The following is a 47,752-nucleotide window of genomic DNA, read 5'->3' as shown; positions in this document are numbered from 1 at the left end:
GTAAGTATTTAGTTATAACTAAATACTTACTAATCATATATGCAATTGTTTAATTATTAAAGGATTTTTACTATGCAAGAGGTCATTATTACAAATAAAAAATTAGATTATTTATTAAAATAATCTGAATGTAAGAATCTAATTTTATACTCTAAAACTGGAAATATAGATTACTTTAAGTTAGATGATAGAATCAGGCGAGATTTATCTAATTTAGATTTAGAGATTTTATATGCAGATACTAGAGATTATGATATTGCATATGCATTATCACAATGTATAGGTGCAAAATTTTTAAAAATTAAAACAGAAGCCTTGTTAAATAGGAATAAACAGTACATATTTATCAGTGAGTATGCAATGTCAAAAGAATTAGATAGTCTGATTATGAGATTATCAATATATAATATTACATACTTAGTTTCTCATGATTTAGAGGCACTATCTGTTTTAATTACGAAATTTTTGTATCCATATAAAATTGAGGGTAATGCGAATATAATATTAAATATGCTTGATTCTTCAATTAAAGAAATCTCTAGAGAAAATTTTTAGATTGTAAATCGTAAAGGGAATGTATATGAAAAATTATGTAATTTAAAAGAAATTAACTATTTATCCGCAATCGTTCATGGTAATGGTAATTTATTATATTTAGGTCAAGAAAAATTAGTACCAGAAGCGGTAGCAATTAATAGTAATGATACGATATTAGTTGATTTTTTAGACTCTAAAAAAATAAAGTGATTTTCTTAGCTTCTTGTTTTGGAACTGTACTATCAGGAAAATCATATGTAGATGATTTAATCAAATCAAATATTGATACTATTATTACATATAGAGGACTAAAAGAAAATGGATTCGCAGAGTGTTCGTGGTTTATTTTATTGAACTATTTTGGTTTTCAATATGATGAAATAGTTAGAATAATCAGAAAAAAGAACAGTAGATGCTCCTAGGTATAGTTTGATTGGCTCTAGCTAGAATGCGTTAACGTTTTCTCCATATTGTGAGTATAGATTTGAAGATAATCATATATTGTGTCATACAGAAAATGAAAATCAATTTTACTTTGGTAAATGTAAACTGCCTTTAAATAAAAACGGAAAGGAAGTCTAAGAATGAAGAAATTTAGAAACTTTTCACGATTTTGATTTTGTTGATGGATATTATCATTATTGTTGGTGGCTAAGATACTTAGGAATAATATATAACTGTGTGTAACAAATATTTTTAATTAGTAGTATCTTATTTAAAAAAGTGGGGAGGAATATTATGTATTCTGCATTACTTGGTAATCCAGTGGAACATTCTATATCGGATGAATTATTTGAATATCTAAATAATATTATAGGAGGTTTAGACGACTATAAACATAAGAAAATTTTAGTGAACTCAGTGTGTTTAGAAGAAAAAATTAAAAATCTAATAAATGATCCACAATGCATTGGATTAAACATAACTTTACCCTATAAAAGAGAAACAATGAAATATATTGATACTTTAGATAAAGTAGCTGAGGTAACCGGATCTGTTAACAATATTTACAAAACTGAAGATATTATTATAGGAACTAATACTGATTGGAAAGGTATTTATGATGCATTAGATTTTTTCAATGTTAACCATTTAAAAAAATGTTGTATTTGGGGTACTGGAGGTACTTCAAGGGCGGCTATTTTTGCTTTACGAAAACTACAAATCTCACCAGTCATTGTATATAGAGAGCCAATTAGTGAAAATACATGGAGTTTAATGGAAAGTTTTTCTGATCTAAAGTTTATTACATATCAGGAATTGGTCAATCAACAACTTTTAAATGATATAGAGATTATAATAAATACTACACCAGTTGGAATGGTAAATTATGAAGATGATTTACCTATAAATCTTAAGCAGTTAGATAGTATTAATTATGAAGATAAATACTTTATGGATGTTGTTTTCAATCCTTTACACACTAAGCTTCATAAATATTTTAGTAGTAAAGGAGTAAAAATAATAGACGGTTTATGGGTTTTACTTTTTCAAGGGATCGAGGCATTTTCATTGTGGTGCGATAAAATCAATGATAGTAAGTATTTTTTACTAAAAGATGATATAGTACGGATACATAAATTTTTGGAAAGGAAGATACAAGAAACAGATGGTTTTTCATATAACAGTAAATCTCGATGAAATATCAGATAGCTTAGATACTTCGTTGAAATTTTTAAATAATCTATCAATTAAAAGTTGTGAATTAAGAATGATAAATAATAAAAATATTATAAAACTTAGTGACGAAGAGTTAATCAATTTAAAAGAAAAATTGCAAAAGTATAATATAACCCCGGTTTCCATTGCGAGTCCACTTTTTAAATGGAATGTAAAAGGAGAGAATTTAGAAAGTAATCTTGATTTATATGGTATGTCGACTAGTGTTACATTAAATGAACAATGGCTCTATATAAGAAAAATTATTTTTATAGCTAGATTCCTAAATATTAAATATATAAGAATATTTGGTGGAATTGGGTGTTCAGTAGATGATTTCTTGTGCAATGAACTATTTTTGAGTATGTTAAATGAGACTGATATTATTTTTTTAATTGAGAATGAGTTAGGGACTGCTGTGAGCACTGCAGACGACTTGATAAAAATAGGGCATTTTATAGATGAAAAATCGATAAAAAATTTAAAAATTTGGTTTGATATAGCTAATTATTATAGAATTGATCCCAAAGTAGGCCAGCTTATTCAAAAATTGAAAAATTATATCTATTATATTCATTGTAAGAATTATATTATTGATGATTCAGGAATATATTATGTAGAATTAGGAAAAGGAATTATCAACTTCAAAACTCTCATTCATGAAATCCGTGAACATTTTATAAATTTAATTTTTAGTTTAGAAGTACATGAAAAAGAACTGGATAAAAAGGCAGAAGTAGTGAGAAAATCCTATTTAACCCTAAGTGAGTATATTGATGGAGATTAAAATGAATTTAAGTATAGTTGGTTTAAAGAATATTCCTTATTTGAAAGAAGGTGAAAATTTAGAAAAGTTTATTGCAGAGAGTATTAAAGATTCAGATTTTTCTATTGAGGACAATAACGTACTTTGCATAGCTTCTAAAATTGTGTCTATTTCAGAAAATCAAGTTTTGTCTTTGAAACAGGTTCAAGTGAGTGATGAAGCTAAAGAAATTCAGAAGAGCATCCCTCGTAAAGATCCTAGAATAATTGAAATTATGCTCAACTTAGTTGATAGAGACCTGTCACGTTTAGATATAAAAAAAAATTACATTGGATGTAGATTGGAAAATGGTTTAAAGTTGACAAGTGGTGGAATCGATAAAAAATCAGTTGATGAAGTATTTCTCTTGCCTAAAAATCCAGATGCTTCTGCAAAAAGAATCTCAGAATATCTTAAACTGTCACTTGGTAAGAACGTGGCAGTTGTTATAACTGATAGTGATGGTAGGGAGGATAAAAGAGGAGCTACTCAAGTAGCAATTGGCATTTATGGTATTCCTCCATTGAGGAAAACAGCAGTAATAGATTCTAATGGAGAGACAATAAAATTCCAAGAAGAAACTTTATGTGACATGATTGCAGCTAGTGCTGGTTTAGTAATGGGGCAACGTGGAACAGGAATTCCTGCTGTTATTATCAAAGGCATAGAATATGAGTGGTCTGAAACGACAAATATTAAGGATGCAATTAATGAGAGTTCCAATTGAGAGTAAAAATATTTTAATGGTTGGATTTGGTAAAATTGGGAAAATAAAAGCTTATAAATGGATGGACAGAGGCTACAATGTATATGTAAAAGATATAAAATTTTGTAATTTAATATTACTTAACAAAGGAATCAGTGTAGATGATGATTTATCGAGACAATATTTTACCATTGAAATTTGTACTCCGACTAACCAACATGTAGTAGTATTGAAGAATATTGTAAAAAAATATTTATTTTCATATGTTAGTATAGAGAAACCACTTTGTAATACATTTAAAGATCTAGAGGAAATTACTTCAATCATAAAAAAGCAACCAGATTTAGAAAAAAATATTTTTGTGAGTGAACAATATTTTTATTCTACAATTTTAGATATTTTCTCAAATCATGGATGTTTTTCTTTGAGTGGAACAGAAAAAATACAGATTGAATTTTCTAAAAATAGAATCTCGGATAATGAAAATGGAAGATTTTTAGATGAGGAGATATTAGGTTACGGAATCGAACTTCCGCATATATTAGCAATTTTAAGATATTTAGGAATATCATCAGATGAATTTGTTAATGGTGTTTTTGTAAATAATCTTTATATAAAAGATTTAAGAAACCATGATTATTCGATAGAAATTTTATCTAGAATTAGAAATATATCGATACAAATTAACAGTAATTTAGGGAGTTTTTCGATAAAAGATGGAAAGCAGATGAATCGGAAAAATGGAACAGTAAGAACTGCTAGAATTGATGACTCAATTCTGATTTTTGATCCACATCCTAAGATTGAAAGATATAGAAGTGAGTTAATTAATGGTGATAATAAAATTCAAATTTCTGATGATATGATAGATAAACAATTAACATTATTAGAAGAGAATAGGATACCAAGAGGGTGTGATATTATTAGTGCTATTGAAATAACAAAAGTGTTACTTAAATTATATTTAGAATGCAATAAAATTTATGTATAGAGGTATAAATTATGGAATTAAAAATTACTAATGATTTTTATAGTCCAAGTCAATTAGCATATGAGGTTGTAGAACGTAAAGGATTAGGTCATCCTGATACCTTAGCTGATGGGATAGCAGAGCAAATTGAAATTGATTATTCTCAGTACTGTTTGAATAGATTTGGCATTATTCCACATCATAATTTTGATAAAATCATTATAAGAGGTGGACATTCCATTCAGAATTTTGGTGGTAGTGACTTTATTGAACCAATTAAAATTATTTTTTTAGGTAGGGCGAGCAAAAAATGTTTTGATATTCCAATTCCACTTTTTAAAATTCAAAAAAAAGCTGCAACTAAATATTTAAATAGAATTCTCCCCAACTTAGATGTTGAAAATTACGTAGAATTCGAAACATTGACTTCAGATTTTACTACAAAATCTAATTGGTTCTCCCCTACTACAATAGAAGACTTACCAGAGTATAAAGATGTACCAAAGGCAAATGATACAGCTACAATGATAAGTTATTGGCCCTTAACAATTTCTGAAGAATTAGCCTTAATGATTGAAGGGTATTTTTATAAATTAGATATCAATAAATTGCCAACGCCACGATTTATTCAAATGGGTGGAGATATTAAAGTGATGGTTGTAAGGAACGATTTACATTATTCTATTAGAATAAATTTTCCCTTAATAAGTAAATTTTTTAACAACGAGATTGAAAGTAGGCTATATGTTGATAAACATGTAGAAAAAATTAAGGAGTATGTTGAACAAAAGTATAAAAAGCTAAACTATTCTATTGATTATAATTACTATTTAACTTCTACAGGTTCTTGTATTGATTTTGGAGAAGAAGGTGCCGTAGGTCGAGGGAATAAAACTCATGGTATCATATCAAGCTTTAGACCAAATACTATGGAAGCACCAGCAGGTAAAAATTGTACTTATTTTGTAGGGAAAGTTTGGGGATTTTTATCTGATATTATTGCTAAAGATATTTATGAAACGTTTAAGACTCCATGCCAAGTAATTATGCAGTCAAATATTGGTTCAGAACTGTATAAACCAACCCATTTATATATTCAAACAGAAGAAAGTATTGATCAAACAAGGGTATTGGAAATTATTAATAGGCATTTATGTAAAGGTTCAAAAAATACGAATCTAATTTTATCAACTCAACATTTTATTCCTAAAACCAATGTTTATAATGGATAAGACAATTTTATATTTTGGGTTTGTCGGAATTTCTTTTGATGTACCTCGCTTTATATTTCAAAATATAAAAGAGCAGGATAATAAAATAAGATGTTCTAGCGAAACAATAAAGATTTTAGGTAGTGTAAAATTTATTGAGAGTAATCAACAATATATAAAATATAATGGCAATGGAAGTATTTTAGTTTATGGTAGATTAGATTATTTTAAAGAAGGTATTTCACTATATTACATTGGAGAGTATTTAGCTGAGTGTCTTTTGATTGAGCAGGATAATACATTATTAATTCATGCAGCGTCAGTTTATAATCCTATAACGGATCATTCAATTTTACTCTTAGGGGATAAAGGTGCTGGAAAAACTACTGTCGCACTCAGACTTTGTATAGAACATGGATACCACCTTATAGGTAATGATCAAGTAATATTTGGCTTAGATTCTGGAATATTAGTAACTTGTGCAGGAACCTCATTCTTTAAAATTAGAAGAACAGCTGTTTTGTCAGATAAATTACTATTTAGACTGTTCAGTAAATATTTTAATCATCCATCACACTTCAATCAGGCAAGCTGGGATGATAAAATTTCAATTGACCCAGGAGAGTTAGGGATACGTACTTGTAATTTTTCTGTTGAAATTTCAGAAATTTATTACATAAAAGCAGACAAACAAGAAAAACAAATATGTCAATCAATTTGGAATGATAGTTTAGCCAGCTTATTTCTAAATGAAATATTGGGAAGACATATATCTGGACAAGTTGCATGTTTTCAATCAGATAAAGGAAAGTATTTTTCTGCTATGCCTTTAATAAATTATGAAAAAAATAATAGAGTACGTGAACAAATAGTAAAGAAAATTTTCACTAATAATAAATTATATAAAATTATTGCAGATTCTCCTGATAAATTAGCAAAAAAAATTTTAGAAAATGCTAGTGAAAACTCATATTACGAATGAATTGGGAATTGATGTGAATATATTGAAAAAGGAGTGGTAAATATGTTTGTGATAGGCATTCCAACCTTAAATGAGGCAGATAATATCAGTAGATTGGTTAAACAAATCGATGAGTATGCTGTAAATTTAGGGAAGGAAATTATTATTATTAATTCAGATAGTAATAGTACAGATGGAACACCTCAGATTTTTTTAGAAACAAAAACTTATAATACCAAAATTTCGATAGTATCAAAGCTAAAGGGAAAAGGTTATAACGTGAGAAATATTTTTGAATATACGATAAATAATTTTTCAAGTTTTTCAGGTTTGATTTTGATTGACGGGGACGTTGTCTCATTGGAAAAAATATGGCTAGAAAAAATGTTTATGTCAATTGAATCTGGTTATGATCTTATAATCCCAAATTATGCTAGAAAATTTTTTGAAGGAAATGCGACGAATCATTTTATTTATCCTATGTTAGTGAAAATTTTTAAAAGTGACGTACCTTATCAATGTATTTCTGGCGATTTTGGTTTTTCAAAGGAACTGGTAAAAGAGTTAACTTTGAAGTGTAATTGGCACAAGTATTCAAAAGGTTACGGAATAGATATCTTTTTAACCTTAACTGCGATGTTAAAGTCATACAAAATTAAGGAAATTGATTTACAATCAAAGATTCATAAAAAAAGCTTTGGGAAAATTGAAAAAATTTTTTTAGAAGTTTCTCAAAGTTTTTTCGAGACTATCAAAGATGATTTTTCAAATAAAGACAGATGGATTTTAAATATAGATTTTGAGAATCATTTAAGACGGTTTATTCATTCAAATGATATCCCTTCCAACGATGATATTGAGAACTTAAAGATAAAGGCGTTATTTTTATTACAAGAAGAGAACAAGTATTCATATGGACTGTTAGATGTAGAGTGGGACAGAATATTGTCTAATGCGGTTAAAAATATTTACAATTATAGTAGTGAAGAACATTCAGTACATTTATTACCATTTTATTTGTTGAGGATATACAATTATCTAAAGTATAGTAAACTTAAAGTCTCTAATTAAATATAGAGGGAGGATGATTTATTGAATATTTTAACATATTTAGTTACTATAAATAGTAGATTCAATAGGTTGGTTTGCTTGTTTGCATTAATAGTTTATTGTTGTTACTTTGAACTATAACGATACATCTATTATAGATTGTAAATCATTATCTGAGTCAGTTTTCTTACTGAGGTACAAAAATATTCAATTTTTGAACAATTCTTTTAATAATACTCAGTAAGGTTAACGTCAGTATGAATTTTGATATTGATATTAAAAGGTAGGAATAGAAAATATGAATCTATTTTTTTAGAAAGGAGAATAGTATGATTGAGATGTTAATGGATATGTTGGGGACAATTAGAGAAACAGATCCGAGTAGAACTGCTATAAAAGATAATACAAGAGTACTTTCATATTGTGAAGTGGATACAATAACTAATATAGTAGCTAATCAAATAGTTCGCAAAATAGGGGTGAACCAACGTGTTGCTGTTATCTTACCACATGGGATTAATCAAATATTAGCTATGATTGCAATATTAAAATCGAATAACTGTTATGTTCCGATAGATTACTCTTTAAATGGAGATAAAATTAAAAAAATTTATTCATCCACCCAAGCTGTGATGTACATATCTGATAAAAATATTCCGTATTTTTCAAAAACGAATTTTTTGGATGTTTCAGAATTTATTACAAAGAAATCAGATGAGAAATTGCCGATAGAAAATCCTTTTATATACCTTAGAGAACGAGAAGCTTATATTTTGCACACATCTGGATCAACGGGTGAACCAAAAGGTGTAATAGTGTCGATAGCCAATTTAGATTATATCATTAGGAACTTGAATACTATAACACCTGCCGTCGAAGAATCTAGATATTTATTTTCAACACCATATAGTTTTGATGTATCGATCACAGAAATGTTAGGTTGGATAGTGAGCGGCAGTAGCGTATACTGTCTAGATTTGAGTGTTCCCTCGAATTATAAATGTTTGGCAGAAATTATTTTTAAAAATAAAATAACGCATCTAGCCTTTTCTCCTGCGGCATTTTTAGCATTTATAGAGAGATTAGAACAACCGATATTGCAAAAATTAGATTCTACCATTAAGTATGTTGTTATTGCTGGTGAAAAATTTAATTTATCAATTTATAGACTTTGGAAAAGAAATAAGCTAAATTTTAAATTGATTAATGCGTATGGGCCTACAGAGACTACAATATATGCGACAGCGCATATTATTACGAAAGACGAGACGGAAGACATACCCATAGGTGTTCCATTAGAGGGTGTAAAATATATCATTAAAAGCAACGGAACCCACAATTATGGTGAACTTTATATTGGCGGGAAGGGAGGATCAAAAGGGTATACTAACACAAGTCTAAATAATGAAAAATTTCCAGTAATTGATGGGGATAGATATTATTCTACTGGTGATATTGTTTACTATAAAAATGGAAGTCTTTACTATGTTGGAAGAAAAGATAATCAAATTCAGAAAAATGGAATTCGTATAGAGTTAGGGGAAATTGAAAAAGGTATTGAGAGCAATGGTAAAGTAATTCAAGTTTTAGTATTACAGATTGAAAAGCAAATAGTCGCTTTTTATACAGGATATATCAGTCCTCAAAATCTTAAAAGGTTCTGTTTAAAAAATATTTCAAAATATATGATACCCAATTCCTTTATTAAGGTTGAACAGTTTCCTATGACTATTAATAGAAAGATAGATAAAACTTTTTTAAAAGAAATATTTAAAGAGAGAAATCAAAATAATTTGGTAAGTGCAGCTGATTATAATAATCTAAGTGATGATGAAGTACAGATTTTAAAACTAGTATCTAAGAAATTAAATATTTCTATTACTAAGTTGGATATTTCAAAAGATTTTTTTGAAAATGGAGGAGATTCACTTTCTTTATTTACATTTATATTAGATCTTGAAGATTACTATGGAGTTTCAATACCCATGGATGATATTTATGGGAAAAAACTCTATGATTTGATTCGAGAACTTAAGGGCAATATAAAAAGAAAATTACATGTAGAAAAAACTGATAACTTGCTGGACATGAGAAATGAAGATTTTTATTCAAAGACTGAAATAAAATTTTTATATGACAGTTATTTAAGAAATACCAATAAAGTGATTTCCAAATTTCAGGCTATACATTGCCAAAGAATTTACTATTATGATAACTATAGAAATATTTTAACTTCAACCTTTGAATATAAAAATTGTAGTATTGAAAAAATTAAATCAGTTGTCCAACAAGTGGTTGCTTCAAATAGTTTATTGCACTCAAAAATCTCTGTAGATGAAAAACGAATGGACTTTGAAATTGTAAAACCTAATTTGGATATACCAGTATTAAAAGTATCAAACCAATCTGAACTAACTTATTTGGAAGATCTACTTGAAGATGTTGGGGAAGATATGATTCCTACATCACGTAATCAAGGCGGACAATTAGCGATGCCAATTATTATTAGCAACGGATTGAATGGGAAAATTATTATTCAAATGGACCATTCTATATCCGATTTATCCAGTATCAGTATTATAAAAAAGCAAATTGGTAGACTAGTTAGTGGTATCGAAGATACATTAACAAATGATGAAAATTATAAATATTATTGTGAGAAAATAAGAGAAATAAACAAAAAAGATTCATTGGAAAAAAATCAATATCATCATTTATTATTGAAAGAATCTAAAAAAATTAAACACCATACGAAATTTCTTTCAGACACTTTGAATTCTTTATCGATCATCCACGCACCAGATTATTCGAATATTGATAGTATTTTATATATTTCATTTAAAATTTCAAAAAAACTTTGTAAAGCATCAGGGAATAGTACTTTAATAATATCTACAATCTTTAATAACAGAGATTTAAAGGCTCTTAATCTACAAAATACAATTGGGGATTGTCATAGTTCTAAATATTTGATTTATAGAGAAGAAGACACCTTTGAGGAATATAAAAAAAGGAATTTCCCCCTTTTCATCAGTGAAGATGATAATGTAATCTACTATAGACCTGGGTTCATTTTTAATGAATTTTATCCAAATGTGTCAAACTGGCGACAAGAGATCAAGAAAAAACTTGCTAGTATTTCTTTGGTTTCTTTAAACTTTATAGGTATTATTAGTGAGCAGAAAAAGAAGCAATATTTAGATTCTTTTTCTGATATATCTGAATTCTTAGGTAAACACCCTAGAATTTATATAACTTCATTCAGGTATAAAAATCAATTTTATATTTTATCTAACAAAAAAATTGATTTATAAAAAGCTTTATAATAGAGGGTAATATGAAAATCACAGTCGTAGGTATTGGATATGTTGGGTTATCAATAGGGGTACTACTTGCAAGAGAACATGTAGTTACTTTTTTTGATATTGACAATAAAAAAGTTGATTTAATAAATAAAAGGCAATCTCCTCTAAAAGAGAACGCTATAAAGAAATTTTTGCTTGAGGCAAAAAATATTAATGCAACTACATCTGAAGAATTGGCTTATAAGGATGCAACTTTTATAATATTGACATTGCCAACCAATCTGAAAATGAATAAGCTTGATACTTCCTATGTCGAAATTACAATAGATAATATTTTAAAGATAAATAAAAAGGCTACAATTGTTGTAAAGTCAACAGTTCCAATAGGTTTTACCAAATATTTAAGAAATCGTTTTAACTATAATGATATAATTTTTTCTCCTGAGTTCCTTCGGGAAGGTTATACTATTCATGATCAATTGTATCCTTCTAGGATTATTGTTGGTAATGAATCTAAAAATTCTCAATTATTTTTAGACATAATGATGAAAATAGCAGTTGAAGAAAACTTGCCAACTTTATTAATTGGATCTTCTGAAGCAGAAGCGATAAAGCTATTTTCGAATGCATACTTAGCACAAAAAATTGCTTTTTTTAATGAGTTGGATACATTTGCTGAGATGCAGAATTTAGACTCTAAAAAAATTATTGAGGGGATGGGGTACGATTGTAGAATAGGAAATTCGTATAATAATCCTTCATTCGGTTTTGGTGGTTACTGTCTTCCTAAAGATGTTAAGCAATTAGAGTATCATTTTAAAGATATTTCTGCGCCAATTATTACAAGTATAAACAAGTCTAATTTATTTAGAAAAGTTCATATAGCAAAAATGATTTTAAATAGCTCAGCTAAAACCATTGGAATTTATAGAATTAATTCAAAAAAAGAGTCAGATAATTGCAGAGAATCTTCTACAATTGATGTTGTTAGACATATAAAAAGAAGTGGCAGAGATGTTGTAATATTTGAGCCTTTAATTAAAGACAAAATGTTTTTGGATTGCCCTATAATTAATGATTTTAATGAGTTTAGTGCTCATTCTGATATTATAGTTGCTAATAGAATAGATGACATTCTGATGAAATATAACTCAAAAGTTTTTACACGAGATATTTTTCAATATGATTAACAAAAAGATTGATATTTGAACAAAGTATTTTTTATTTAATAATTTCGGTTAATAGTTGTCGTACCCGAGAATTTTAAAGGTCTATAAAATGAATAATATGAAAAAAAATATTCTATACTTGGTGTATAGTAAAGGTATATCTCGAATAGGAGATGTTATGTTTGACTACGCTAATAACAGATTTCTTGCAGGGATCAATCCAACGTCACTATCGTTAGTTGCTATCTATCAATCATTAGAAAGTGTGATAGGAGTTCTATTTAATTTATTCGGTGGAGTCATTGCAGATAGCTTCAATCGGAAAAAAATTATTATTGCTACAAACATCTTATGTGGTCTTTCTTGCATAACTCTTTCATTTATATCCCAAGAACAATGGTTGGTTTATGCGATAGTCATAACAAATGTCATTTTGGCTTTTATGAGTGCTTTTTCAGGGCCATCATACAAAGCTTTTACGAAAGAAATTGTAAAAAAGGACAGTATATCACAACTTAATTCATTGTTAGAAACAACAAGTACTGTGATTAAAGTAACAATTCCTATGATTGCAACTTTCTTATATAAGTTACTTGGGATACATGGTGTGTTATTATTAGATGGATTATCGTTTTTAATTGCTGCCTCACTAATTTTCTTCATTACTCCTGTAAATGAGGAGGTGGAGACAAAAGAGAATATGACAATAAGAGGAATCTTTGATGATTTAAAAATAGGATTTACGTATGTATATAGTCATAAACAAATTCTTATTATAATTGCCCTTTCAGCACTTGTTAACTTTTTTCTAGCAGCCTATAATTTGTTGCTGCCATACAGTAATCAAATGTTTGGAAGTTTTTCAAGTGGGCTATATGGAACCTTTTTAACAGCCGAAGCGATTGGTGGCTTTATGGGTGCGATATTAAGTGGATTTATCAATAAATCCTTGTCAAGCAAACGTTTAATGCTCTTTTTAGCATATTCAGGTTTGATGTTAATGCTAGTAGCGCCGCTCTATTATATGTTCCGCAACGTCATTATTTTAGCCTTTTCTCCAGCATTATTTAGTCTATTTCTTTCCATTTTTAATATCCAATTTTTCTCTATTGTTCAAAGAGACGTAGATAATGAGTTTCTTGGCAGAGTATTTGGAATCATCTTTACGGTAGCTATTCTTTTTATGCCACTAGGTACTGTTTTTTTCTCAGTAGTTTTAAATCCTAACAATACTTTTAATCTTTTTATTATTGGTGTATCTATTACGATATTATCGCTAATATTCAGCACGCTATTGAAGAGGTATGATAGAAGTTGATAGATAATAAAAATAGCTGATATAGAGAATTTAGAGCGCCTTTGGAATATATTTTTGGAATTTAATCAATCACAGTTGAATGTGAAGGGCAATCTGTTTTATAAGAATACAATCAAGATATCATTATGCTATTACTTTAGTTCAGTTAAAATATTGAGAAGTATTACTTTTATTTAAAAAGCATCATAAAGGAATCCAATTAATTTTTAATGATTTTTCTAATCTAATTTTGTGGTTATTGACAAATAAAGTCTAGTTAATTGCTTTGAAATCCATGGATTGGTTTATATACATCTGTTAATGCAACGGATAATTTTATTGATAAGTAGGGAGTGGCTATTATTCAACTTTTAGGTTCTGAAAGTAAGAGATTCATATTAGAAATATTATGTTGACCATTTTTCAATTTGCTGGTTAGTAGTAATCTGGATATCATTAATCCCTTCCTTAACAAAATTATGTGACTTTTGTTACCGGATTACTGCTGATTTTTTAATAGCTTATAACATTTTTAGACGGTTAATAGATTTTGACCGTCTTTCTTAATATTGTCTTACCTATAATAGATATGCTTATGAGATATGTTTAATAAATTAATTTTAGTTCAAAATGTCCAGTTAGGACACTTTGAATGATTTCTTAGTTTTATATATTATACTTTTCTCAGGAGAAAGCTAGATGTACAGACGTTTGAGAGATTTGAGGGAAGATCACGATTTGACCCAAAAACAAATAGCTAAAATACTTTCGTTTACAAACTCAGCTTATGCTAAAATTGAACGGGGTGAGCATACGTTAACAGCAGATGTATTGGTAACTCTCTCAAACTTTTACGATGTCAGTACAGACTACCTATTGGAATTGACAGATTTTCCTGATAAAATTCGCTTTAGAAAATAATCTCCTCAATTTCATAGAGTGTGAAAATGTGGAGATTATTTTATTTGGTTCTTTGACAATTAAATAGTCCAAAATGGTACTTTCCTCATTTGTGGAGCAGATTTGAATGGTTCGCCATGATAAGAGCGATTTTAAAACCATCAATAAAATAGAGCGATACTTTATATGCCATGATACAAATGATATACAATGATACTTCTGACCGTTCAGGCTGCCAACGTAAAAGAGCAGCAAGTGAAATTCTTATGATGACTTCATCAGTCATGCCATGGAGGAAATTGATAAAAGATAAAAGGGAAGTGATTTTTTGAAATCAAATTTAGAAAATTATATAGTCGAGCTAGAGATGCTAAATCTATTATTCTTAAAAAAACTTATTAGCGAAAAAGAATATGAAAAAATAAAGCTGAAACTGCGTAAAATATACACAAATTAGCTGACCTTTTTTATTGGTTGCGGTAAAATAAATGCAGAGAAATAGGAGGTTAAGCCATGTCAAATAACGTTGAAATTATAAAAGCAAATCCTTTAGTAACTAGAAGAAATGATAATAGTGGTTCTTTATCGAGGAGAGTAGCAGCATATTGTCGTGTTAGTTCCGATAGTGATGATCAAAAAAATAGCTATGATTCTCAAGTTCGTCATTATAGAGAGTATATATCACAGCACCAAGATTGGATTTTGGTTGACATTTATGCTGATGAAGGGATTTCAGGAACTCAAGTTGGAAAAAGACAAGATTTTCAAAGATTGATTTCAGATTGCCTTGATGGAAAAATAGACTATATCATTACCAAAGCCATTGCTCGCTTTGCTAGAAATACATTAGATACTCTCAAATATGTTCGTTTGCTCAAAGATAAACAAATTGGTGTATTTTTCGAAGAAGAAAATATTGATACTTTAACTATGGATGGTGAGTTACTATTGACGATATTAAGTTCAGTGGCTCAACAGGAAGTTGAAAATACATCTGCCCATGTTAAAAAAGGTTTAAAAATGAAGATGCAACGTGGAGAACTTATTGGTTTTCAAGGTTGTCTTGGTTATGACTATAATCAAGATACAAAGTCGATATCAATAAATGAAAAAGAAGCCAAGATAGTACGTTATATTTTTGAACGATACATTGATGGTATTGGGGGTAGGGCAATAGCTAGAGAACTTGATGAACTAGGTTATAAAACTCCGAGAGGTCTTGATCACTGGCAAGATACAACAGTTTTAGGAATTATTAAAAACGAGAAGTATAAAGGTGATATTCTAATGGGAAAAACTTTCACTGTTGACCCCATTAGTAAGAGACGTTTAATAAATTTCGGTGAAGAAGATAAATACTACATTAAAAATAATCATGATGCAATAATTAGTCCAGAAATTTTTACACAGGCGCAAGAAATTCGATTACGGAGATCAGGAAACAAAAAAACTATAGCAAATACAAAAGGTAAACGAGAAAGATATTCAAGAATGTACCCTTTTAGCAGTAGATTAGAATGTGGTTTTTGTGGTACTGTTCTGTCTAGAAGAAGTTGGCACTCTAGTTCAGAGTACAAAAAGATTATTTGGCACTGTACAACATCTATAAAGAGAGGTAAAAAGCATTGCACTCATAGTAAAGGGATAGAGGAAAAAGCAATAGAAAATGCTTTTTTACAGAGCTACCAACAGTTGTTTTATGAAAATAATAACCTAACTGAAGACTTTCTTGAAATTATAAAAGAAGAGCTTACTGATGATACCTTAAAAGTGGAGTTGAATAAGATAGTAAGTAAATTAAATTCGTTGTACAAAAAAGAAGAAAAATTAGTTTCAATGAATCTAGATGGAAAAATAAGTGATTCTGTATATGAAGATAAATTCAATCAAATACAAATTGAGAAAGAAAAACTTTTAGAAGAAAAAGTAAACTTAGAAGTAACTTTAAAATCAGAAGTTGATATAAAAAGTAGATTAGAAAATTTTAAAGAAATTTTAACTTCACAAAAGACTTTGACGGAGTTTGACAAGGACATTTTTGAAAGTATCGTTGAAAAAATCATAGTAGGCGGAATAAATTCTGATGGAGAAATTGATCCAGCAATGTTGACTATAATTTTTAAAACAGGAGATTCTTCGACTAAAGATGCAAAATCTTACAAATCTAAAAGGAAGAATGCTAAAATAGATAATGATAAATTGTGTTTTAATTCCGTAACCGATGAAGAAAAAAAGTGTACAAATAAAGAAAACAACGCATGTTGAGTGTGTAAGTTTGTTAGTGAAACGGAGTTAATCCTCAAAAGGTTCACCCAAACCTTTTGAGTCCCGCAGACGCATCATGTTGAGTGTGTAAGTTTGTTAGTGAAACGGAGTTAATCCTCAAAAGGTTCACTCAAAAGGTTTGAGTCCCACAAACGCATCATGTCGAGGCAGTAGCGTTGTTGCGAAGAGTAAAAGGATGAAAATCTTTTATTTCAAGCGTTTTGTCTTTGTAGATAAAGGCAATTTTGACATCAAAAAAGTCCTAAAATGGTACATAGAAGTAAATGTATTTGTGGCTATCGCCCGCATATCAGAAAAATGAATACAATAATAAATATTTATATCTCAACCGAGAACTATTCTATATGGTTCTCGTTTTTTTTGCGTTTAAGGAGAAATTTTGTAGAAAAAATACAGTCGTCACGTCATATCGTGATTTCTTATCTAGTCCGACAAATGGACCTGGATATTGTTGAAGCAACAACTGTGATTGCTGATTTGGAAAAGAGTGGCTTGGTTCAAATCCAACCAAGTGGTGAATTGGAGAAAAAGAGTGTGTAGGTATCTCATGAAATGGATTATAGTAAATCAATATCAAAAGTCTGAGCGCTTTTACAAGCTCATAAAGATTCTTTTGGAGGATGAACAGCATAAGGACATGAAGCTGAAAGTCAAGGTGGCTTATGCACTTCTTAAAACTCGTCTAGAGCTTTTGGGGGAGGACAGTCCCTATTTTACCAACTGTCTTCAGGATTTCTTTGGAAATACGGTTAGTCCAGCTAGTCCCCTCAGCTCTTTCTAACCTACTGGGAGGGTAATTCAGGAGACAAGTTACTAGGATGCAAGACCAGAGAGACAGAGTAGTATTACCAGATTGAAAAGGTTTTTTGTCAGCCAAATGGAGTCACAGCCCAAAGTGATTCTAAGGCTTTTGAAAGTGTTCGAAGGGATGGTAACTCGATTTCAGGAGGTAGCGATGGTATTGTTATGCTATGGCCAGTGTACCTGGGGAGTAGCAGCTCGAATCAAGCAGTTAGGATTAAAACTCAAGGACAGAAATGGGAAAAAGATTCCCATTACAACATCACGGGAATTGCTCAAGACTAGGTGGCAACCGCTGCAATTCTGGGTGGGGAAACAGGCTCTATTCCAAGAGCTGAAGTTATTATCTCATTTGTCGGTGACAGTCATGGGACCTTTGATCCTTATTGTCATGTGTCTTTTGTCAAGGAGGTCTATCCAGATAATTCTTTTCTGGTATGTCGATGAAGACGGTTTTCTCAGGTAGACAATAGTACTATGAATTTTGCTTATGCGACGAAATAGAGAGTCTTTAATTGAAATTTTCTAATATTTTGCTGACTTATAGTTTTTGTAAGTCACTTTTTTATTATCAAAAAACTTGCATTTTCTCATTTGAAATGATAAAATACGGATAAAATGATAAAAAGGAAAAACAATGAATGTTAAAAAGATAATTTCTATTTTTCAATCGTTTTATATTAATGTAAGTGTTGAAAAAATAGCTTTAACTTTACCAATTAGTTTTGAAAAAAGATTTCAATATGCTCAAATGAAGTTTCATAAGGAGTCATTTTTATTGATTAAAGAAAAGAGAAGAGGAAGTTTAGACTCATTTGTTACTCAAGCTCGTATTATGGGCGAAAAAGCTAGCATGGACGTTGTTTTGGTATTTTCAAAGCTATCAGACATTGAAAAAAAACAACTCCTTCAAGCTAGAGTTCCTTTTGTAGATTTCAAGGGAAATCTCTTTTTTCCTCCATTGGGATTAGTATTGAATGCTAATGATGATGTTGCAACATCTAAAGAATTAACACCTAGCGAACAATTAACTTGGATTGCCTTTTTATTGACAAAAGTTCAAAAAGTAGTAGATGTTGATATGCTTTCACAGGTAACTGGACTTCCAAACTCAACGATTTATAGATGTTTGAGGACTTTTAAAACTTTAGATTGGTTAAATAAGCCAAATAAACTTTACACCTATACTGCATCAAAGAAAGAATTATTCTTAAAATCAGAGTCCTATTTATTTAATCCAATCAAAAAACGGCTCTTATTGCCCAATGTAGATTTAGAGAATATAAAATCTGCTTCTAGGCTTCTATACGGTGGTACTTATGCTTTATCTTATTTGACTTTTTTAGCTGAATCGGATGAAAATAGTAGCTATGTCATATCGCATAGACAATTCAATAAATTATCCTTGCCATTATCTCAGCATGTTTTAGAAGGCAAGGTATTAGAGATATGGCGATATAGTCCTTTTGTATCTGAATTTTGGAACGATTTTAAAGAAAATCAAGATAGACAGTTTGTAGATCCTATTTCTCTTTATTTGACCTTAAAAGATGATGATGATCCACGTGTGGAGGAAGAGATTGAAGTACTAAAAAGTAATATATTACAGTATCTAGGAGAAGATGATGCCAGCTAATACGAAAGCTATTTTTCAAGAAATGTTTGCGAATTTTCAAGACTATTATGTTTTGATTGGAGGGACTGCAACCTCTATTGTATTGGACTCGCAAGGATTTAAAAGTCGGACAACAAAAGATTATGATATGGTAATCATTGATGAATTAAAAAATAAGGAATTTTATGATACCTTGAATCACTTTTTAGAATTGGGAGAATATCAAGGAAGTCAGAAGGATGAAAAAGCACAGCTATTTCGATTTACAACAAATAAACCTGAGTTTCCTTCTATGATTGAACTATTTAGTATTTTACCAGAATACCCATTAAAGAAGGAGGGGAGAGAAACACCCTTACATTTTCATGAAGATGCTAGTTTGTCGGCCTTATTATTGGATAAGGATTATTATAATATATTGGTGCATGAAAAAGAATCCATTCAGGGATACTCGGTGTTGAGTAATCGTGGTTTAATTATTTTCAAGGCTAAAGCTTGGTTGGATATGAGAGAACGCTCTGCCACAGGTACTCAAGGTTTAAGTAAAGCCATTAAAAAACATTTGAACGACATTACTCGATTAATAGCTTTATTAGTAGGGAGTGAAAAGCTATCAAATATAACCTCTAGTGACACGGTAAAAGCAGATATGCACCGTTTTGTGATAGAACTTGAGTCTGTGATATCAACTATTCCTCAAAATGATGATATTTTGTTGAATCGAAATGAAGTTTTTGAAATTTTGAAAGATTTTTTAGATAGTTAAAATAATTGTAGAAACATAGGTATATTGGAATGTGGCATACTTGTTTATGTCTGGGAGGACTGATGCGTCAGTTCTCCCGTTTTTTATGTTCAAGTTACTTGATTTAGTTCAGGTGGCTTTTGTGCTGTTTTTTTCATGCGATAACCATTTCAGGGCGTCTTTGGTAGGATGTGAGAGAATTCTAAATAGCAGGAGATAGTCACATGTTGATTCAATAAAAAGGGGAGAAACATATTTTTCGTAAAAGTAAAAAATACGCTCTTTGTTCGGTTGCGATTGGAACTTTGATGAGCGCAGTTGTTGGTCAAGGTGGACAGTCGCTCCATGTAGATGAAGTTGGGAGAACAGAAAATCCTGCTACCAATCTTACACAAGCAAAGCCAGCTGATAGTGCTGAACACATAATCCAAGCCAAATTAAGTGGTCAGGCAAGTGGAGAATTACCCTTTACCGTTTCGAACGAGGAATTAGATAAAGTAGCCCAAATAGATAAGGATGAAGACGTTCAAGTTGTCACAGATAAGGAAGTCAATCTGGCTACAATAAAAACAGCTGTGGAAACAAGCGTCGCTCTTTCAAAAGTACAGACTGACTCTGATAAGCAGGTCTCGGAAGTTAAGAAAGTGACAGCTGATTATGCATTGGGAAATTATGGCCTATCTCCTTTAAACTCAATCAATTTTCATAAAGCTAGATGGAAAGAAATGGTAAAACCTTATTTTGAAAAAAACGATGTCTTTACTATGCCTAAAAATGAAAATATAAGTTTCTAAAAGGAACAGAAGTAAATCTGTGTTTAACTGCAACTAGTAAGTTGCAGTTATTTGTTTTGAATAATGATATAATAGGTTAAGAAAATAATGAAAACGCTATATATTTGAAAGTTGATTAGAAAAGTAGAAAGTATGAAAACAATTGATATGATTATTAAATCATCAACTGAATTTTATAACGATTTAAAAGCTGATGAACATGATAGATATCGTTCATGGGAGCATTGTTATTCACATTTTATGACAGCTCGAAAAGAGAATGATGTGAATCTTGATTACCTGAGTTTACAACTTGCATTTTATTTAGCAAGTTGGGGGATGTATCGAGGTTCTTCATTCTTATTACAAAAGGATTATAGAGTACATATACCTGTAGTAAGAGAAATCTTAAGCAAAAAATATGATTCTCTAGCAGGAATAGAATGTAAAGATTTTAAAAATGAAACTAACCAAAAATTGCTAAAGGAAATTAATGAATTTATTGCTAGTTATTATGATGAAATCAGGCGTGAAGTGAGAGGTTCAGCACTAAAAAACAACTTATCAGAAACACTAATCACAAAGATACTGATGGGCACACTCGGTTGTGTTCCGGCATATGATAGATATTTTGTTTCTGGGATAAGATCACGAAAGATTGCAAGTGGAACCTATAACATTAAATCTATTTTACAACTAGTAGATTTTTATGAAAAAAACATAGAACAGTTAGATTCAGTTCAAAAGAATTTTATTGTTGCTGATATGCTATATCCTCAAATGAAAATACTTGATATGGGATTTTGGCAGATTGGTTTTGACTTAGATAATAAATAACTATTTACATCTAAATCTGGAGCTAATTAATGGATTTACTTTTAAATGGTGTGTTTCACCTTACAGAAAAAGTAAAGAACAATAGTAAAAGATAATTTACCGAAAAAGATTTTTGGAATTCATAGAAAACATCGTAACTATGAATCCGAGGAGATTAGTTTTGATTGATAGTAAATTTTAATTGAATAGATTATTAGCCTTCGGAGTACTATGTGCCACATATTATTTTTATAGTTAAGGAAAGGACTATACAGCATTCTATCAAGATATTTTTACATAGATGATACTGCATTTTGAATTATGACAAAGGAGTACTAACATGCCGAAATATACCGACGAAGATATTAGAAAATTAAATAAAATCACATTAAAAATTGCTAGTGATTATTTAGGTATAAGTTCACAGGCAGTTGCTATAGGTCTTAGAAATAATCTTCTTCCAATTGGTTTTGCTATTCATAATGAAGAAAGAGATAGACGTTTCACTGAGAGTTGGTCATATCATATTATCGCTGAAAGAATGATTTCATACAATCACGGTAAGCTATCAGAGATCCGTGTTGAAAATATTGAAACTAGTTTAGATAAAATTATAGAGGAATTTAACGGTTTAAAACAAGATTTACTTTTTATATTAAGCGAAAATGCAGAAGTGAAGAATTAGAAGTTTTTGAATTTGCGTTTTCGCTTGGTAAATATAAAAACGGTGATGTAAAATATAAGGGTAAAGGTGTTTCAAATGAAGATGATAAAGACCTTTTCTAGAGAGGAACTCTATGAAGAAATCTGGGAAATAAGTGCAAAACAAGTTTCATTGAAATATGATTTAAGCTATTCAGACTTACTCAAGAAATGCAAAGAATTTGAAATCCCAATTCCAAATGGTAGTTATTGGTATCGTAAGAATACTGGACAAGATTTAAGTGAACTTATTGTTCCATTACCACAAAATGACGTAAATGAAGTTAATATTGATAGAAAAAGTCTAAAGAACAATAGAATAAAATCTAGTAAACATAAAGAAGAGAGTTCGGAAGATAAAAATAAAAATATTTTTAAACTTGATACAACTAGTATAAGAAGTTCATTATCATTTATAGAGGACGATAAAATAGAGCGTATTATTGAAGCCGTTTCAAACCTAAACCAGGCTCCAAATAAGAGATTACATAAATCCGTAGCTAATCTAAGAGATAAAATTACAGAGTGGAATAAGAGGGAAAAAGCTGCTTCCTATCCCTACTTTGATTCTAGACACAGATATAATGATTTAAAAGAACCTAAATTTGTAAAAAATATTTCACCAAATTCTCTACCACGTTTATATCGCTTTTTAGATACACTAGTTAGTATAATTGAAAGAATAGGTGATAATGTAACTTCAAATTGGGATATTCAAATTGATAAGGATATTGTTCGTTTTGAAGTTATAGAATCAACAGACAAAGTAAGTCATGAATTAACAAAAGAGGAAGCTAAAGAATTAGCAGAGTACAATGATAACGTAAAGTTTAAGGGGTATGCTTATAAACCAAGAATAAAGAAGTATGACTATATAGCAAATGGAAAATTTCGATTTAAGATAATAGATGGCAAATACATTAAAGATACTAAAGAATTCACACTTGAACAATCAATACCAGAAATAATTGTTTTAATTTACCAAGAGTATTATAAAGTTAAGAACATACGACTTGAACGTGAAGAGAGAGAAAGACTATACGAAGAAGAACAAGAGCGAAAAAGAAAATTACAAAATAGAATCGAAGAAGAAAAGAAGCGGACAATGTCTCTTCTGAATATACTAGAAGATTTTCAAACAGCAAATGATTTAAGGTTGATGGCTGATAAATTGGAGATAGCAGGGAAACTTAGTAAAGAAGAAATTGATTGGATTAGATCCAAAGCTGACTGGATTGACCCAATAGTTTCTTCAACAGACGAATTACTAGGAATTAGAAATCATGAAAATTCTAGAGAACAAAAAGAAAAATATCTGAGCGAGAAAAAGTACTACTGGTAACTTTTTCGTTAAAACATTTTAGCGAAGTAATAATGAAAAGCCTTGATTTTAAGGCTTTTTTGCATTTTCCAATAAAGAACTTGACATTATTAGTTACTTCCACTACAATAGAATTACATACCATCGGTATGATAGAAAGGGACTAAAATGGCAAGGAATAGAAACTCACATGAAACTAGAAAAAAAATACTAGAGGTCTCTAAAAACTTATTTTTAGAAAAAGGATTTGATAATACGTCAATCCAAGATATCATAGATGGCTTAGGTGGATTAACAAAAGGTGTTATCTATCATCATTTTGAGTCTAAATATGATATACTTCAAACAATCATTAGCGAAAATAATCAAGAAATTTTAAATTATAATTGGAGAGGAAATACTGGATTAGAAAAGATACAAAATTCTTTGATGGACTCTTTCTCTAATTTTGAACACCAAAGGCTCGTTTACTCTGCCTCAATCATGCTAAGAAGTCCACGTTTGTTAGGAGAGCAGTATCTAGGTCTATTTTCTGATTTTTTACCCGAAATTAGAGAAAAAGTTTACGAAGGAGTTGAAGATGGGTCTATTAAAACAGAATATCCAGAAGAGCTAGCAGATTTAATTGTTTTAACTCTAAATATTTGGATTGGTTTTCAAATTTCCGTTTTTTCATTAGTAGAATTAAAAAGCAAAATGAATTTCATTAAACTTACTTTTGAAGGTCTAGGGGTACAGTTAATTTCTGATGAAATGATGGAGGTGATTTTCAACTTATTTGATCACTTAAAAAATAGTAAATAAGTAGTCGCATGACATTCATGTTAATACTAATTTCTATTTATGTGTTATCAATTCAATAAATTATCTTACATAATTCATAATTAAAAAATAACATACTTTAAGTGTGTTATTAAAAATCTATTATACATACCGTAGGTATGTTTGTTTTTAGTATATACATACTGATAGTATGTATAGTGACATTGTCTGAAGAATAAGCCTGTTTTTAAATATTTGTTGAGATTAGTCTGAATAGTTTATTCTTTATTTACGCTTTGGAGGAAAGAATCTATGTTGTCGCTTATTAAAATTGAATTAAATAAAGTTTCTAAATCTAAATTATTTTTAGCCTGGTTGTGTACTATATTTATAGTGTTAGGTATTACAGCAATAATCATTATGGGGTTAGGTACTGACAATAAACTAGGAGAATTCACTGGACAGGATTCTAATGTTATTAGAGTTACTGGTAAATGGGAAGGTTGGGCAATTGTAGCTTCATTGTTTTCATCTTTATTTACAAAAGCAGCATTTTTGATTTTCGAATCTTATTTATTATCTACGATTATTATTGATGAATTTAAACGAAGAACAATTTTTCAGTTGTTTTCTTACCCTATTTCTAAAATAAAGTTACTTTGGGGAAAAATTCTTTCAGTCATTCTAATAGCATTTATTGCCCATTTTTCTGCACATTTAGTGATTCAATTATTCATTAGATTCATGGCTGTTGTAACTGAATCTAGTTATATCCCTCTAGTTAGTCAATTAATCAACTTAGCTGGAATAACGTTTGCAACAGTACTAATGGGGTTACTACCATTTATTTTAGGTATGATTAAGCATTCAACAGCTATAACAATGCTTACAGGACTTGGTTTAGCAGCATTACTTTCAAATGTAAGTCCAGGAAGTTTATCTAATAATATTGCTGATAACTTATTCTTTTTGATATTTGCAAGTTTCATAAGTTTAATGATTACTTCATTTTCAATTTTTAATATTTCAAGACAAGATATTAGTATCAAGTAGCATACCTAAGTTTAATTGAAGGAAAGTGATAATTCCTTAATGATTTCTATAAAAAAAGAGACTGTATAAATTAGTATTTATGCTCTGGGAGAAAAATTCTTGCATTTAAAACTGGATATAGAAAGAGAGATAGAAATGAGAAATATTGTTGAAATAAAAGAAGTTTTTAAAACAATTGATAAAGAAGAAATTTTAAGTGGTATCAACCTTCAAATTGCTGAAGGAGAAATCTATGGTTTTTTAGGACCGAATGGTGCTGGAAAAACAACGTTAATGAAATGTATGTTATCCTTATCAACAATTACATCAGGTAGTATTGAAATTTTTGGGAAAAATCTACAAGAACACAGAGAAGAAATCCTAAGTCAGATTGGAAGTATTATTGAATCACCAATTTTTTATGATAATTGCACTGCAAAAGAAATTTTGGAAATTCACGCTCAGTATATGGGGAAAAATATTATTGAATCAGATATAATAAAAGCCTTAAGAATGGTCGGATTAAAGAATACGACTAAAAAAGTAAAAGATTTTTCGTTAGGAATGAAGCAAAGGCTTGGTTTAGCTCGTGCCTTTCTAACAAAACCTGAAATGTTAATTTTAGATGAGCCAATCAATGGTTTAGATCCAATAGGAATTCAAGAAATTCGAAATCTTTTGTTGTCGCTTTCTAAGGAGCATGGAATTACAATACTAATATCGAGTCATATATTATCGGAAATTTCACAGATAGCAGATAAAATTGGCTTTATCAAAAATGGAGAAATTGTAGAACAGGTTTCTATGAAAGAGATTAGGAGAGAGAATATTGACTTAGAAGAATATTTTATGTTACATTTTCTAAATGAAATTAAGAATTATGAGGTAGATTAAGGATGAAACAATTGATAAAGAACCATCAGAAGGCTTTTTATGTTTTCATGATATTTAATATACTGGTCCCTTTAACTAACGTTGCTTTTGCTTATTCTATTAAAGGTATTATTGATAGTGGCATGTCCCAAAATAAAGAAGCCTTAACTCAAGCGGTAATAGTAGGAGCTACTGTTATTTTCATCTATGCAGCACTCAACTTTATATCTCTTCGATTGAGAAATAAACTTGTTAGGCAAATCATGTCAAGATACAAAAACAAGGTGTTCCAATCTATTTTAGATAGGGATTATAGAGACTTTTCTAAAGAAAAATCAGGGAAATTTATTTCCATATTAACCGAAAATATGAAGAAAATTGAGCAAGATTATCTATACCAGTATTTTAATATTTCAAAAAACCTTTCCTTAATGATTTTTTCGCTCCTAGCTATGTTTATAGGTAATTGGTATTTGACCTTATTGGTTATCATTGCTAGTATTATACCAATGATGATATCAGGATTTATTGGACAAAAATCAGCTTTACTTCAAAAAAGAGCTATGATTGCCGATCAGAAGTATTTAGCTAAGGTTAAAGATATTTTAGCAGGATTTCTGGTTATTAAAAGTTTTAATGTGAAAGATGGTATCTGTGAGGATTATAGTCATGAAAGTGAAAAATTTGATGAAATAAATTTTATAAAAGGGAAATTTGATGTTTTAGCTAATGTTTTTTCACAGCTTTCAGGGATGATTGTTTTTTTGGTAGCCTTTGGTGGAGGAATGTATCTTGTTTTTAATGGCCATACCACAATTGGAAGTGTAACAGCTATTGTTCAACTGGTCAATTTTGTAGTAATGCCACTAAATGAAGTTGGTATGGGAATAAGTAAATTCCGTGAAGGTCAGGCAACACTAGATGCATTTGAGGTAAAGGATGTAACAGAACTTCAGACTGGTGAAACGAAAGAATATTTCGATGATGTTATTTCTTTTTCAAATATAGACTTTTCTTACCCTAATACTGAAGAAAATATTTTTAACCATTTATCTTTGAATATTAAAAAAGGAGAAAAAATTGCAATAGTAGGTATGTCAGGTAGTGGAAAATCAACTTTACTCAATCTATTGCTGCGTTTTTATGATGTAACAAGTGGACATATTTCAATTGATAATCAAGATATACAAGTTATTTCAGCAGAGAGTCTTTATAACTTAATGACGATTGTTCAGCAAGACGTTTATATTTTTGATGCTACTTTAAGAGAGAATATTACTCTTAATCAATCCTTTACTGATGGGGAAATAAAGAAAGCTTTACAGCAGTCAGGTTTAGAAAGTTATGTTTTAGAAAATGAATCTGGTCTACAAGCTTTATGTGGAGAGAATGGATCAAATTTATCTGGCGGACAAAAACAAAGAGTTAGTATTGCGCGTGCCTTGATTCGAAAAACACCAATCTTATTATTGGACGAGGCTACTTCATCTTTGGATAATCAAGTAACTACTGAAATTGAAAGTTCAATCTTGGATATTCAAAATTTGACTGCACTTGTAGTAACCCACAAGTTGAATGAAAATATTTTGAAAAGATACGATAGAATTCTCTTTATGAAAGCAGGCGTCATTGTTGAAGATGGTTCTTTTTGTGACTTGATGGATAGGAGAGGTGAGTTTTATAAGTTGTTTGAGTTGAGTGTGTAATTCTCTTTCATTTTATAGTATAATTTTATAAAACACTCTATCACTTTCGTTCTATAATATAGAAGTTTGCTAGCACCACATGTTGAGGCGGTATCACTGCTTGTACGAGCTGATTCATCAGTGAAGTAAAAGCAGATGTTCCGCCCATGGGATAGGACTCGTAGAATGAGGAGGGAAACCGACGAAATGATACGGTAAGTCCGAACCGCCGAGTGTGTAAGTTTGTTAGTGAAATGTGGATAGTCGTTCAAAAATCAGAAGGACTAGAGATGTATATGTTGGAATTATATCAAAAATCCTTCTTATAAAGATCTAGTCGCATTTGAGTCCTTAAAAGAAGGAAAAGAATTTGTATACAAAATAACTGGATATACTCTAGAAAATGAAGATGATTTTGTTCAAGGTAATAAAGTAGAAATAACGAACATTTAAATGAAAGGTTTAGAGTAAACATGAGTCTCTTATTTGAAGAATTTAAAACCATTTGTTTCCATTTAAATCGAGTCGGAATTACACCGACACTGATGGGTTCTTTGGGATTGGAGTTTAGAACGAAAGAAAATTGGGGGCCGTCTGACATTGACATTCATGTGCCTGGTGACCCTAGAGGTTGGGAAGCACCTGATCATCTCAGAATTTATGACTGGGACAAGATAATGAAAGTGATGAAAGACTTAGGCTACGTCTTAATAGATATTCATGAGCATGAATTCCAAAAGGATAGAGTGAGTGTTGAATTTGGAAGTATCGATACCTTATCTGATTTTGCAGGAGTTTCGGAATCGGATATAGAGCTTATTCAGATTGAAGGCATCACTTTTCGTCTTCCAAGTCTGGAGCAGTATCTAAGTATTTACAAAGCTTCTTCTCAAGACTCCTATCGAAATGATCACAATAACAATAAGGATTTTAAAAAGATCGAGTGGCTGGAAAGACATTTGTAAATTATCATATGAAAAGTAGTAAGTTGTAAGACTGGTTGCTTTTTTATTTTTATTGGTTATTTAATTTATACTATATTGGCGAGTAATAGAATTAGTAAAGAAAAGGAATTTAAATTATAGAATGGATGTCGTTTCTTTTGGAAGTGGTGATAATCTTTCCATTCTACAGTATCATTTTAAAATGATTTTCATTGCCTTTTGTTTATTAGTATAAAAGCAGAATATTACCACACGTTGAGTGTGTGGCATTGCTTGTGAGAGCTGAGGCATCAGCGAAGTAGAAATAGATGTTCGGCCCATGAATTGTACACCCAAGAAAACGAGTAAGGTGAAGTGTGATTAGCTGCGTGCTAGTGCAAAAGGAATGCCCAACATATTAATCTAATATAAGTATTAAAACGGTGTAGACAAATGCAAATTTTGGAGGTATAGATTATGGCTTCAAGTAAAGAGTATTTAGATTTCATTTTAGAACAACTATCTGAGTTGGAAGAAATAACATATAAAGCAATGATGGGTGAATATATTATTTATTATCGCGGGAAAATTGTTGGTGGGATTTATGATGATAGGTTTTTAGTGAAGCCTGTTAAATCTGCAATAGCATATATGCCAAATGCAAAATATGAGTTGCCGTATGATGGAGCAAAGGAAATGCTATTGGTAGATGATGTTGACAACAAAGAATTTTTAACCGGCTTATTCAATTCAATTTATGATGAGTTACCTGCACCAAAACCGAAGAAAAAGAAATAATCAAATTCGAATTTGTGGAGAGGATTTGAATGAAAAATGCCGTTATATATGTTCATGGTAAGGGTGGTAATGCAGAAGAAGCTAATCACTATAAACAATTTTTGATGACAGCTTTGAAATCATTGGATTTGATTACAAATCATTGAACCCGTGGGATGCTAAAATCGAGTTTATAAATTATTTGCGAAACAATAATAACAATAAATATTTTAAGAAGTGGGTTGTTGATGGAAATACTAGAGGTTATGGAAAACAGGAAAAATTATATTGAGTTGCTATTATTGGCAGATGAGCAGGAGGATATGATAGACCGTTATATTGATAAGGGTAAAATGTATGTACTTGATGATAATGGTATTAAATGTGAGTGTGTTGTAATCGATGTGGGAAATGGCGTACTTGAAATTAAGAATATTGCGACAGTGCCGGAATATCAAGGCAAAGGTTACGCGAAAGCCATGATTGATTTTATTATCACGAAATACAGAGAAGAGTATTCTACTCTGCAGGTAGGAACGGGCGATAGTCCAATGACGATTCCGTTTTATGAAAAGTGTGGGTTTGTGCGATCACATATCGCCCCGAACTTCTTTACAGACAATTATGACCATCCAATATATGAAGGTGGCATTCAGTTGGTAGACATGGTTTATTTGCGGAGATCTTTCTAAATCCCAGTTTGTCTAACTGAATATTAAACTGTTTAAGACACTTACTTATTTCGAAGACGGGAAATGCTAAGGATGTGGATATGTTTCCAATGACTGCGCATGTTGAGGCGGTAAGTTTGCTAGTCAAGGAGTAAAACGACGAAGATTAGCATTTACTTCCGCCCATGCGATAGCTGTCCGTGATTGACAAGTGCTAGCACGCAGACAGAACGGAGATAGCGAACCGCTGAGTGTGTCGCTCTGCTCGTAAAAGCTTAGAAACCTTTGAACGAAAGGGATAATGAAAGCCTTGATTGCAAGGCTTTTTGCTTTATGGTGGGTAAGTATCAGAGTGAGAAAATTTTTGGAATGAGTAGAAGTGATAGCTAGAAATTATCAGTTTCTATTTCCATTTACCCTGTGGGTACGTGTTTGTTTCCATTGACAAGGAGTTTGTGGGAATAGAAATGTACCCACCTTGTTTGAATCAAGTGAAGTGTAGTTGAAGGAAATCTGTTGAAAGCAATACTTCATTTTACCGAATAAGTAATAATTTAGGCAACTTCAAATCGATTAAAAAAAACTATTTTAAAGGTTAAGAGTAGACAAAAATTGTCCACTCTTTTTTGCAAACTCAATTTATCAATAAATGAAATGAGGGAATGTAAAATGAAATATTTTGAGGTTGAGTTAGAAAATCCTGAAGAATTTTTAAAACTACAAACAGAAGATTTTGTGAAAGCTAATCGCTTGCTACTAAGGAAGATAATCCAGAGCGTTACAGTCTATGAAGAAAACTTCGTCATATCCTTTAAATCTGGCATCGAATTGGAAGTATGAGTCTCATTCCATAACTTTTATATTGAACATATCATCTTGTTGTGTTATACTATAAATTGATATAAACAAAGATGTAGGAGGAACCGAAACTATGACAGCCTCAATGCGTTTAAGATAAGCTGGCAATAAAAAAAGCAGAATCTATACCCGATGATAGGCTTTTTTGTTGTGCTTATTTATACGATATTGAGCATTCATTAGTTACGGTGAGGATATTGGTTATTTAACTATACCTTTATTTAACTATGTCTTTAATATGAATGTTTCCAAATTGTATGTATGCAGACCAAAAGCCACATTGTGGGGTTTGGCCTGCATTTTTTATTGCCTAGAATGCTATTCAAAATAGAAATTCAAGCAAAATAATATGCAGGAGATAATATAAATGGAAAAATACAACAATTGGAAACGAAAATTTTATGCAATATGGGCAGGGCAAGCAGTATCATTAATCACTAGTGCCATCCTGCAAATGGCGATTATTTTTTACCTTACAGAAAAAACAGGATCTGCGATGGTCTTGTCTATGGCTTCATTAGTAGGTTTTTTACCCTATGCGATTTTGGGACCTGCCATTGGTGTGCTAGTGGATCGTCATGATAGGAAGAAGATAATGATTGGTGCCGATTTAATTATCGCAGCAGCTGGTGCAGTGCTTGCTATTGTTGCATTCTGTATGGAGCTACCTGTCTGGATGATTATGATAGTATTGTTTATCCGTAGCATTGGAACAGCTTTTCATACCCCAGCACTCAATGCGGTTACACCACTTTTAGTACCAGAAGAACAGCTAACGAAATGCGCAGGCTATAGTCAGTCTTTGCAGTCTATAAGCTATATTGTTAGTCCGGCAGTTGCAGCACTCTTATACTCCGTTTGGGATTTAAATGCTATTATTGCCATCGACGTATTGGGTGCTGTGATTGCATCTATTACGGTAGCAATTGTACGTATACCTAAGCTGGGTAATCAAGTGCAAAGTTTAGAACCAAATTTCATAAGGGAGATGAAAGAAGGAGTTGTGGTTCTGAGACAAAACAAAGGATTGTTTGCCTTATTACTCTTAGGAACACTATATACTTTTGTTTATATGCCAATCAATGCACTATTTCCTTTAATAAGCATGGAACACTTTAATGGAACGCCTGTGCATATTTCTATTACGGAAATTTCCTTTGCATTTGGGATGCTAGCAGGAGGCTTATTATTAGGAAGATTAGGGGGCTTCGAAAAGCATGTATTACTAATAACAAGTTCATTTTTTATAATGGGGACCAGTTTAGCCGTTTCGGGAATACTTCCTCCAAATGGATTTGTAATATTCGTAGTTTGCTGTGCAATAATGGGGCTTTCGGTGCCATTTTATAGCGGTGTGCAAACAGCTCTTTTTCAGGAGAAAATTAAGCCTGAATATTTAGGACGTGTATTTTCTTTGATCGGAAGTATCATGTCACTTGCTATGCCAATTGGGTTAATTCTTTCTGGATTCTTTGCTGATAAAATCGGTGTAAATCATTGGTTTTTACTATCAGGTATTTTAATTATTGGCATTGCTATAGTTTGCCAAATGATAACTGAGGTTAGAAAATTAGATTTAAAATAAACAATATTGGAGGAATATTTATGTATCTTATTTTCATGTAACTCTTCCTGCTAAAATCGCAGGGTTTTCCCTGCATACAAGCAAATGAAAGCATGCGATTATAGACAGGAGGAAATGTTATGGAATTAATATTAAAAGCAAAAGACATTCGTGTGGAATTCAAAGGACGCGATGTTTTAGATATAAATGAATTAGAAGTATATGATTATGACCGTATTGGTTTAGTAGGAGCAAATGGTGCTGGAAAAAGCACTTTACTCAGGGTACTTTTAGGAGAATTAACTCCCCCAGGATGTAAAATGAATCGTCTGGGTGAACTTGCCTATATTCCCCAGTTGGACGAAGTAACTCTGCAGGAGGAAAAAGATTTTGCACTTGTAGGCAAGCTAGGTGTTGAGCAATTAAATATACAGACTATGAGCGGTGGTGAAGAAACAAGGCTTAAAATAGCACAGGCCTTATCGGCACAGGTTCATGGTATTTTAGCGGATGAACCTACGAGCCATTTAGACCGTGAAGGAATTGATTTTCTAATAGGACAGCTAAAATATTTTACAGGTGCACTGTTAGTTATTAGCCATGACCGCTATTTTCTTGATGAAATAGTAGATAAAATATGGGAACTGAAAGATGGCAAAATCACTGAGTATTGGGGAAACTATTCTGATTATCTTCGTCAGAAAGAGGAAGAACGTAAGAGCCAAGCTGCAGAATACGAACAATTTATTGCGGAACGTGCCCGATTGGAAAGGGCTGCGGAGGAAAAGCGAAAACAGGCTCGTAAAATAGAACAGAAGGCAAAAGGTTCTTCAAAGAAAAAAAGTACTGAAGACGGAGGGCGTTTAGCTCATCAAAAATCAATAGGAAGTAAGGAAAAAAAGATGTATAATGCTGCTAAAACCCTAGAGCACAGGATTGCGGCCTTAGGAAAAGTAGAAGCTCCGGAAGGCATTCGCAGAATTCGTTTCAGGCAAAGTAAAGCATTGGAGCTCCATAATCCATACCCTATAGTCGGTGCAGAAATTAATAAAGTATTTGGGGATAAGGCTCTGTTTGAAAATGCATCTTTTCAAATTCCGTTAGGAGCAAAAGTGGCGTTAACTGGTGGTAATGGAATCGGAAAAACAACTTTAATCCAAATGATCTTAAACCATGAAGAAGGAATTTCTATTTCGCCTAAGGCAAAAATAGGTTACTTTGCACAGAATGGTTACAAGTACAACAGTAATCAGAATGTTATGGAGTTTATGCAGAAGGATTGTGACTACAATATATCAGAAATTCGTTCAGTGCTAGCATCTATGGGGTTCAAACAGAACGATATTGGAAAAAGTTTATCTGTTTTAAGCGGTGGAGAAATTATAAAATTGTTGCTTGCTAAAATGCTCATGGGTAGATATAACATCCTAATAATGGATGAACCCAGTAACTTCCTTGACATACCAAGTTTAGAGGCTTTGGAAATACTAATGAAGGAGTACACCGGAACTATCGTGTTTATCACCCACGATAAACGATTACTCGAAAATGTAGCAGATGTAGTTTATGAAATTAGAGATAAGAAAATAAATCTGAAACATTAAATTTAAGGTAGTCGCTGGTCAGTATAGTCTGTTCTGGTTGGCGACTCCATTGTTAAAGAGTATAAAGACTTTAGATTTTATGAATATTAAAAATAGGAACAGTCAATTGAACTGCTCCTATTTTTCTGCTAAATATATTGTAGTTTTCTTATATGTATAATGATAGATTAGCGGATTCTCATCTACGGTACTTACTTCAAATATGAAGAAGTGATCGCGGTTATCTCTGGACTTTTCCTTATTGAGGACAAAGTAATTCTTACGTGAAGTCGCCATTGTTTTTAGGATATCATCAGTTAGGAAGGTCAATGGAATATTCATGTTAGAGTAGCGGTAGAAGTCACGTTCAAAATCTTGGTAGCTCTCGCTATAATAGTCCATTTGTAGGTGATTACGCTGAAACTCAAGCTGATTCATAGAGCACCTCCTCGACAAGTTCAATACTAATAATGTCTTTTAATTTCAAATTGATGTGACCTGTTGTAGTTTTTATCAAAATGAAATCTTTGGTCAGACTTGGTATTGTTCCAGTGTAGGAAACACGCTTGTTTTTTTCAATCACTTGAATGCGTGTGCGTAGCTGCCCGGCGTATACTTGACTGAGGAGTAATAATTTCTTCTCTAGTGATAAGTCAGACATGTACGTTACTTTGTTTGTATCATCAGAGAGTGCTGATGCATGTTCAGATAGGAAAAAGCCCATCCATTTTTGCATCTTTGTATCCTGGTACTCTCTTGCTGATTGAAATGGTAAATATGAACGGTCAATCATATCAAATCCTTTCTATGCAGAGGCAAGGGTATTTTTATCAAATTGAATCGTAAAACCTTGAATTCCCCCACCTGTGTAACATTCTTTAAAGCGATTGATTACCTCAGTATAGATTATCACAGATGAGCTTGTTGGCTTAATGCTAAATGTAAATTCCAATGGTAATCGGTTTTCAGATTTAGCATGTACTAGTCGTATCGATATTTCAGTTGTTTTGAGTTTTCTCTGACGAAGTTTTGAAGTTGCTGTTTCAACGATTCCATGTAAAAATCTTTCAAGCATTTCAATATCATTACATCCTTTGCTACGGATTTCTGAAAATTGTACTGTATTTTTTTCTTGTTTCATTTTAATCCCTCCAATCCACCCGCGGAATGACCACCGATAAGTTTACTGCGTTCAATATTTCTGGAACCTTCAGTTAGGACGGTTCCTTTTTGTATGGCTAAAAAACCAAACTGTTCTCTGACAACATCAATAGCTGTCTGAAGTCTATTATCTTTTTCAATTTGTTCTACATCATCAAAGAGTGATAGTAGAGTATAGCTTTCATCTACGAAGCCACTATAAGATACACCAATTTGTCTCACTGCACCAGAGGTGTATTTTTTCGGAATAATACAAGTACATGACTCACCATTGTTTTGGGGAGATTTGCGGGTTCAATTTTATTCTGAGCATTTATAGATTTTTTCATCTCAGTCCTAGAATAGCCAATATGAATAGAAACGACAGTAGTCAATACTAGGGCTACTGTTCCGTTCCACAGTATCATTTAAAAATCATTTTCACACCCTTTCGTCTATTAGTATAGAAGAAAGCTCTCAGCACATGTGGAGTGTATAGCGTTGATACAAAGAGTCAAATCATGAAAAATCCTTCATTTGAAATGATTGTATAAACAGTTGGAATTTAAGGAGAGAAAAATGATTTTAGAAACGGAAAGATTGATTCTTCGCCCATGGGAAGAAAAAGACGCCAATGATTTATTTCAATATGCCAGTAATCCCGAGGTGGGTCCGATTGCAGGTTGGCCAGTACATACAAGCGTTGAAAATAGTAGGGAGATTATAAAAAGTTATCTTTCAGCACCTGAGACATACGCCATTGTTTTAAAAGAAACGATGCAGCCAGTGGGTAGCATAGGACTGATGATTGGCTCTGCAAGTGATAAAGGGATTCCGGATACTGAGGCGGAGATTGGTTACTGGATAGGAGTTCCCTATTGGGGTCAAGGCCTGATACCAGAAGCAGTTCGTGAGATGATGAGACATGGATTTGATGACCTGAATCTGGAGAAATTATGGTGCGGTTATTTTGACGGCAATACAAAGTCGCAGAGAGTTCAGGAAAAATGCGGGTTCCGTTATCGTCATACAAAAGAGAACGTTCCGTGTGCATGGGAAGGTGTTCTTCGTACAGAACACGTAACCTGTCTATCAAAAGAAGAATGGATTTCATTTAAGTAAATCACTGCTTGTACAAGCTGAGTCATCAGCGAAGTAGAAGTAGATGTTTGGCCCATGCGACAAGGTGAGACTGAAGGTTGAGAAGGTGCCCTGGGCATAGGACTCGTAGAATGAGGAGGGAAACCGACGAAATGATACGGTAAGTCCGAACCGCTGAGTATGTGGATCTGCTCTTCCAATCTGAGACAGTCGAAAAGTAGAAAGGGATGGTATTGGTATCAACCAATGAGTAACAAAGTAACAGCGTGATTCGAAACATTTGCTTGTAATTTGAGGAGGAACATCAATATGGATGGAATAACAAAAGATTCTATAAAAATGGCTAAACAAATGAAACAATTATGGCCCCAATTGACCGATAAAGAAGCTATTGATGAAGTAAAAAGATATACGAATGGCAAAAATACTGCAATCTTTACTGAAGTTGAAGGTGACACAATCGTAGGTCTAGCACTATGTTCACTCAGATTTGATTATGTTGAAGGATGTAAATATAGTCCTGTTGGATTCTTAGAAGGGATTATTGTCGACGAGGAATATCGTTTAAAGGATATTGCTAAAAATCTCTGTACAAAATGTGAGGAATGGGCGAAAAATAAAGGATGTAAGGAATTTGCAAGTGACTGTACTTTAACGAATACGGATTCTATAAGATTTCATCTCAATATTGGATTTCAGGAGGCAAATAGAATTATTCATTTTAAGAAAAAATTATAATTTAGAAACGTGAATAAACTTGTTTAAACTTTATGTATCTTTAGAAAGCGTGAAAGATTGGACGAACAAATTTTTTTGATGGGTGGAAATCCGCCGATAAAGAACCATACGATTGTTAATAAAATTGTGTCATCAAGCAAGATCGAAAGAATTGCCATTTTTACAGTTTATCGAGAAAATTGGCAACCGTATATGAAAAAGTACACGGAAGTTTTCCAAAGTCAATTTCCTAATCTAAACACTGATTACTTACTTTTGGACACTGAGCTGATTGATTTTGATAGCTATTTAGATGCTGATCTAATTATTATCGGTGGTGGAAATACGGAAAAGTATTTAGCTACTTACGTCAATCCGCAGTTCAAAAATTATATCGATCGTATGCTGAATAAAGGGGCGAAAGTTATAGGATTTTCTGCAGGAGCCCTATTATTAGGAGAAAAAGTCTATGTTTCACCTAATGATAATTCAGATCATCAGATAAAGATAAAAAAATGGATTAGGACTCTTTAGTCAGTTTTTAATTAGTGTCCATTATGATTCATGGAATGATAAAGCTAATAAGGATAGAGCTGAAGAACTCGTTAATGTTCCCGTAATCCCACTAAATGATCATTCATGTCTTGTATTGGATAAACTTGGAAATATCATAGAGAAAATTGACTAGTTTCCATTATCTAAATCTTGATCTAGGTAACTAAAGTGTAGACGAACTGGATAGGTTACTAGTGAAAACTGCAAAAAGTGTTGTGAAATGAATCGGAGAGTGCTTGATGGATTTTAGTAGTAAGATAACCATAAATAAAGGCTGGTCAGATGATAAAAAATATTGTGTGACAGATCAAAATCAGCAAAACTATTTCTTGCGTGTTTCTGATAAGGATAAGTTAGATTCTAAAAAATTTGAATTTGATATGATGGAGAAGGTGGCTTCTCTTGGAGTTCCGATGTGTAAACCGATTAGCATAGAACTCTGTGATGACGAAGTGCATTCTTTACACGAATGGATAGACGGGAAAGATGCAAGAGAAACCATTTTAACTGTTTCAAAAGAACAACAATACACTTACGGAGTAGAAGCAGGAAGTATCCTTCGAAAAATTCATTCTCTTCCTGTTACAGAAGTTCGTGAAGATTGGGAATCCTTTTTTAATCGTAAAATTGATGACAAAATCAAAAAATACAAAGAATGTCCTGTTCAATATGAAAATGGTCAGATTTTTATTGATTATTTAAATGCAAATCGAGAATTGTTAAAAGATAGACCTCAGGTTTTCCAACATGGAGATTATCATATCGGGAATTTCATGATTGGTGAAGATGGAGAAATTTATGTCATAGACTTTGATCGATTTGATCTTGGAGATCCTTGGGAGGAATTCAATCGTATTGTATGGTCTGCTCAAGTCTCTCCCTCTTTTGCGTCTGGTATGATAGATGGATATTTTGATCATAAGGTTCCGGATTTATTTTGGAATCTTCTCGCTATCTATATTCTAAATAACATAGTTGGTGCTCTGCCATGGTCTGTTCCTTACGGAATCGAAGAAATAGCAGTAATGCAACATCAAGCTAAAGAAATTCTAGAGTGGTATGAAGATATGAAGCAAATCATTCCTAGTTGGTATTTGATTGAGAAAAAGGCTGAATAATAAAAGAGTTTAAATATCAATTTGAGAAAATGTCAAGATTATTTGCTTATATTATAACGAATTCAATTCTTTATCGATACCTATCGAGAATTATCTTGAAAATTGGAATGTTGTTTCGGGGTCAAGTTACATGAAAGAATATATTTTAAATTTAGAAAAAGAATTCTCTTTAATAGAAAATGGATTTAAAGAGGAAGAGCAAAGAGCTCTTGCTGACTATCTATCAAACGATAATGCGTATACTAAAGAATTAGCATTTTTAGCCTTTAAATCCAATGTATATCAAGTTAGAATGTATAGTGTATTTCTCTTCGGCCATTTGTCATCGTATGAAGAAATTTTGATCTTCATGAGGGATGAGGTTTCAAAGGATGACAATTGGAGAGTTCAAGAAGTATTAGCAAAAGCATTTGATGAATTTTGTAAGCAAACAGGTTATGAAAAATCTCTTCCGGTTATTGACGACTGGTTACAAAACAGTAATCCAAATGTTAGAAGAGCTGTTGCAGAAGGTTTGAGAATATGGACGAGTAGACCATATTTCAAGGATAATCCAGATGAAGCTATTAAACGAATCGCAACATTAAAAGAAGATTCTAGTGAATATGTTAGAAAATCAGTCGGTAATGCTTTGAGGGATATTAGCAAAAAATTTCCAGAGTTGATTAAAGAAGAACTTGGTAATTGGGATGTTAAGAGTAAAGAGGTTCAACAAGTTTACAAGTTAGCAAGTAAATTTATAAAATGATAATTCTAAAATATAAAGTTAAAAAATGGTAACTATAAAATATTTTCATTCTATAGTATAATTTTATAAAACACTCTATCATTTTCGTTCTAAAATATAGATGTTGACTAGTGCCACATGTTGAGGCAGCATCACTGCTTGTCCGAGCTGAGGTATCAGCGAAGTAGAAGCAGATGTTCTGCCCATGGGATAGCTGTCGTAGAGTAAGGAGTTTACGACGAAACGATACGGTAACAGCGAACCGCCGAGTGTGCATCTTTGCTCGTAAAAGCATAGAAAGCTTGGTATGAATCAATAATGAAAAGCCTTGATTGTAAGGCTTTTTTGTGTTTTTGTGATAGAATATAGGTAGTTATAATCGAGAGCAACTAAGAAGCAGTAAAAAATGTTATTTGTTAAATAATCAAGATATGGAGATAAAATGACAGAAATTGATAAAAGGAATTTAAGAAATTATCTTTATATTACATTTGGAATTACTTATATAGTTTGGGGTCTCCTTGCCTTATTTACACAATCTGATATTTTTGGATTAGAAACGATTATAGGTAGAATGTTACATATAGTTGGTGCACTTGGACCAGCTATTGCAAGTGGCTTTTATTTGAAAAGGAATAATATAAAATTTCAACATTTTGTATTTAGTAAGAAAGAAAATAGTAGTATTTATTTCATTATTCATTTGTTAGCAATTTTGATACTATTCTCTGTATCTTCCTTAGAATTAAACGGAGTATCAATTTATTTAATGCCACTATTCTTTATTCAATTAATTTTTTTTGGTGGTGGACATGAAGAATTAGGATGGAGAGGTATATTACAACCATTACTTGTTAAAAAATATACTTATTGGCAATCTAATTTGATTGTAGGTTCAATCTGGGGAATTTGGCATCTGCCTTTATGGTTTATAGTTGGAGAAAGTCATCAAGGATTTCCTTTTATTTTATTTTTTATATATACATTATTTCTAAGTTTTGTTTTAGGGCTTCTTTACCGTCAAACCCAATCAGTGGGTTACTGTATATTATTTCATGCGTTCGCAAATTTGTTAAATCTCTATTTTGTGTTAAAAATTAATGTTATTTTTATTATCATTTTTATTGCTTATTTAATTTATACTATATTGGCTAGTAATAGAATTAGTAAGGAAAAATATTTTAAATTTTAGAACAGGAAGTCCATTATTGAAAGTAACGATTTGCTAATTAGATAATCAATGTTAGAGAATTTTCTGTTTGATGCGGTATCGCTGCTTGTTCAAACTGATTAAACAAGGATGTAGCTAGTGAAAGTCTTACAGTAAGGAGTTTAAATATGAAATTCCACGAATTTGGTGATAAGAATTTGCCTCCTATTTTACTGATACATGGAGGTGGTAGCTCTTGGTGGAACTATCTTCGTCAAGCACGAATCTTGTCGGAAAAATACCGTGTTATTTTACCTACTTTGAATGGTCACGGTGAAGAGTACCAATTTGATTATGTTTCTACTGAAGCTTCTGCTTTGGAGATCCTAGACTATATCAAAGAACACTGTGGCGGGAAGTTGTTTGCGATTGGTGGTGTTTCACTTGGTGGTCAAATTGCCATGGAGCTTTTGTCCTTAGACAGCGAGATAGCTGAGAAGGCTATTATAGACGGAAGCCTCTGTATTCCTCAATCAAGGTTAGCTAAAATCAGCATCTTTTTAGTGTCTCTATTTGGTAAACTGATGTTCAGTAAATTCTCTTGCAAACTTCAGTTAAGCATGATGAACAAACTCTATCCTAAACTCGCTTATCCAGAGGAAATAAAAGATTATTTTTTGGAGGATTTGTCAAGAACGCCTATCAAAACATTAGTGACCATTTACAAAACCTATATGGAGTGTTACAAGCTGAAGGACACAATTTCCGCTAGTAAGGCGCAGGTTCTGTATATTTATGGTGAAAAAGAGTTGAACTGTGTGAAAACATCGGCGAAATTATTTCAGCAGCTACATCCAAATACGATTTTGTATGAAGCAAAGGGCTACAATCATGGCTATTTGTCAGCTTACCTGCCTCAAGAGTGGCTTGATTTGGTGCTACCATTTTTAAAGAATGATTCATTGGAAATGTGTGATGAATCTGATATGCCTTAATTGACTCTAACATTTTAGGCGACGATAGTGATACTCTTACTGCAACCACATGAAGTATAGCAGAGGCGGCTTATGGGATTCCTGAGTGGATTCAGGACAACGTTTATACCTATTTGGATGAGCCTTTAAAAGATGTGCTCAGACGATGGGAAAAGGAAGTTGTAATAAAATGATCGTATATATAAGCATATGACCACACGCTGAGGTGACGTACTGAGGGGCGTTACCGTCGTAAATTTGAAGGATGGAGGTGATTGTTTGGTAGAAAACAGACCTAGTTTTAAAGAGATAAAATCATTTGAAGAATTTAACCAATACTATTGGTATCGAGAAGAACTTTCCCAAATTTGTAAGTCTCTTGGATTAGAGTATAGAGGGACGAAGAAAGAATTGGTTTATATAATTGAACAATATTTTCAGGGGAATAAAATAGAGAAATCTTTGAGGAAAGGTCTCAAACCTCAATCAGAAGTAATCACTTTAGAGACTCCATTACTGAACTGTGGGTTTTCTTTTAACCAGAAGTTTAGAGATTATTTTGCTGCGGTAACAGGGGTTAGTCCCTTTAAATTTAATGCGGATATGGCAACCGCTTGGAGAAAAGTAAAAAGGGATCATGATCTAACATTTACGATTCAGGATATGATTAAAATTTATTATGGAGAGTCAGATTACGCCAAGTATGATCGTTCGGCTTGTCAGTGGAATCAATTTTTAAAAGACTTTTGTACGGATAAATGTAGCCATCAGTATGCTAACAAGTTAACCGTTGCTGCTATCCTTTGGAAGGAAGTTCGAGATTCAAAGAATGAAAAAGTTTATTCCAAACAGCTTCTAAATGAATATAAAAACAAAATAGAGGCTTATCGTAAATAAGCAACTACTCTTTCTTCTTTCTGATACGTTGTTGCGAAAGCCTCTACGTACTTTTAAAAGGGTCATAGATATGGAGCCTCATGCATGCAGGACTACTGGATGTACATCGTGAGAACTTGTTTCATTACCTATTGACGGTAGCATAATAATGTTTAGAACGAAAAAGCTTAGGAGGGTTATCGATGGTTATATTGGAATTGTATCAAGGTGATTATCAAAAGGATTTAGTCGCGTTTGATTCTTTAGAAGAAGGGAAAGCCTTTGTATCTCAAATTCCGGGGTATACTCTAGAAAACGAAGATGGGTTTGAAGTGGAGTATGTGAATCCTAAACACTTGCCCGATTATATGGAAATTGTCTTCAACGGAAATATTGTTCCTTTATCTAGATTATCGTTTGAACCCGAAGAAAATGTGGACATTATTTGGAAAGAGATTTCGAATCTATCGGTTAAAAACGATAAAGTGATTGAAGGAGCTACAAAAGTCGATGCCTATGTCATTAACAACGATGAAGTGAAAGTCTATGTCGAAGCCAGAGAAGCAAACTTCCACAAGGCAAAAGCTTTCTTAGAAAGCAAAGGGTACGAAGTCGACAGAAGCTTTTTCGGAAGTGAAGACGGTGAAGCGATTCTCTACAGAAAACGCGACACCGAAGATTGGCACTTCCTATGCCACTTAGAACCAATGTTTGTAGAGATTGAAGATGTCGAAGGATATGTGAAAGAAGCGATGGAAGATATTCAATAGTCAACCAAAGTTCTTTGTGAGTGTATTCCACTGCTTTAGTAGACGGATTGAGCAGTAAAGAGAAACATCTAGCACTATCTAGCTTCTTAAGGAGAAATATCTATCATGAAAATGGAAATCTGGAAAACCTATCTTGTAAAAAAAGATATTTTTGGTTTAAAAAAAGATGAACTTTGGACCTTAGTTGACAAGGGTTATCAATCTTATTTTGGTGAACATAATTTCGTATTTGTCAATGATGATAAAGTGAAGGTATTCGCAGTTTTACAAGATGGTTCAGAAGTAGATTTGCAGATCTACCATCATCTGGATGATTATTTTGAAGAAGTTACTCACGAAAAATTTTAAAAAATGTGAGATGAAAATTGAAAATTAATGAGATGATTGAAAACAGTGGTAGGAGAGATTTAATGCTAGAGTGGAAATCTATTATTCCAGAAGATGAATATGAAGCTAGTGCAGCTTTTAGTGAGAATAGTCATTACGAGATCTCTACGATATCTTTGGAGGGCAAGAAACATCTGATTAAATTGAATTTTCCCTTCTGTCATTTTTACCAAATCGTAGATAGAGACTTGTTTGATTCTCTTAATAAGATTTCTAGGTCGCCAGTTCTTGAATTCCCGATTTGTAAGCTAGAGTCCAGTAGCCTGATTACAGAAGTGATTCATAGGGCGGGTGGAGTTTTGACTGAAGAAGACTTGGTTCATTTTCGTATTTGTGCAAAGAATCTAGTCATTGACTTAGTTCTCTATAAAAATCAAGAGAGTAATATAAGGATAGAAGAGGTTGGTAAAAAATGAAGTGGGTTTATATTGGTGAGGAAATCAAGTATGATTGGTATGAATTACGGTGTCAACTTTCTCAAGAAAATCACCTGCAAATTTTTATCGAAGGTTTAAAGAATCAAAAGTTAAAATACTGTATCGATTTTGGTAAGATTCTTTTCTGCAGATCTATCGATGAGGGGTGGGATCTGAATTTGATCGAAGATGATTTACTTAGTGGACCAGAATTTCCTCATTTATCAGATGGGATTTTACTTGAAATGATAGATAGTCACCTCAAAAAAAGAGTTCAAAAAATTTACTCTGTTCCAATCTATCACTACCAAGTTCAGGGAATTAATTTGGGGATAGATGTCCTTACAGTGGCTATTCCGATTATCAAAAAGAGCTAGACTGAAACTAGGGTGAAAGCCATCTGGTTCGGTCTTTTTTTCTGTTTATGTAGTATAATAAAAGATGTAGGGATTCAATTTTTTAATAGGATTATTCTAAGAACGAAAACAATCTAGAAAGAGAAAAAATATGAAGCAATCACTTGAATTTTTAAGAGAAAGAATCACCGATAAGATGCCCTTAGAGGATATGGTAGCAATCTTTGAAGACTTGTGTCGTGAGCCTATTGAGGATGAGATGATTTTGTTTGAAACAGGGACATTTACAGCTATATCTGATAAACCCTTGTTTCAACTATCGTTGGTAAGGCAAGCTCCAAATGAAGATGAAGAGTTTTATCAAGTTCACCTTGATATTTTCTATGAAGCAAGTCAAGACAATCAAATCTTTAGTGAATCAACCTGGGATGAAGATTTAGAGGAAAATATCTTTGATTACATTAGAGCTTCAGAGGTATTTGCCTATGCTAAAGAACAGGAATACCAAACGGTCAAAATTTATCTGGAAGAAACTTAAGAAAAGGTAGTAATATGTTTCATTTTTTTAAGAAAAAAACACACAAAAAACTTGAAATCAATCTCCACAACAATTCAATGATTATTAACGGAACCAGCTTATCTTTTCCTTTGTCCTTGAAAGATATTGAAGCTATATTGGGGAAGCCTGACCAGGTTGTCAAAAAAGAAAATAAGTTTATTAAATACATTTATGACAATGCTGGTATTGTATTTGAACATTCTTTCTCGATTAAAAATCATTTAAAAAAATCTAAAACATACATTGATGAGGAACATTTGATTTCTACAGTTTTCCTCTACTATGGCGATGTTGTAAAATCTATGACGGGAGAGAAAGAATTGCCAAAGCAACCATGTCAAGCTGTGGTATTATCAGATGGAAAATCTCCTTATTTCTTTTCTGATAGGCATAGAGTAGGGGATTTTAACCTTATTTTATGGACTCCTTATGGAACTAATTTTAATGGAATTGCAGAGACCATCACAGACACACTTTCTATTTCCTACTTTCCAGAGATAAAAAATGAACGTGAAAGCTACAAGTTAAAAGAAACTGACGAAGAAGTGCTTCACTTTGAAAATATAAATTTTAAATTAGCCATTATCCAGGTTTTAATGTATGATTTAGAGGTTTTGAAACCTGTTTTTAATATTTTTGACTTTGCGGAAGAGTTTAGCGAGTTGGATATTGATACTGAAAGTATGGAGATCATTCAACCTGCTTTAGACCATTTTGAAAAGCTCCAAATCCCTAAGGAGTACGCCCAACATGTCCAAGAAATCTATATGGATGGAGGAAATGAAATTTATCTGAATTTGATACCTCAGTGGGACGGTGAAGATGAGACCTTTGATCTTAATGAAGTAGGTGTGGAAGAATTAAGACAGTTTCCGAACTTGGAAGAAGCAACCATCATGAGCAGCAATTTCAAACAAGTCAAAGCAGTTTTTGATGAAGCTGGCATTGATGTAGAGTTGTTGTAAAAACTTAGTACAGGGGAACCATCGTTTTATTTAATAAAACAAAAAATCGAAATCTAAACAGATCTTATTTGTTTGTAACCGCTTTTTTCTGCTATAATATTACTAGATAGAAATGTGGGAGTTTTATCATGGTTACAAAACGGTTTTTGAAAAATGTTATTGTTGCGATGGTCTCGGTTTTTATGTCCTTGACCGTTTTTCAAGGTGTTCAAGCTCAGCAAACTGGATTCGATTACCAACGACAACAGCGAATTGTTGAGTGTGTAACTTTGCTCGTGAAATCCTAGAAACCTTTTGGCGAAAGTTTTTTAAGTTTTGAATTGTGCACTTAGTTTGACAATTCAGGACAAATGTATAACCATGTCGACCTACTAACGTTGAGGAGAAATATTTATGCCTGATTTTGCTAAAATAGATAAAAAGTCTGTATATACTACGATCATTGGTTTGTTTCTAATGGCAGTATTGTCTTTGACAAAGATAATACCTGAACTTTCTTTATCAGGTCTCACTGTACTGATTGGTATTCTCTTTTTCTTTGTTCTTGAACATTTTGATAAAAAATCACATATAGAATCAGGTTTGCGCTTTAAATCATTTTTCGATGATCTGAAAAAACAAGGGGTAATTCTTTTGGTCTTGCTTCCTGTAGGAACCGCTGCAGCAACTTTGCTTATCGGCGATATGATATTTAAGGGCGCTTTTGCTAGTCATATTTTGGGAAGAACGGATGGTATGTTATCCTTCGATAAAATACCGCTCCTTATGGTTCAAATAGTAATCGCGGCCTTGGGGGAAGAAATTGCATGGAGAGGTTTCTTTCTTGGTAAGTCAATGAGAATTATACCATTTTGGCTTTGTGCCATTCTATCTTCTTTATTGTTCGCGATAGCCCATATTTCTAGTGGAAGCGTTGGGCTTGTAAGCTACGATATTTTCATGATTTTTGTTGATAGTATCATCTATGCAATGATTTATAAAAAGTCTGGGAATTGTTTGATTTCTACACTTTCTCATATTCTTGGAAATGCAACAGGAATTCTTTTGCTAATGATGTATAGCTAGACAGATTTTAATGTTATCTAGCTAATAAAGGATTTTCATTATAGGGAGGAAATGATTACTATCAGCATAAGTGGGCTAGATGACTTGATTTATAAAAGTAAGGAATCTTGCTAAAAACTTGAATAACAAAAGGCCTTGTTTCTAAGGTTTTTTGTTTAATTTTTGAAAGTATACTTGTCTTGAGATAAAAACTCTGAGATCAAAACCTCTTGACTAATTGTTTCAGATAAGGCTTGTCTAAAAGCTAATTTTCATAATGAATAGGATTTGTCGTATATGGTTGGGAGGTTTAACAGTGGTCCAACTAACAAATGTTCCTGACCAATAATATAGGGACATTTGTTCCCACTTTCTTAATATCCTTTTATGAGTCCCGCAGTAAGTTCATCACTTGTTGCTAATATATCATCTATGCGAGCATCTTTTATCAATTGGTGAGATACATTTAGGCAGTCATTAAAGAGGAAGGAGTTCTAAAGCCTGCTTTTGATATTTTTGACTTTGCGGAAGAGTTTAGCG

At 32.0% G+C, this 47,752-nt stretch carries 48 protein-coding genes and 7 pseudogenes; 50 read left to right on the top strand and 5 right to left on the bottom strand.

Annotation, left to right across the window (positions count from 1 at the left end; translation table 11 throughout):
- Positions 1–360: 360 nt before the first annotated feature.
- The 34 genes and pseudogenes from HMPREF2619_RS11670 (at position 361) to msr(D) (ending at position 34,378) form a co-directional block, all read left to right on the top strand.
- Complete coding sequence (locus HMPREF2619_RS11670) at positions 361–555, top strand: hypothetical protein (RefSeq protein ID WP_225915778.1); 195 nt, start codon at positions 361–363, stop codon at positions 553–555.
- Between the two features lie 720 nt (positions 556–1,275).
- Positions 1,276–2,178, top strand: a complete 903-nt coding sequence (locus HMPREF2619_RS08035; protein WP_070460592.1) for a shikimate dehydrogenase — start codon at positions 1,276–1,278, stop codon at positions 2,176–2,178.
- On the top strand, positions 2,147–2,983 hold the full coding sequence (locus HMPREF2619_RS08030; RefSeq protein WP_049538910.1) for a sugar phosphate isomerase/epimerase family protein: 837 nt from the start codon (positions 2,147–2,149) through the stop codon (positions 2,981–2,983). The genes HMPREF2619_RS08035 and HMPREF2619_RS08030 overlap by 32 nt, the downstream gene beginning before the upstream one ends.
- Position 2,984: 1 nt before the next feature.
- Positions 2,985–3,728, top strand: coding sequence for a coenzyme F420-0:L-glutamate ligase (locus HMPREF2619_RS08025; RefSeq protein ID WP_037612706.1), 744 nt, complete (start codon positions 2,985–2,987; stop codon positions 3,726–3,728).
- Positions 3,712–4,698, top strand: coding sequence for a hypothetical protein (locus HMPREF2619_RS08020; protein ID WP_049538915.1), 987 nt, complete (start codon positions 3,712–3,714; stop codon positions 4,696–4,698). The genes HMPREF2619_RS08025 and HMPREF2619_RS08020 overlap by 17 nt, the downstream gene beginning before the upstream one ends.
- A gap of 11 nt (positions 4,699–4,709) precedes the next feature.
- On the top strand, positions 4,710–5,909 hold the full coding sequence (locus HMPREF2619_RS08015) for a methionine adenosyltransferase (protein WP_041331786.1): 1,200 nt from the start codon (positions 4,710–4,712) through the stop codon (positions 5,907–5,909).
- Positions 5,893–6,870: a phosphoenolpyruvate carboxykinase (ATP) gene (locus HMPREF2619_RS08010; protein WP_049538918.1), complete on the top strand. Its 978-nt coding sequence runs from the start codon at positions 5,893–5,895 to the stop codon at positions 6,868–6,870. The genes HMPREF2619_RS08015 and HMPREF2619_RS08010 overlap by 17 nt, the downstream gene beginning before the upstream one ends.
- Before the next feature lie 42 nt (positions 6,871–6,912).
- Entirely contained in the window at positions 6,913–7,920 is a 1,008-nt protein-coding gene (locus HMPREF2619_RS08005) for a glycosyltransferase family 2 protein (protein WP_049538920.1), read from the top strand.
- Positions 7,921–8,228: 308 nt separating this feature from the next.
- Positions 8,229–11,213: a non-ribosomal peptide synthetase gene (locus HMPREF2619_RS08000; RefSeq protein ID WP_070460590.1), complete on the top strand. Its 2,985-nt coding sequence runs from the start codon at positions 8,229–8,231 to the stop codon at positions 11,211–11,213.
- 23 nt (positions 11,214–11,236) lie between these two features.
- A complete protein-coding gene (locus HMPREF2619_RS07995; RefSeq protein ID WP_049538924.1) occupies positions 11,237–12,394 on the top strand; it encodes a nucleotide sugar dehydrogenase in 1,158 nt (385 codons plus the stop codon).
- An 88-nt stretch (positions 12,395–12,482) separates the two neighbouring features.
- Positions 12,483–13,691, top strand: coding sequence for an MFS transporter (locus HMPREF2619_RS07990; RefSeq protein ID WP_049538926.1), 1,209 nt, complete (start codon positions 12,483–12,485; stop codon positions 13,689–13,691).
- Positions 13,692–14,369: 678 nt separating this feature from the next.
- Positions 14,370–14,591: a helix-turn-helix domain-containing protein gene (locus HMPREF2619_RS07985; RefSeq protein ID WP_000286251.1), complete on the top strand. Its 222-nt coding sequence runs from the start codon at positions 14,370–14,372 to the stop codon at positions 14,589–14,591.
- Positions 14,592–15,083: 492 nt separating this feature from the next.
- Entirely contained in the window at positions 15,084–16,835 is a 1,752-nt protein-coding gene (locus HMPREF2619_RS07980; RefSeq protein WP_070460588.1) for a recombinase family protein, read from the top strand.
- A gap of 381 nt (positions 16,836–17,216) precedes the next feature.
- On the top strand, positions 17,217–17,396 hold the full coding sequence (locus HMPREF2619_RS10935) for a hypothetical protein (RefSeq protein WP_148130384.1): 180 nt from the start codon (positions 17,217–17,219) through the stop codon (positions 17,394–17,396).
- Between the two features lie 7 nt (positions 17,397–17,403).
- A pseudogene (locus HMPREF2619_RS11665) lies at positions 17,404–17,547 on the top strand (replication initiator protein A); the annotation flags it as partial.
- Positions 17,548–18,095 (top strand): annotated as a pseudogene (locus HMPREF2619_RS11660) (CHAP domain-containing protein); the annotation flags it as partial. It abuts the pseudogene before it with no gap.
- Between the two features lie 199 nt (positions 18,096–18,294).
- Positions 18,295–19,293, top strand: coding sequence for a hypothetical protein (locus tag HMPREF2619_RS07965; RefSeq protein WP_070460585.1), 999 nt, complete (start codon positions 18,295–18,297; stop codon positions 19,291–19,293).
- A pseudogene (locus tag HMPREF2619_RS11655) lies at positions 19,283–19,747 on the top strand (hypothetical protein); the annotation flags it as partial. The gene HMPREF2619_RS07965 and the pseudogene HMPREF2619_RS11655, both read left to right, overlap by 11 nt.
- A 30-nt stretch (positions 19,748–19,777) precedes the next feature.
- Positions 19,778–20,038 (top strand): hypothetical protein, encoded by a 261-nt coding sequence (locus HMPREF2619_RS11650; RefSeq protein WP_070460677.1) that lies wholly within the window; start codon positions 19,778–19,780, stop codon positions 20,036–20,038.
- Between the two features lie 233 nt (positions 20,039–20,271).
- Positions 20,272–20,361 (top strand): annotated as a pseudogene (locus HMPREF2619_RS11645) (putative cross-wall-targeting lipoprotein signal domain-containing proteiin); the annotation flags it as partial.
- A gap of 78 nt (positions 20,362–20,439) precedes the next feature.
- Positions 20,440–20,811 (top strand): hypothetical protein, encoded by a 372-nt coding sequence (locus HMPREF2619_RS11500; RefSeq protein ID WP_261673729.1) that lies wholly within the window; start codon positions 20,440–20,442, stop codon positions 20,809–20,811.
- A gap of 132 nt (positions 20,812–20,943) precedes the next feature.
- Entirely contained in the window at positions 20,944–21,627 is a 684-nt protein-coding gene (locus HMPREF2619_RS07945) for a hypothetical protein (RefSeq protein WP_070460581.1), read from the top strand.
- 319 nt (positions 21,628–21,946) lie between these two features.
- Positions 21,947–22,291 carry a hypothetical protein gene (locus tag HMPREF2619_RS07940; RefSeq protein ID WP_070460579.1) on the top strand — a complete coding sequence of 115 codons (345 nt, stop codon included), beginning with the start codon at positions 21,947–21,949 and terminating at the stop codon, positions 22,289–22,291.
- 75 nt (positions 22,292–22,366) lie between these two features.
- The gene (locus HMPREF2619_RS07935; protein ID WP_070460577.1) at positions 22,367–23,650 is read left to right on the top strand and encodes a cellulose synthase; all 1,284 of its coding nucleotides are present in this window, start codon (positions 22,367–22,369) and stop codon (positions 23,648–23,650) included.
- Positions 23,651–23,797: 147 nt separating this feature from the next.
- A complete protein-coding gene (locus tag HMPREF2619_RS07930) occupies positions 23,798–24,433 on the top strand; it encodes a TetR/AcrR family transcriptional regulator (protein ID WP_070460575.1) in 636 nt (211 codons plus the stop codon).
- Between the two features lie 270 nt (positions 24,434–24,703).
- Positions 24,704–25,444, top strand: coding sequence for an ABC transporter permease (locus tag HMPREF2619_RS07925; protein ID WP_070460572.1), 741 nt, complete (start codon positions 24,704–24,706; stop codon positions 25,442–25,444).
- Between the two features lie 135 nt (positions 25,445–25,579).
- Positions 25,580–26,317 (top strand): ABC transporter ATP-binding protein, encoded by a 738-nt coding sequence (locus HMPREF2619_RS07920; RefSeq protein ID WP_070460569.1) that lies wholly within the window; start codon positions 25,580–25,582, stop codon positions 26,315–26,317.
- Between the two features lie 2 nt (positions 26,318–26,319).
- Positions 26,320–28,002, top strand: coding sequence for an ABC transporter ATP-binding protein (locus HMPREF2619_RS07915; protein WP_070460567.1), 1,683 nt, complete (start codon positions 26,320–26,322; stop codon positions 28,000–28,002).
- A gap of 452 nt (positions 28,003–28,454) precedes the next feature.
- Positions 28,455–28,946: a nucleotidyltransferase gene (locus HMPREF2619_RS07910; protein ID WP_070460565.1), complete on the top strand. Its 492-nt coding sequence runs from the start codon at positions 28,455–28,457 to the stop codon at positions 28,944–28,946.
- 435 nt (positions 28,947–29,381) lie between these two features.
- Complete coding sequence (locus HMPREF2619_RS07905; RefSeq protein WP_070439264.1) at positions 29,382–29,702, top strand: TfoX/Sxy family protein; 321 nt, start codon at positions 29,382–29,384, stop codon at positions 29,700–29,702.
- A gap of 227 nt (positions 29,703–29,929) precedes the next feature.
- The gene (locus HMPREF2619_RS07900; protein ID WP_049514508.1) at positions 29,930–30,373 is read left to right on the top strand and encodes a GNAT family N-acetyltransferase; all 444 of its coding nucleotides are present in this window, start codon (positions 29,930–29,932) and stop codon (positions 30,371–30,373) included.
- Positions 30,374–31,021: 648 nt separating this feature from the next.
- Positions 31,022–31,192, top strand: a complete 171-nt coding sequence (locus HMPREF2619_RS07895; protein ID WP_070460563.1) for a DNA recombinase — start codon at positions 31,022–31,024, stop codon at positions 31,190–31,192.
- Between the two features lie 385 nt (positions 31,193–31,577).
- On the top strand, positions 31,578–32,795 hold the full coding sequence (gene mef(A) / locus HMPREF2619_RS07890) for a macrolide efflux MFS transporter Mef(A) (RefSeq protein ID WP_000417519.1): 1,218 nt from the start codon (positions 31,578–31,580) through the stop codon (positions 32,793–32,795).
- A gap of 119 nt (positions 32,796–32,914) precedes the next feature.
- Positions 32,915–34,378 carry an ABC-F type ribosomal protection protein Msr(D) gene (gene msr(D) / locus HMPREF2619_RS07885; RefSeq protein ID WP_000420313.1) on the top strand — a complete coding sequence of 488 codons (1,464 nt, stop codon included), beginning with the start codon at positions 32,915–32,917 and terminating at the stop codon, positions 34,376–34,378.
- 117 nt (positions 34,379–34,495) lie between these two features.
- Here msr(D) and HMPREF2619_RS07880 read toward each other — a convergent pair whose 3' ends face one another.
- The 4 genes from HMPREF2619_RS07880 to HMPREF2619_RS07865 are packed head-to-tail and all read right to left on the bottom strand — an operon-like array spanning position 34,496 to position 35,740.
- On the bottom strand, positions 34,496–34,795 hold the full coding sequence (locus tag HMPREF2619_RS07880; RefSeq protein ID WP_001072467.1) for a DUF5960 family protein: 300 nt from the start codon (positions 34,793–34,795) through the stop codon (positions 34,496–34,498).
- The gene (locus HMPREF2619_RS07875; RefSeq protein WP_000567222.1) at positions 34,782–35,150 is read right to left on the bottom strand and encodes a hypothetical protein; all 369 of its coding nucleotides are present in this window, start codon (positions 35,148–35,150) and stop codon (positions 34,782–34,784) included. The genes HMPREF2619_RS07880 and HMPREF2619_RS07875 overlap by 14 nt, the downstream gene beginning before the upstream one ends.
- A gap of 12 nt (positions 35,151–35,162) precedes the next feature.
- Complete coding sequence (locus HMPREF2619_RS07870; RefSeq protein ID WP_000806926.1) at positions 35,163–35,498, bottom strand: DinB/UmuC family translesion DNA polymerase; 336 nt, start codon at positions 35,496–35,498, stop codon at positions 35,163–35,165.
- The gene (locus HMPREF2619_RS07865) at positions 35,495–35,740 is read right to left on the bottom strand and encodes a hypothetical protein (RefSeq protein WP_001813542.1); all 246 of its coding nucleotides are present in this window, start codon (positions 35,738–35,740) and stop codon (positions 35,495–35,497) included. Before HMPREF2619_RS07865 ends, HMPREF2619_RS07870 begins: the two co-directional genes overlap by 4 nt.
- A 336-nt stretch (positions 35,741–36,076) precedes the next feature.
- On the opposite strand from HMPREF2619_RS07865, the gene HMPREF2619_RS07855 reads away from it, so the two are divergent.
- The 16 genes and pseudogenes from HMPREF2619_RS07855 to HMPREF2619_RS07785 all read left to right on the top strand — a co-directional run bounded on the left by HMPREF2619_RS07855 (position 36,077) and on the right by HMPREF2619_RS07785 (position 47,233).
- The gene (locus tag HMPREF2619_RS07855; RefSeq protein WP_070460561.1) at positions 36,077–36,619 is read left to right on the top strand and encodes a GNAT family N-acetyltransferase; all 543 of its coding nucleotides are present in this window, start codon (positions 36,077–36,079) and stop codon (positions 36,617–36,619) included.
- A gap of 288 nt (positions 36,620–36,907) precedes the next feature.
- On the top strand, positions 36,908–37,336 hold the full coding sequence (gene aac(6') / locus HMPREF2619_RS07850) for an aminoglycoside 6'-N-acetyltransferase (RefSeq protein ID WP_070460559.1): 429 nt from the start codon (positions 36,908–36,910) through the stop codon (positions 37,334–37,336).
- A 57-nt stretch (positions 37,337–37,393) separates the two neighbouring features.
- Positions 37,394–38,003 (top strand): annotated as a pseudogene (locus tag HMPREF2619_RS07845) (Type 1 glutamine amidotransferase-like domain-containing protein).
- Between the two features lie 106 nt (positions 38,004–38,109).
- Positions 38,110–38,988 (top strand): aminoglycoside phosphotransferase family protein, encoded by an 879-nt coding sequence (locus tag HMPREF2619_RS07840; RefSeq protein ID WP_070460557.1) that lies wholly within the window; start codon positions 38,110–38,112, stop codon positions 38,986–38,988.
- A 130-nt stretch (positions 38,989–39,118) separates the two neighbouring features.
- On the top strand, positions 39,119–39,736 hold the full coding sequence (locus HMPREF2619_RS07835) for a DNA alkylation repair protein (RefSeq protein WP_070460555.1): 618 nt from the start codon (positions 39,119–39,121) through the stop codon (positions 39,734–39,736).
- A gap of 421 nt (positions 39,737–40,157) precedes the next feature.
- Positions 40,158–40,907, top strand: a complete 750-nt coding sequence (locus tag HMPREF2619_RS07830) for a CPBP family intramembrane glutamic endopeptidase (RefSeq protein WP_070460553.1) — start codon at positions 40,158–40,160, stop codon at positions 40,905–40,907.
- Positions 40,908–41,053: 146 nt separating this feature from the next.
- Positions 41,054–41,860, top strand: a complete 807-nt coding sequence (locus HMPREF2619_RS07825) for an alpha/beta hydrolase (RefSeq protein WP_070460551.1) — start codon at positions 41,054–41,056, stop codon at positions 41,858–41,860.
- Between the two features lie 14 nt (positions 41,861–41,874).
- Positions 41,875–42,033 (top strand): annotated as a pseudogene (locus HMPREF2619_RS11640) (ADP-ribosylglycohydrolase family protein); the annotation flags it as partial.
- Positions 42,034–42,118: 85 nt separating this feature from the next.
- The gene (locus tag HMPREF2619_RS07820; RefSeq protein ID WP_070460549.1) at positions 42,119–42,736 is read left to right on the top strand and encodes an SAP domain-containing protein; all 618 of its coding nucleotides are present in this window, start codon (positions 42,119–42,121) and stop codon (positions 42,734–42,736) included.
- A 182-nt stretch (positions 42,737–42,918) separates the two neighbouring features.
- Positions 42,919–43,485 (top strand): hypothetical protein, encoded by a 567-nt coding sequence (locus HMPREF2619_RS07815; protein ID WP_070460547.1) that lies wholly within the window; start codon positions 42,919–42,921, stop codon positions 43,483–43,485.
- A 105-nt stretch (positions 43,486–43,590) separates the two neighbouring features.
- Entirely contained in the window at positions 43,591–43,833 is a 243-nt protein-coding gene (locus tag HMPREF2619_RS07810; RefSeq protein ID WP_070460545.1) for a phosphohydrolase, read from the top strand.
- A 62-nt stretch (positions 43,834–43,895) separates the two neighbouring features.
- A complete protein-coding gene (locus HMPREF2619_RS07805; protein ID WP_070460544.1) occupies positions 43,896–44,288 on the top strand; it encodes a hypothetical protein in 393 nt (130 codons plus the stop codon).
- Positions 44,285–44,665: a hypothetical protein gene (locus HMPREF2619_RS07800; protein WP_070460542.1), complete on the top strand. Its 381-nt coding sequence runs from the start codon at positions 44,285–44,287 to the stop codon at positions 44,663–44,665. The genes HMPREF2619_RS07805 and HMPREF2619_RS07800 overlap by 4 nt, the downstream gene beginning before the upstream one ends.
- 130 nt (positions 44,666–44,795) lie before the next feature.
- Positions 44,796–45,182, top strand: coding sequence for a hypothetical protein (locus HMPREF2619_RS07795; RefSeq protein ID WP_070460539.1), 387 nt, complete (start codon positions 44,796–44,798; stop codon positions 45,180–45,182).
- 14 nt (positions 45,183–45,196) lie between these two features.
- The gene (locus tag HMPREF2619_RS10905) at positions 45,197–46,168 is read left to right on the top strand and encodes a DUF6892 domain-containing protein (protein WP_070460538.1); all 972 of its coding nucleotides are present in this window, start codon (positions 45,197–45,199) and stop codon (positions 46,166–46,168) included.
- 393 nt (positions 46,169–46,561) lie between these two features.
- Positions 46,562–47,233, top strand: a complete 672-nt coding sequence (locus HMPREF2619_RS07785) for a CPBP family intramembrane glutamic endopeptidase (RefSeq protein WP_070460536.1) — start codon at positions 46,562–46,564, stop codon at positions 47,231–47,233.
- Positions 47,234–47,388: 155 nt separating this feature from the next.
- Here HMPREF2619_RS07785 and HMPREF2619_RS10900 read toward each other — a convergent pair.
- A pseudogene (locus HMPREF2619_RS10900) lies at positions 47,389–47,694 on the bottom strand (LacI family DNA-binding transcriptional regulator); the annotation flags it as partial.
- Between the last annotated feature and the right edge of the window lie 58 nt (positions 47,695–47,752).

The organism is Streptococcus sp. HMSC074B11 (assembly GCF_001808705.1).
Classification (GTDB): domain Bacteria; phylum Bacillota; class Bacilli; order Lactobacillales; family Streptococcaceae; genus Streptococcus.
The sequence above is the reverse complement of the archived record's forward strand: the minus strand, read 5'-3'. Positions and strand labels throughout refer to the sequence as shown.

Coding starts and splice junctions, on each gene's coding strand:
- HMPREF2619_RS11670 (WP_225915778.1), top strand. CDS start 361: ATGTCAAAAGAATTAGATAGTCTGATTATGAGATTATCAATATATAAT.
- HMPREF2619_RS08035 (WP_070460592.1), top strand. CDS start 1,276: ATGTATTCTGCATTACTTGGTAATCCAGTGGAACATTCTATATCGGAT.
- HMPREF2619_RS08030 (WP_049538910.1), top strand. CDS start 2,147: ATGGTTTTTCATATAACAGTAAATCTCGATGAAATATCAGATAGCTTA.
- HMPREF2619_RS08025 (WP_037612706.1), top strand. CDS start 2,985: ATGAATTTAAGTATAGTTGGTTTAAAGAATATTCCTTATTTGAAAGAA.
- HMPREF2619_RS08020 (WP_049538915.1), top strand. CDS start 3,712: ATGAGAGTTCCAATTGAGAGTAAAAATATTTTAATGGTTGGATTTGGT.
- HMPREF2619_RS08015 (WP_041331786.1), top strand. CDS start 4,710: ATGGAATTAAAAATTACTAATGATTTTTATAGTCCAAGTCAATTAGCA.
- HMPREF2619_RS08010 (WP_049538918.1), top strand. CDS start 5,893: ATGTTTATAATGGATAAGACAATTTTATATTTTGGGTTTGTCGGAATT.
- HMPREF2619_RS08005 (WP_049538920.1), top strand. CDS start 6,913: ATGTTTGTGATAGGCATTCCAACCTTAAATGAGGCAGATAATATCAGT.
- HMPREF2619_RS08000 (WP_070460590.1), top strand. CDS start 8,229: ATGATTGAGATGTTAATGGATATGTTGGGGACAATTAGAGAAACAGAT.
- HMPREF2619_RS07995 (WP_049538924.1), top strand. CDS start 11,237: ATGAAAATCACAGTCGTAGGTATTGGATATGTTGGGTTATCAATAGGG.
- HMPREF2619_RS07990 (WP_049538926.1), top strand. CDS start 12,483: ATGAATAATATGAAAAAAAATATTCTATACTTGGTGTATAGTAAAGGT.
- HMPREF2619_RS07985 (WP_000286251.1), top strand. CDS start 14,370: ATGTACAGACGTTTGAGAGATTTGAGGGAAGATCACGATTTGACCCAA.
- HMPREF2619_RS07980 (WP_070460588.1), top strand. CDS start 15,084: ATGTCAAATAACGTTGAAATTATAAAAGCAAATCCTTTAGTAACTAGA.
- HMPREF2619_RS07965 (WP_070460585.1), top strand. CDS start 18,295: ATGAATGTTAAAAAGATAATTTCTATTTTTCAATCGTTTTATATTAAT.
- HMPREF2619_RS11650 (WP_070460677.1), top strand. CDS start 19,778: ATGAGAGAACGCTCTGCCACAGGTACTCAAGGTTTAAGTAAAGCCATT.
- HMPREF2619_RS07945 (WP_070460581.1), top strand. CDS start 20,944: ATGAAAACAATTGATATGATTATTAAATCATCAACTGAATTTTATAAC.
- HMPREF2619_RS07940 (WP_070460579.1), top strand. CDS start 21,947: ATGCCGAAATATACCGACGAAGATATTAGAAAATTAAATAAAATCACA.
- HMPREF2619_RS07935 (WP_070460577.1), top strand. CDS start 22,367: ATGAAGATGATAAAGACCTTTTCTAGAGAGGAACTCTATGAAGAAATC.
- HMPREF2619_RS07930 (WP_070460575.1), top strand. CDS start 23,798: ATGGCAAGGAATAGAAACTCACATGAAACTAGAAAAAAAATACTAGAG.
- HMPREF2619_RS07925 (WP_070460572.1), top strand. CDS start 24,704: ATGTTGTCGCTTATTAAAATTGAATTAAATAAAGTTTCTAAATCTAAA.
- HMPREF2619_RS07920 (WP_070460569.1), top strand. CDS start 25,580: ATGAGAAATATTGTTGAAATAAAAGAAGTTTTTAAAACAATTGATAAA.
- HMPREF2619_RS07915 (WP_070460567.1), top strand. CDS start 26,320: ATGAAACAATTGATAAAGAACCATCAGAAGGCTTTTTATGTTTTCATG.
- HMPREF2619_RS07910 (WP_070460565.1), top strand. CDS start 28,455: ATGAGTCTCTTATTTGAAGAATTTAAAACCATTTGTTTCCATTTAAAT.
- HMPREF2619_RS07905 (WP_070439264.1), top strand. CDS start 29,382: ATGGCTTCAAGTAAAGAGTATTTAGATTTCATTTTAGAACAACTATCT.
- HMPREF2619_RS07900 (WP_049514508.1), top strand. CDS start 29,930: ATGGAAATACTAGAGGTTATGGAAAACAGGAAAAATTATATTGAGTTG.
- HMPREF2619_RS07895 (WP_070460563.1), top strand. CDS start 31,022: ATGAAATATTTTGAGGTTGAGTTAGAAAATCCTGAAGAATTTTTAAAA.
- HMPREF2619_RS07880 (WP_001072467.1), bottom strand. CDS start 34,795: ATGAATCAGCTTGAGTTTCAGCGTAATCACCTACAAATGGACTATTAT.
- HMPREF2619_RS07875 (WP_000567222.1), bottom strand. CDS start 35,150: ATGATTGACCGTTCATATTTACCATTTCAATCAGCAAGAGAGTACCAG.
- HMPREF2619_RS07870 (WP_000806926.1), bottom strand. CDS start 35,498: ATGAAACAAGAAAAAAATACAGTACAATTTTCAGAAATCCGTAGCAAA.
- HMPREF2619_RS07855 (WP_070460561.1), top strand. CDS start 36,077: ATGATTTTAGAAACGGAAAGATTGATTCTTCGCCCATGGGAAGAAAAA.
- HMPREF2619_RS07840 (WP_070460557.1), top strand. CDS start 38,110: ATGGATTTTAGTAGTAAGATAACCATAAATAAAGGCTGGTCAGATGAT.
- HMPREF2619_RS07835 (WP_070460555.1), top strand. CDS start 39,119: ATGAAAGAATATATTTTAAATTTAGAAAAAGAATTCTCTTTAATAGAA.
- HMPREF2619_RS07830 (WP_070460553.1), top strand. CDS start 40,158: ATGACAGAAATTGATAAAAGGAATTTAAGAAATTATCTTTATATTACA.
- HMPREF2619_RS07825 (WP_070460551.1), top strand. CDS start 41,054: ATGAAATTCCACGAATTTGGTGATAAGAATTTGCCTCCTATTTTACTG.
- HMPREF2619_RS07815 (WP_070460547.1), top strand. CDS start 42,919: ATGGTTATATTGGAATTGTATCAAGGTGATTATCAAAAGGATTTAGTC.
- HMPREF2619_RS07810 (WP_070460545.1), top strand. CDS start 43,591: ATGAAAATGGAAATCTGGAAAACCTATCTTGTAAAAAAAGATATTTTT.
- HMPREF2619_RS07805 (WP_070460544.1), top strand. CDS start 43,896: ATGCTAGAGTGGAAATCTATTATTCCAGAAGATGAATATGAAGCTAGT.
- HMPREF2619_RS07800 (WP_070460542.1), top strand. CDS start 44,285: ATGAAGTGGGTTTATATTGGTGAGGAAATCAAGTATGATTGGTATGAA.
- HMPREF2619_RS07795 (WP_070460539.1), top strand. CDS start 44,796: ATGAAGCAATCACTTGAATTTTTAAGAGAAAGAATCACCGATAAGATG.
- HMPREF2619_RS10905 (WP_070460538.1), top strand. CDS start 45,197: ATGTTTCATTTTTTTAAGAAAAAAACACACAAAAAACTTGAAATCAAT.
- HMPREF2619_RS07785 (WP_070460536.1), top strand. CDS start 46,562: ATGCCTGATTTTGCTAAAATAGATAAAAAGTCTGTATATACTACGATC.